Genomic DNA, 55,902 nt, shown 5'->3' on the forward strand with positions numbered 1-55,902 from the left:
TTTATATTCCCTAAGGCTTTCATGTAATTTACCAAAGCAATATTTCTATATCCGTGTTTTTTCTCAGAACTCGCTACTTTTTCATCGTAATGAATATCATCGTCTTGAGCAATTAATCTCACAAAATCTAATAAGTCTTTTTTGGGATTATCTAAGCAACTGACTAATATGTCGGCAATGACTAAAGCACCTGCATTAATAAAAGGGTTTCTAGGAATTCCTTTTTCTTTTTCTAATTGCGTTAAAGAGTTAAAAGGATCTCCAGAAGGTTCTACATCTACACGCTTCCAGATTTTGCTTCCATGTTTTTTAGCTAATGCAAGGCTAAAAACTTTAGAAATACTTTGTATAGAAAATTTTTCATCACTGTTACCAAATGAATAATCCCCACCATCGATACAATGTAGGTGCATTCCAAACTTATCGGAAGGTACAAATGCAAGTTCAGGAATATAATCTGCTACTTTTCCTTCATCTTCAAAAGATTCAAGTTCTTTTTCTATAATATTAAGAATTGCTTGATAATCCATTATGATAAATCTTTAAAAGAATAATTAGGCTCAACTTCTATAGGATCTCTTTGCGGAATAAACACGCGAGCTTTTAAACCTCCTTTTAAAAGAATATCATTGTTTTTTATTCGTAACCAACTTCCTTCCCTTAAACCAACTACTGGAGTTTTTTGAAGGTTTTGAAACTCTTTTATTCTAGTTTCTCGAGTTTCTCCCTTATGTGTTGAAGAAGGATCAGGATCTAAGTAATGCGGATTAATATTAAACGGAAATAGCCCTAGCGTTTTAAAAGAAGGAGGGTGCACAATTGGCATGTCGTTAGTGGTATTCATTGTTTTTCCACAAATATTACTGCCCGCACTTGTGCCCAAATAAGCACATCCGCTTTTCACTTTTTCGCTCAAAATTTGCATCACATCTTTTTGATAAAGTTGCGATACTAATAAGAATGTATTACCGCCACCTGTAAAAATAGCTTCAGCGTTTTTAATGGCTGTTTTAGGATCTTCTTTTTGGTGAATTCCTACAACATTTATATTTAAAAAACGAAGTCCATCTTGAGCTTTCTGAGTATACTCATCATGAGTTAAACCTCCTGGTCTTGCATAAGGAATAAAAATAATTTCATTTACTCCTTTAAATAATTCCGTTAAGGCATCGGGGAAATAACCAAGGTAATCACTTCCGTGAACGGTAGAAGTACTGGCGATAATACAATTCATATATGGTATTTTTTATGTAAATTTATAGTATTGAAAACCTACAAAAAAGAATTATACACTTTTTAAGTTTTCTATAAGATTTACCCTAATCAAAAAAGTTATGAAAAAAAGACTTCTTCTATTAATTGTTTTACTGAATTTAACTGCTTTACAGGCACAAATAGAAAATCGAGTATTTATTAAAGGCCAAGTGAGTGTAGATAGCTATATGGATGCTGGCGATATAAATATTTATAACATGAATACAACCGAAGGTGCAGCTACTAACAAATACGGGGAGTTTATATTAAAAGTGGGTTTAGATGACCGTCTTTTAGTTTCTTCTATTCAATACCAAGAATTTATCGTCGTGGTAGACGAAGGTGTGCTTAAAAATAAAACTATAAATATAAAAATTAGTGAGGCGGTTAATGAGCTTGAGGAAGTTACGGTAAGACCTTATGACCTTTCAGGTAATGTACAGGCCGATGTTGCTAAAATAGAAACTGTAGACGCAGGAAGACCAGAATTATCTTCTTTAGAAATGGTCAACACGTATGATTATAAATTTACAGATGATAAAAATTCTAAAGTCGAAAATATTTCTATAGATAAAGGATATTTAACCAATGGTCTAAATTTCGCAAATATGTTTAGAGCTATTTTTACTGATAAGAATGGTAGTGATGATGCCAATACAGAAGAAATAGATGTAGCGATAAGAAAAGTTTACAACGACGATTTTTTTAAACGTAATCTAGATATAAAAAAAGAAAATATAAACGAGTTTATCTACTATACTCAAGAGAATGGTTTAAATCAAAAGATGTTAGAAAAAGGTAATGAATTAGATCTTATTGAGTTTTTAATTGAAAAAAGTAAAACCTATAAATTGCAACAACAACAGAAGTAGGCTGTCTTTAAAATAGAGCCAATTTCTTTTTATGCAAAAAAACTACTTCATTATTATATTTTTTCTTGTCGGGTTATTTTATAGCAATGCACAAGAATTTTCAGGGACTATTGTAGCCGATTCTATTGCAGAGATTCAAGTGAATATTGTGAATTACAATAATGGTCTGGGGACGGTAAACTCAAAATCTGGGAAATTTTCTATTCCCGCCAAAGTGGGAGATAAGGTAATTTTTTCTTCTGTAAAATATGAACCTTATACGGTAGAGATTACTCAAAAAATATTAGAAAAAGAGAACCACCAAATTATTCTTTTTTTGATGGTTAACGAGTTAGAAGAAGTCAATATATCATCTTTAACTTTAACAGGAGATTTACTCGCAGATGCTAATAATATGGATTTAGAACCTTCTTTAAGCGCTAGAGATTTAGGTTTGCCCGTACGAACAGCTCCAAGATTAACTGTTGAAGAAAGAAGACTTTATACGGCGGCTTCTGGAGGACCCGTTGGAGTTTTAATAGATGTGCTTAGCGGAAGAATGGAAATGCTAAAACGTCAAAAAGAATATGCCGATTTAGAGCAGCTCATCGCTAAAAGCGAAAGTTTAGTCCCTAATAATTTTTTTGAAGAAACCCTCAATATTAATCCTACTTGGATTGATGATTTTTTGTATTTCTGCTCCCAGCAAGAAAATTTTAAATCAACTGTAAATAAAAACGACGCATTTGTAATGATCGAATTTTTTCAGCAACAAGTGACTGCTTACCATAAATTTAAAAATGAAAGTCCTTAAACTAATCACTTATTGCATCTTATTTTCTAATGCAATGTGGTCTCAAGAAAAAAACCTGAAAGGACAAATAATAGCCGATTCCATTGCATTTAGAGAGGTAAATGTGGTCAATTTAAATTCAAAGCAAGGAACTGTCAATCTTAAAAACGGTTATTTTGAAATTTCCGCGAAAACGGGAGATACTATATTTTTTTCTTCCTTACAATATGAGCCTCACCAAATAACCGTCGTAGCGGAAGACTTTACGGAAGTGAAAAATGTTTATTTACATCCCTTGATAAATGAGTTGGAGGGAGTTAATCTTTCTAACGTAGATTTGACTGGTTTTTTAAATAAAGATGTAGAAGTTATAGAGACTCAAAGGTATTATAATGCTTCTAGTTTAGGCTTTCCTGTAATTAAAAATAGATCTACTTTAGCTGAAAGGAGATTGTATACTGCGGGTAATCAATTAATTTGGTCAAAACCTACTACTGTACCCAACCTTACAATATCTGTAGATAGGGTAATGAATGAAATTTCGGGTAAAATGGCTATGCTCCGTCGTCAACGAAGTAATGAAATTGAAAAAATGTCTTTAGAAAAAGCCTATTCAATTTTCAATAGTAAATTTTATACTGATGAACTCGACATCTCAGAAAATTTAATCGAGGATTTTTTATATTTCTGTGTTACTTTTAAAAGCTTTTCAAGACTTATTGAACAGGAAAAGAAAACTTTAGATTTAATTGAATTTTTAATTGAAAAATCGACAGCATATAAAGTATTCAAAGAATTGGATAATGAGCAGAATTGAGCTTTTTACAATCACGTTGATTTTTCTACTTATCTCAAGTTTTACTTGGGCACAAGAAGAGAACTTTTCTGGTAAAATTATAGCCGATTCAATTGCATATAGAGAAATAAATGTGGTTAACCTTAACTCTAAACAAGGAACTGTTAATCAGAAAAACGGTTATTTTGAAATTTCCGCGAAAGCGGGAGATACTATATTTTTTTCTTCCTTGCAATATGAGCCTCATCAAATAACCGTCGTAGCGGAAGACTCTACGAAAGTGAAAAAGATTTACTTACTTCCATTAATTAACGAATTAGAAGAGGTAAAAGTTTCTAATATTAATTTAACGGGTTTATTAAGTAAAGATGTAGAAGCTATAGAAACTCAGCCTTATTTAGACGCTTCAAATTTTGGTTTGCCTGTGGTAAAAAATAGATCGACATTGGCACAGCGTAGGGTATACACCGCTACAACTTCGGGAGGAGGAATTATTCCTTTAGATCCTATCATCAATTATTTTTCTGGTAGGTTAGCGATGGTTTATCGTCAACGGGATTATGAAATAGAAAAAAGTTTAATGGAAAAAGCTTATTATATATTTCCATTAGATTTTTATACCCAAGAACTTCAGGTTCCAGAGAATTTAGTGGAAGATTTTCTATATTATTGTGCTACTTTTAAACCTTTTCCAGATCTAATAGTCAAAGAAATGCAAACCTTAGATTTAGTTCAGTTTTTAAAGCAAAAGTCTGTAGACTATATAAAGTTCAAAGAAATTAATAATGAATCACCTTAAAAAAATCATTTTTTTATTTTTAGTTTGTTCGTGTTTATCCTTTAAAGGAACACATAAATTTTATCTAAGCGTTACCGATGCAGCTTATGTAGAGAAATCGTCTTCGGTTCAAATTATTACTCGACTTTTTGTAGATGATTTTCAAAAATTGCTTCAAACTCGATATGACAAGAATGTTCAATTATTGAGAGGGCAAGATTTAGCTAAAAATAATGCGTATATTCAGCAATATTTTAATAAAAAATTAAAAATAAACATTCAAAATAAAGATCTTAAGCTCAATTTTATAGGAAAACGCTATGAAGATGATCTTATAATTTGTTATTTTGAAATTGAGGGTGTAAAAAACTTCTCTTCCGTAGAAATCACCAATCTTTTGTTAACCGATTTATTTGAGGAACAAAAAAATTTAGTGCATTTTGAAAAAGGAGGAGAAACAGAATCTCTTATGTTGGTGAAAGAAAAACCAACAGGTACTATTGAATTTAATTAACCATCACTACTAATATAAACTTTATTTCATGAACATGAAAAATTTACACAGAGTAATGACCTTCATTTTTGCGATGGCAAGCGTTGTTGTCTTTGCTCAAGAAGAGCCTACAGAAAAAGAGCCGCAACAAGGGCACCAAAACACCAATAAGTTTAGACAGTTATACCAAGAGTTTTCTACTCCTAACCAGTATAGAACCGCGTCTGGAGCTCCTGGTCCTGCATATTATCAAAATACGGCAGACTATGAGATGGATATCACTTTAGATGATAAAAATCAAAAATTATACGGAGAAGAAACTATTACATATACTAATAATTCTCCAGATCACTTAGAATACTTATGGGTTCAACTAGATCAAAATGTAAGAGCAAAGGATAGCAAGTCTCAATTGCGTAATGGTAATGGTATTGCTGCAGTTAACCAAACAGGACGTTTTGTTTCTCAATTTGTAGATGAACCTTTTGATGGTGGTTTTAATATTGAAAAAGTAACTCAAAATGGTTCTCCTTTAAAATATACGATCAATCAAACCATGATGCGTGTAGATCTTCCTGAGGCTTTGGAGCCAGGAGACGATATAGAGTTTTCTATAAAATGGTGGTATAATATTAACGATCACGTAGTAAATAGAGGACGTTCTGGATATGAGTTTTTTGAAAAAGATGGAAACTACGCTTACGTAATAGCACAGTTTTTTCCACGAATGGCAGTATATAATGATGTAGAAGGTTGGCAAAATTATCAATTTTGGGGAAGCGGAGAGTTTGCTTTACCTTTTGGAGATTATAATGTAAAAATTACCGTTCCTGCAGATCATGTTTTAGATGCAACGGGGAAATTAGAAAATAGAAAAGAAGTGTTTTCTAAGAAAATGATGGATCGTTACGAACAAGCAAAAAAATCTTTTGATAAGCCTGTTCTTATTGTAACTCAAGAGGAAGCAGAAAAAGCAGAAAAAGGAGCTTCTAATAAAACTAAAACTTGGGAGTTTGAAGCTAAAATGGTAAGAGATTTTGCATTTACAACTTCTAGAAAGTATATCTGGGATATGCAAAATGTAAAAGTAGGAAGTCGTGAAGTAATGGCGGTTTCTTTATATCCTAAAGAAGGTAACCCGCTATGGGAAGAGTATTCTACCAAGGCTGTTGCACATACTTTAACAAGTTATAGCGATATGACTTTTGATTATCCATACCATAAAGCAATTTCTGTACACGCTAAAAATCAAGGGATGGAATACCCTATGATTTGCTGGAATTATGGTCGTCCAAATGAAGATGGTACTTATAGTGACCGTACTAAATTCGGAATGATAAGCGTAATTATTCACGAGGTGGGTCACAACTTTTTCCCTATGATCGTAAATAGTGATGAACGTCAATGGGGTTGGATGGACGAAGGAATAAATACCTTTGTTCAGTTTGTTTCAGAGCAGGAATTTGGAAAAAAACATCCAGAAGCTGTTGCGCCATTAGACAACTACCCTTCAAGAAGAGGAGACCCAGCAAAAATCACTAGTTATATGAAAGGTAACCAGGATTTTATTTCACCAATTATGAGTAATCCAGAGCAAGTTTACCAATTAGGGAATAACGCTTATGGTAAGCCAGCGACCGCTCTTAATATCTTAAGAGAAACGGTAATGGGTAAAGAATTGTTTGATCACGCTTTTAAAACTTATTCAAGAAGATGGATGTTTAAACACCCAACTCCAGAAGATTTCTTTAGAACTATGGAAGATGCTTCAGGGGTAGATTTAGATTGGTATTGGAGAGGTTGGTTTTATACTACAGACTTCGTAGACATAGGAATTGAAGAGGTTAACTCTTATTATGTTACAGATCAACCTACAAAAGCAGGAAAAGAAATGTTAAAGCGTTATGGAGTTGAAGATGCTTCTCAAATAGATGCTTTATATGTGGTAGAAGAGGGAAGTGAGGAATTTAAGCCAGAAATGAAAAACAAATCTGCTTTAGAAAATGCTCCTAAGCTTAAAACGTTTATGATGGATAACTTTACGGAACAAGAGCGTCAAAATATGAATGTTCCTAAGCATTTCTATCAAATTAAATTTAATAAACCAGGAGGTTTAGTAATGCCACTTATTGTAGAATATAAGTATAAAGATGGTACTTCAGAAAGAATTAATTATCCAGCACAAATCTGGAGAAAGAATGATAAAGAAGTAACTCGAGTGTTGGCAACAAATAAAGAGTTAGCATCTATTGTAGTAGATCCAGATATGGAAACTGCAGATGTGAATACTTCAAATAACTCTTGGCCACAGGAAGAGAAGCCAAATGAGTTTGAAAAATTTAAAAAAGAAAAGACAAAAGGATAATATTCAACCTATTTAATTTTTAAGCTGACTTTAACGAGTCAGCTTTTTTTTTCATGTTATATTTGTGGTATGCAAATGATTCCATTATTTATTAGTGGTGCTGAGATAGCTTTTATCGTATTTATACTGGTAATGGTGTTTGGTGCCGATAAAATACCCGAAATCGCACGTGGATTAGGGAAAGGTATGCGTACAGTTAGAGATGCTACCAATGATATTAAATCAGAAATTACTTCTAATGCCGATAAACACTTTGGTGATATGGGAGGCAAGAATGTAAAGGAAGAAGTTGATAAGGTAAAAGATGAAATAGAAGAAATTACAGGTTCTGTGAGTAGAAAGCGATAAGCATTTATGATAGGACAAATTAAACAATGGGATCGAGATCTTTTTATATATCTTAACGGATTAGGAGTAGAGCGATTTGATGCTTTTTGGATATTTGTTACACAAGAAGAAACCTGGATTCCTTTATATATTTTGCTTGCTATCTTAATTATCCTTTCTCATAAAGGAAAAAACATTCTTATAGGCTTAATTTCTTTTTTAGCCAGTTTCGCTATAACATTTGGGCTAACACGAATTATCAAGGCCACTATAGCTAGAGCAAGACCTAATAATGTAGATCAATTTCAAGAAGTTATTCGAATATTACAAGAGCCTACTTATTATAGCTTTGTTTCAGGACACACTTCAACTTCTGTAGCAATTACAACTTTCGTAGTATTAGCCTTAAGAAAAAAATGGAAATGGGTTTATATATTCTACTTATGGCCATTTTTATTTGCCACAAGTAGGGTCTACGTGGGAGTACATTACCCAAGCGACTTAATTGGAGGTGCAATTGTAGGCTTAGTTTGTGCTTTTTTTGTTTATTACTTCTACAGAAAACTTATCGATACTAATTTAAAGAACCCTAGTAACGGTTAACCCATCTCTAATGGGAAGTAAAACAGTTTCTACGCGTGGGTCTTCATTGATTTTTTTGTTATAATGAAGTAAAGCCTTAGTATCATTATCTCCTTTTTTTACAGACTCTACTATTTTTCCACTCCACAATACATTATCAGATAAAATAACTCCTCCAGATTTCATTTTCGGTAAAATAATATCAAAATAATTAGGGTAGTTTTGTTTATCTGCATCAATAAAAACTAAGTCAAACTCTACATCTATTTGCGGTATAATCTCAAGAGCATTTCCTACATACTGGTGAATTTGCTTGCCCCAAGGTGATAAATCAAAATACTTACGTTGAAAATCCTCTAATTCCTCATTTTTATCGATGGTGTACAAATTACCTTCGGTTTGCATTCCTTCCGCTAAGCATAAAGCTGAATATCCTGTATATGTACCTATTTCGAGAATGCTTTTAGGACGAATTAGTTTAGCCAACATGCTTAAAACTCTCCCCTGAAAGTGACCGCTTAGCATTCGCGGTTGTAATATTTTTTGAAAAGTTTCTCTTTGTAGTTTTTGCAATAACTCTGGCTCTTGTTGAGAGTGTTGCTCTACATATTGATTAATATCTTCTGGTAAAAAATGCATTAGCTTAAAATACGTTTTACTAATTTATCTTTTGCTGCTTGATCATCCCCACACAGCCACTGTATTACATTATCTTCCCAAATATCATCGCATTGATCTTTGGTTAAAATTTTTCTCTCTACGGCTAAATCTAAAATCTTACCTGGATAAGATGATTGTGGAGCACTATCCATTTCTCCTAACGGATAAGGATCATCTAAGCCTGCAATAATTTGTTTTGGTTTTTGATTTTCTACCAATAATTTTAAAGAACCTGTATCATGAACCAAGGTGTCAAAAAAGATATTTTTATGACCTACTGATTTACGAGGGTGAGTTTTTCCTTCAAACAAGTCAGATCTTCCATCAAAACCCTGTATTCTTCTACCTAAGTTAATTTGTGCTAATTGTCCGCCGTGAGCAAAACAAACACGCATATTTGGGTATTTATCTGGATAACCATTCAAAGTTAAAAAATGATAAGCATCTGCACATTGAGCTAGCATCCAAATTAAATGAAAACGCCACGAAGTGTTTTCTAATAAAATAAATTTCTCTCCGTCATACGGATGTATTTCTACAGCCAAATTATACTTAGATGCCATTTCGAAAATGGGTTCATTCTCCTCATCAAAAATACAACGCCAAGTTCCAATACTATCCATATAATGCGTAGGGAGACACAGCAATTGCAAGCCTAGCTCTTCTACACAACGTTCAATTTCCCATAATGCGCCACGAACAAAGCCAGGATGTACTACAAATCCACATGTAAATTTAGAAGGATGATCCTGCTGCACTTTAGCGTTAAAATCGTTTTGAAAACGCAATGCTTTTTTCATTTCTTCTACGCGCAAACCATTTCCGTAAAGTTGTGATAGGTTTAGCACCACAGCGTGATCTATATCGTAACGATCCATCCATTCTAACTTTTCATCTAAAAAGAAACTAGAATCGGTTACCGGTCTTTTCCAGTTTTTTTGAAGCATAAATTTACGCTCCTCATCTACCCAAAAAATTTCTTTTTCTTTCATGAAAGCAGGAATTTCATGTGGGTAAGGTAGTAAGTGGGAATGGCCGTTAATTCTAAGTCTTTTTTTCATAGGGATGGTTGGTTTTTGGTAATTAGTGGTTATTCAGCTGCGTATTGAATGCATATATTTTTTGGTTCAGTAAAAAACTCTAGGGCTTCAAAGCCGCCTTCGCGACCAACGCCACTGTCTTTTACTCCGCCAAATGGAGTTCTTAAATCTCGGTTAAGCCAGGTGTTTACCCAGACGATTCCAGCTTCAAGTTGATTGCTAAGTCTCATCGTACGATTAAGATCATTAGTCCAAACCGTGGCCGATAATCCGTAACGAACATCATTGGCTAAAGCTAAGGCTTCTTTTTCAGAAGAGAAAGGCATCAAAGTAACAACTGGGCCAAAAATTTCTTGCTGATTAAGTGCGCAACGATTACTTTTTACCTCGATAACTGTAGGCTCTAAGTAATAGCCTTGCTCGTGATCTTCTACTTCAACTTTATTTCCTCCACATAAAATAGTGGCATCTTGTTGAGGTGCGTCTTGAATGTATTTATATACTTTTTCTAAATGTTCTTTAGAAACTAAAGCTCCCAAATTGCTCGATGCCTCGGAAGGAGGACCGACTTTTAATTTTTTTACTTCAGCAACAAAATCAGTTTTAAATTGTTCGTACATGCTTTCTTCTACAAAAATTCTGCTTCCGCAAAGACAAATTTGACCTTGATTAGCAAAAGAAGATTTAATTGTGGTCTGAAGCATTTTATCATAGTCACAATCGGCAAAAATGAGATTGGGATTTTTTCCGCCCAATTCTAGAGATAATTTTTTGAACATAGGAGCTGCAGTTCTAGCAATCATCTCTCCAGTTTTTGTTCCGCCAGTAAAAGAAATGGCTTTAATTTGTGGATGCTCTACAATAGCTTGTCCTGTATCTGGTCCCGTACCGTGAACAATATTTAAAACTCCTTCTGGTAAACTAGTTTCTTTACAAATTTCACTTAATAGATAAGCAGTCATGGGTGTAACCTCACTTGGTTTAGCTACTACACAGTTTCCTGCAGCTAAAGCTGGAGCTATTTTCCACGAAAATAAATATAACGGAAGATTCCAAGGTGAAATACAGCCTACGATGCCAAGAGGTTTTTTTAAGGTAAAGTTGATGCTGTTGGTGCCCACAGTTTCGTGAGATTTACTAGCAAATTGTGTGATCGCTTGCGCATAAAATCTAAAATTGCTTATAGCTCTAGGAATGTCAATAGCTAATGCTAAGCTTAGAGGTTTCCCGTTATCTAGAGATTCTGCTTCTGCGAAAGCGATAAGGTTTTCTTCAATTTTATCGGCAATTTCGTGTAATGTTTTACTGCGTTGTTCTATGGTGAATTGTGACCAAACAGGGAAAGCGTTTTTTGCTTCTTCTACAGCTTGCTCTACATCTTTAGAGTTACTAGCGGGAATTCTAGAATAAACCTCACCTTTAGCAGGATTATAATTGTCTAGCCAGCTTCCATCTATAGGATTTTGTAATTTGCCACCAATAAAATTTTTAATGTCCTGCATAAGCTTGTTTTTTATATGCCATGACTTTAATTTCTATCAATAAATGTGGATGTGGTAATTGATGAACGGCTACAGTAGTTCTAGTAGGACCCGTTGCAGGTTCAAAAAATTCACCATAAGTTTCGTTGTAACCTTTAAAATCGTTCATGTTGACTAAGAAAGTGGTCACGTCTACTACATCTTTTAAACTAGCGCCTTCTTGTTGCAAAATACTATCAATATTCTCTAAAACGGCAGCGGTTTGTTTTTTTATATCTAAGTTGGTGGTTCCCATTTCATCTACCTCTACACCCTCAAAAGTATTATCTGCACGACGAGAGCTGGTGCCAGAAACAAAAATAAAATCGCCTACTCTTTTAACGTGTGGATACTTTCCTCTTGGTGTAGCTTTTCCTTCAATTACTTTTCCTTCCATGATATTATTTTGTTTTAAATGAAACTTTGCCAAGTTTTTCTACTTGAGTTTCTATATGCTGATTTTTTTCTAGGTATGATGCTGCAGTTGCGGCACCAGCTAAAACTACTTGACCTTTCTGTACTTTTATTCCCGCTTTAGAAGCTAATCTACTCAACTCTACTAAAGATTGAAGCGGATTATTAAGAATAGCAGAAGTTTTTCCTTCTTGTATAACTTCATTATTAATACGTAAATCAATATTTAGATCAGAGATTTCTGTATTAAGGTCAACCCAATCACCGATAACATATCCAGTAGATGAACAATTATCTGCTACCACATCTTCTAAAGAGAACTTGAAATTTTCGTATCTAGAATCTATAATTTCTAAAGCTGGCGCCATAGCATCCACATACTTATGAATGTCTTTTAAACCAATAGATTCTTCTATATCTTTAGAAATCCTAAAAGCGATTTCTGGTTCTGCTCTTGGATGAATCCAGCGGTCTAAACTCACTTCTTCTTGAGGTTGCAGTTCCATTTCATTGGTTAGGATTCCCCAAATTAGATCGTGAACTCCCATTTGTTCCATCTTAGCACGAGAGGTGAATCCTAATTTAAAACCCGTAATTTCCTCTCCGCGTGCTAAACGCTTATCAATAGATAGGCGCTGAATGTCATAAGCGTCTTCTAAGGTAAATTCGTGCTTTTCGGCTAATTGTTGTGTCGCCGTTGCATTTTTAGCAGCTTGATCGAGTATTTCTGCAATTTCTTCGTTATTCATATTATATATGGATTTTGCTGATTTAAAAGTTATTTTACTTTTAAAACGGCATCTTCATTTAGTATTTCTTGTGTTTCTTGATTGACAAGCACCAACTTTTCTTGTAAGGAAAGTTGAGCGTCGATTTTATTTTGAGCAAGTAGGTTGAGTATCGCTTTGTCTTGAGCTCTTCCTTTTTCTAAGGCTTCAGCATAACCGATTTCTTCTTGAAAAGTAACGAGTCTATACTTAGAAGCATATTCTTTTGGGAACTCTTGTTCAAATGCAGTTTCTAATTTTCTTTTTTGCTGAAATATGGGAGCAGCCGTGTGCTCTTTCATTTCATGAAAATTATCAATAGCTAGATCTGCAATAGCATCGGTGTCAATTTTTCTTTTCTTTTGATATTCTAAAAATGTAGTATTCCAATCTTCTTCATACTTTTCTATCATTTCATCTAAAACTACTACATCTTCAAAAGAAGCGTTCATTCCTTGTCCGTAAAAAGGTACAATGGCGTGTGCCGCATCTCCCATAAGCATTACTTTTCCAAAACTATTCCACGGTGAACACTTTACAGTTCCTAAAGCTCCTGTTGGATTATTGAAAAAATCTTCTGTTAAAGTAGGCATATGTGCAGCAGCTGAAGGGTAGGCTTTGTCAAAATATTCCTGTACCTTCTCTGGTGTGGTTAAATTCTTAAAATTATATTCTCCTTCCTTGTAAGATAAAAATAGAGTTACGGTAAAACTTCCGTCAAGGTTAGGTAAAGCTATCACCATATTTTCTCCTCTAGGCCAAATATGTAAAGCATTTTTTTCTATTCTAAAACTTCCATTTTCCCCGGGTGGAATGGTAAGTTCTTTATAGCCGTGAGTTAAATACTCTTGTGAGAAGCTGAAGAGAAACAAATGATCCTCTAGCATGCTTTTTCTTACTATAGAACCGGCTCCATCTGCACCAAATATAATATCGGCTTTAATGGTTTGTGTTTCTTTGGTGTTGTAATCTTCAAAAGTTGCGTGAGCTTTTTGTAAGTCCACATCGGTACAAGATTGATTAAACTGAATGCTTACATTAGACATTTTTTCTGCTTCATCGAGTAAAAGAGCATTCAAATCTGTTCGAGAAATAGAGTTGATGTATTCAGATTCTAATCCGCTGTAGCGAGATAAAAATTCATCTTGGCCTAAATTGTGAATCATTCTTCCTTGCATAGGAATACACAAGTCTTTAGCTTTTCCTTTTAGACCGACAAGATTCATCGCTTTTATACCGCGATCTGAAAATGCTAAATTAATAGATCTTCCAGCAGCAATATCTGTGCTTCTTAAATCGGGTCTTTTTTCTATTAAACTTACTTGATAACCTCGTTGTGCTAAGCGTAAGGCGAGAAGGCTTCCGCAAAGTCCGGCCCCAATGATTAGTATGTGTTCTTCTTTCTTCATCTTACTTCAGTAATTTTTTTAGGATTTGAACCATTTTATACACATCTTGGTAAGAGTTGTATAATGATATAGGGGCAAGCCTAATAACGTTGGGTTCTCTCCAGTCACTAATTACACCAGCTTTCATTAAATCATCGAACAATTGTTTAGTAGCACCTTTCAATTTGATTGAAATTTGACTACCGCGCTCTTGCGGATTTGTAGGCGTAATCATTTCTATACGTTCATCCTTAATTTCAAGTAAAAGATATTCTAAAAATCCAGTGAGTTTGATGGCTTTTTCTCTAATGTTATCAAACCCTGCTTTATCAAAAATATCTAAAGAAGCTCTAATCGCCGCCATAGATAAAATAGGAGGATTACTTAATTGCCAACCTTCTGCTCCTGGAATTGGATCGAACTCGTGGCGCATGTTGAATCTTGTTGATTTATTATGTCCCCACCAGCCAGCAAATCTTTTTAAATTGGCGTCATTGGCATGCTTTTCATGTACAAAACAACCTCCTACGCTTCCTGGTCCGCTATTTAAATATTTGTAGCTACACCACACAGCAAAATCAGCTCCGCTTTCATGAAGTTGAGGTTGAATGTTTCCTGCTCCGTGCGCTAAATCAAATCCTACTTTACAGTTGTATTGATGACCTAATTGAGTTATTTTTTTAATAGGGAAAGATTGTCCTGTATAATAATTGGTAGTTCCTATCATTAAAAGAGCCACTTCATCTCCTTGCTCTTGCATTATTTTTTCTAAATCTTCGTAACGACAAAGTTCTTCACCTTCTCTAGGTTTCCATAAAACAAGGCCATCTTTAGGGTCTATATCGTGTAACTTTAATTGTGATTCTACCGCATATTTATCTGAAGGAAAAGCATCACTCTCAATTACTATTTTATATTTTTTTGTAGTAGGACGATAAAAGCTCACCATCATTAGGTGAAGATTTACACTAAGGGTATTCATCATTACCACTTCAGTAGGTTTTGCTCCTACGATTTTAGCCATTTTTTCGGTTAAAAATTCGTGGTAGGGCATCCAAGGATGTTTTGCTTCGGTGTGTCCTTCAACCCCTAAATTAGCCCAATCGTTTAATTCTTCTTGAAGATATTCTTTTGTTTTTTTAGGTTGTAGGCCTAGTGAATTTCCGCAAAGGTAAATTTGTTCTGTACCGTCTTGATTTTTTGGAATATGAAATTGGTTTCTAAAATCTGCTAAAGGATCTAGTTGATCTAATTCTTTCGCAAACTCTAGTGTATTTTTGTAGTTGGTCATTATTTATTTTTCTAAATGGGTGTGTTTTTCACAAATTTAGCAATAATTAATGAGTGTTCTACATAATAAAAACTCAATTATTGAATTGAAACGTTGGTAAAGTAGAGTTTAAAACTGCCAGTGCTATCTTGATGCATTTTAGCGAACTTTATACCTTTTTGAGATTCATAATCTTCCCAAGTATTTACTAAGGCTGCTTTTTCTGCTCCTTGAGGGTGAAATGACCACTCTTTAATCATATAGTTCTTGTTTATGTAAATTTTATACATATCACCTGGAGTATAACCATCTTCATTATTATAGGAGATGCTTATTTCGGTTAAAATTTCTTTGTGAAGCGGAGAGTTAACCTCTTCTTTTACTGTATAATCAAATCCTTTATCCCAAACCAATTGGAAAGGAAATAGCAACCAATATTTATCATTAATAAAGGCTTGATCTGTTTTGGTAAGGGTACTATCTTTTTGACTGGTGTGATAGTTAATGGTGTCTTTAGAACTAATTAAAGTTACTTTTTCTTCTTTAGGACTCCAGTGCCAAGTTCTTTGAAAGTGAGAAGAATCTCGGTCTACATTGAAGGTGTAAGTAATTTTATTTACATCTTTCCAATTTTTATATCCATTCGCATTGGCTATTTTTTCAAGTATAGAAAGTTCTTTAGTTTCTTCATTAGGAGAAGATTCGGTTTTCTTTTTTGTTGATTCTTGACAGCCTACAATAAAAAGGGTTGCGGCAACGAGAAGAGATACAAGTATTGATTTTTTCATAAGTAAAATTATGGTGTAATATACAACAAAAAAAGGCCTCTAAAATTTAGAGGCCTTTAAATTTAATCTACTGCATCTTCAATATCGTCTGCGACATCTTCTACAGCGTCTTCTGCTTTATCTCCTTCATCTCGACAGCTTACAAATGCCGTAGATAAAATTCCCATTGCAAATAATGCTAAAAATAATTTCTTAATATTCATAATTTTGGTTTTAAATGATTAAAGTCTTCTTCCTGTAATAAGTTTATAAATAATCATAATTACAGCTAATACTAATAAGATATGTATGATGCTTCCTAAATCAGGAAAAGCAAAATAACCTACAAGCCATCCTATCACTAAAATTACTACGATTAGCCAAACTAAATCTCTCATAATATTTCTTTTTTGTTGGTTAGTATGTGATAAATGTAAATGTTTTACTCCTTGATCTTTATGCTTTTAACTTGCAATTAACTGCTTTTTAATATTCATTTATGTTTTCTAATATTTTTGTAGCTCTTTCTTTATGTTTAGTTAAAGTCTCTTTATCCATTTTATGGTAGACGCTCCAAATCATATTCATTCTATGGTTATCTTTTAATATTTCATGTTTTTCTGATAGAAAATTCCAATACAGAGAATTAAAGGGGCAGGAGTTTTCCTTGGTTTTAGTGTGTACAGAATAAAAACAATCCTTACAGTAGTTACTCATTTTATTGATGTAACTACCACTAGATACATAAGGTTTTGTTGCTACAATCCCTCCATCGGCAAATTGGCTCATACCTCTTGTATTGGGCATCTCAACCCATTGTATTGCATCTATATAAATTCCCAAATACCAATCATCTACCAATTTAGGATCTGTTTGAGTAAGTAGAGCAAAATTGCCAGTGATCATTAGGCGCTGTATATGGTGGGCGTAAGCATCATCTAAACTTTGCTGTATAGATTTTTTAAGGCAGTTCATTTTTGTATTTGCTGTCCAATAAAAGTTAGGTAATTCGTTTTTATTGTTTAATTTATTTTTTGTGACATAGTTAGGCATCTCTTTCCAATAAATGCCTCGCATATATTCTCTCCATCCTAAAATTTGTCTTACGAACCCTTCAATTTGTGAAATGTCTATTTCGTCTTTTTTTTCATAATAAGAATTTACAGCAGCATCGATTACCTCTTTTGGAGCGAGCATTTTAGTGTTTAGTGCAAAAGAAAGTCTAGAATGATATAGAAATTTTTCATCGGTATGCATTGCGTCTTGAAAATCTCCAAAATGCACTAGTAAATTATCGCAAAAGTAGCGAAGTACTTTTAATGAGTCTTCCCTAGAAGTTGGCCAGCTAAATTTTTTTTCATCTATATTACCAATGGTTTTAATAGACATATTTTGAATTTGTGTCACTATAGATGATACATCTTTACGGAAGCTTTTTTCCTTGGGTATTTCTGTTTCTGCGGTCCACTTTTTTCTATTGCTTTTGTCAAAGTTCCATTTTCCGCCTTCTGGCTTCTTTTTTGTTTCCATTAGAATATCGTATTTCTTTCGCATATGCCTATAGAAATACTCCATTACCATCTCTTTTTTGCCCTTGTAAAAATCCTTAAGATCTGTACGAGAAGTTAGGAAATGTTCTGTAGAAGTTACATTTGTTTTAATTGTTAACGAAGCACAAATTTCTTTTAGCTCTTTATCTAACCTATATTCATCGGGTAATTGATATTCAAACTTTTGTATACTATGGGTTTTGATAAGTTGTTGAATAATCTTCTTTAATTTTTGAGGATTATTCTCATCATCGATCTCATAGTACGTAAACTGATGACCTAAATTTTTAAAGTGTTCATAGAAATTTCTCATCGAAGAGAAAAAGCCTACTACTTTTTGAATATGGTGATTTACGTAGTTTGTCTCTTGAAGCATTTCTGCCATTACATACATTACTTCCTCATCTTTATGATGCAACCAAGAATGTTTATAGTTTAGTTGATCTCCTAATATTAATCGTAAAGTTTTCATTTTAGCTCTTATTTAGACAGCCACAATTTTTGATAATTACTCTCTGGGTCATATCGATCAGCTTGACTTGTAATATTAAACTTTCTATCTCTTGGGTCGTTACCTACACCGCTATTATACATCCAATTACCCCAATTGCTGTGAACATCATAATCTATAAGTAGACTCTCAAAATAGGCCGCACCAACTCTCCAATCTTGTTTTAATTCTTTCGCCCAATAACTATTTACATTTTGCCTACCTCGATTACTCATAAAACCCGTATTTGCAATTTCATTCATGTTGGCATTCACAAAAGGTTCTTCGGTATTTCCAGATATCCATTGTTTAAAAACAATTGAATCTCTATTCCAGATCAGTTTTTTGTTTGAAATTCCGTTAAGTTGGAAAATAGAAGATTGGTGTTTTAATGAAATGTATTTAAAATAATCTCGCCAGAGCAGTTCGAAAATAAGCCAATACGTACTATTATTTTTTGTCTGCTCCTTTTCGTAACGTTTTATCTCCCAATAAATAGTTTTAGCTGAAATAGACCCGTTGGCTAGCCAAGCTGAAAGTTTAGAACTATAATCTTTCCCTATAAGGCCATTTCTTGTTTCTTTATAAGAAGCGATTAAATTTGTCTCCCAAAGGTAATATTGTAATCTCTTGTTCGCTTCTTCTTCGCCTCCTTTAAACGGAAAAGCAGTGCGGCTATCTACTGTAAAACAGCTAAGACCTAAATCTTGTAGAGCAGGAACGGCAGTATTTGTGGAAATAAAATTTTCTTTGGGAAACATTTTAATTTTTGGACTTGCCTCTGATACACACCAGTCTTTTTCTACTTTATGTCTGAATTTTGTAAATATTTCTGGTATTTCGTTGAAATCCTTATATGGAATTAGAGAAGGCTCAATTAAGAATTGTTGGTAACTTGATGTATATCTTATAGAAGAGGGTAAATTAGCTTTTAAAAATTTTGTTTCTTGAAACTCTTCAGAAGTCCATTCTTCTTGATAAAAAAGTTCTTTAACCTCGTATTTATTGACTAAAGAAGGAATAACCTTATAGGGTTCATCTAGATATACGAATAAACCAATGTTTAATTCTTTAAGATTTTTTTGTAAGTTTTGAATGGTTTCTATAAGAAATTGAGCCCTAAATTTTTCAGTTTTTTTAAAACCGTGTTTATTATTTTTAAAATTTTTAGGATTAAAGCAATAGACAGCAAATAGCCTATCGCAATTCTTTCTCGCTCCGCAAAGACCATAGTGGTCATTTACTCTTAAATCATTTCTATACCAGATTAAACCAGTTTTCATCATCATTTATTTCTTCGGCATCTTTCGCTACAATAGACCACTTCATTCCAATTTTTCTCCCATTTTTTCCTCCAAGTAAAACTCAATTTGCAAATTGGACAAATTTTGGTATGTAGGTGTTTCTTTTTCATAAATAGAGAGTGCAAAAAACTTTTAAGAGGTTATAAAATTTAAAAAAATGCAGTTAATCCTCATTTTCTAATTTATTAATTCTCATTTCATAGTCCTCAAGAGCTTCTCTAACTGCATCGACATTATCTGAAGATTTTTGATGCGCATCTTCCATTGCTTTCTCTAATTTTTTGTCAGGATGCTGAAATAGATCTGTAATTACATGATTAATTTTATCAATAACACTTTCTTGATTGTTTTTAATGTCTTCTAGTTTATTAAAAACCGAACGCATATGATCTAATTTTTCTTGATCCATTTTTTCTAGATTTTATTGGTTACCATTAAAAATAAGGGATTTGAATTTGGTTAAAACCTAATTAACCAATATTTAGGACTTCCTATGTTTATATGTTAAAAGGAAATCCTTAGCGGAAATAAAAAAAGACCCAAGAGTTGCTTGAGTCTTTTTACTAGTAATAAATATTTTTCTTTACGGAATAAAAATTATTTTGAAGCTTTGACCAAGCGAATAAACTCTGCTTTATAACCTTCATCATCTTTAGCTTTTCCTTCTTCAGCGAGTTGTATGATGTTTTGAAAGGAGCTTTCTTCTATATATTCTGATTTTCTTAGCTTCATTCCAAACATAGCTACAGCCGAGGCGAACTTAAAATCCGCGGAAGCGTTATTATTCTTCATCTCCTTAGCGGAAATGATATGTTCTATAAGTTTGCTTTTATCACCATCTGGTTCTTTGTAACGAAATTTTACGGTAAGTAAGTCTTTTTGATTGTTGGCTGATGGTTTATCACTATATTTTAAATCATCAATATCTTTTAACCATTTGCTTTTTACTCCGGTGGGGATAATTTCATAAAGCGCGGTAACTTTATGACCGCTCCCTAATTCTCCAGCATCTTTTTTATCGTCGTTAAAGTCTTCGTCATTTAATAACCGATTCTCATAACCTATTAATCGATAGGCTTGTACAAATTCAGGGTTGAATTCTACTTGAATTTTTACATCTTTAGCGATGGTAAAAAGCGTTCCGCCAAACTCGGTTCCTAAAATGCGTTGTGCTTCTTGCATGCTATCAATATAAGCGTGATTTCCGTTTCCTTTATCGGCGAGGGTTTCCATTTTACTATCTTGATAATTGCCAGTTCCAAAACCTAGACAAGTTAAGAATACACCACTTTTTCTTTTTTCTTCAATAAGTTCTTCCATCGCTTGGTCGCTACTAGCTCCTACATTAAAATCTCCATCGGTGGCAAGAATAACACGGTTATTTCCGTTTTTAATAAAGTTTTCTTCGGCAGTTTTATAGGCTAATTCAATTCCTTGACCGCCTGCGGTAGAACCACCAGCATTTAAATTATTTAACGCTTCTAAAATTTTATTTTTATTATCTCCAGAAGTAGGAGGTAAGACCAAACCAGCAGCCCCAGCATAAGTAACAATACTTATTTTGTCTTCATCTCTAAGCTGATTCACTAAAAGTTTAAAAGCAGATTTTAATAACGGAAGTTTATTTTGAGAATTCATAGAACCCGAAACGTCGATTAAAAAAACCAAGTTAGAAGGCGGAATATCGTCAAGCGGAACTGTTTTTCCTTGTAAGCCTATTTTTATAAGTTTACTTTTTTTATTCCACGGAGTCGTGTTAACTTCGGTATGTATGGCAAAAGGATTTTTTCCTTTAGGTTGAGGATAATTGTAATCGAAATAATTAATCATTTCTTCAATCTTTACGGCATCTTTAGGAATTTCTTGTCCGTTGTTGATCATTCGTCTTACATTGCTGTATCCTGCTTTATCTACATCGATAGAGAACGTAGAAAGTGGAGAAGATTTTACCATTTTAAAAGTGTTTTCTTCTATTTCTTTGTAAGATTCTTTGTTAATGGGTTGAGAAGTTATCACTTGTTTACTTCTAATAAGTTCATTTTGAACTCTATGTGTACCTAACGCACTAACGACAACTTCATCTAATTGTGAGTTAGCAGTCATTTTAATATTTATAATATTATGCTTTTTTACTTTCACTGTTTGTGTAGTAAAGCCTACATAGCTAAAAATAAGTATGTCTCCAGTTTTTGCTTCTATGGTATATTTACCGTCAAAGTCGGTTTGTGAAGCAATGTTTGTACTTTTGATGAGAATATTTACACCAGGAAGAGGCATTCCTTCTTTATCGGTTACTTTTCCAGTAATGGCTTTAGCAAGGAGAGTGGAAATTGAAAGAATGGAGATGCTAAAAAATAAGATTAAGTTTTTCATAAGATTAAAGTTTTAGTATTTATTGGTAATCAATAAATTTGCCAAATAAAAAAAGCCACTCAATTTTGAGCGGCTTTAAGATTAAAAAAGTAAAGAAATTACTTCTTATTTTGTTGGTCTTTAATTGTTTTTTTGTCGATATCTACTTCATTTGTTTTCTCATTTCTATTACCCAATTCTCCCAAAGGGTTATCAACATCTTTATTTTTTCTTTCTCTATGATTATCTTCTATACGTCCCATAATTTCTATTTTTAAAGTGTCCTATAAAATTAAAAATTAGAATAAATAAACTCTATTAATGCTTTTATAAACTCTTGTTAAGGGTTTGTGAATTGATTTTTTTCCTGTTCTAAACACTTGGCTATAGCTGTTTGTAACGAATTTGTTTGATATATTCTTTTTTTGAAAAATAATTTTTCAAAAATTAAATTTGTAAAAGAAGATTTAGAAGAACATACGATGTAGTAATTTTTAATCCTATTTACATTTTTTAAAAATTTTAACCAATCTGCTGGACTAACTGAATATTCATTTATTCTATTAGAAATATAATTGACTTTAATTTCATTTGGATAAAAATCTATAGCTAGTTTTATGAGTTCTTGACAATTACCCCAATTCACATTTTCTCCTTCATTAATTTCAGCTACTATAAATTTCTCAAAAAAGAAAAACGTACCAATTTTTAGTTCGTGGGTTTTTTTTATTTCTTTAGAATATTTGGTATCGTTTAATTTTATTTTCATTTGTTATATTTAGTAATGAGTTCTTAAAACTACAGGCTAAAATTTAATAAATTGTTAAATCTTAATGAAATTTAAAATAAATTCTCCAACACTATCTTTTTTATTTTCTAAAAATTTAATAAAAGCTGAACCGATGATAGCTCCGTGTGCATAAGACGTAGCTTGATTAAAGGTTTTTTTATTGCTAATTCCAAACCCTACAATTTGCGGAGTTTTTAAATTCATATCTTTTACCTTTTTAAAGTAAGCTAGTTGCTCCTCACTAAAGTCATTTTTCCCTCCCGTAACACTTGCCGAACTTACCATATAAATAAAGCCTTTAGAAGCTTCATCAATTTGCTTTATTCGCGCTGTAGATGTTTGGGGAGTTATTAGAAAAATATTTATAAGACCATAAGACTCAAAAATGGTTTGATATTCATCTTGATAAACCTCTAAAGGAAGATCTGGTATTATTAATCCATCAATGCCCGTTTCTTGACATTTTTTGCAAAACTCCTCTACACCATATTGAAATATCGGATTAAAATATCCCATAATCACTAAAGGAATATTAACGCTTTCGCGGATACTTTTAAGTTGTGTAAAAAGTAAATCTGTAGTCATTCCATTTTTAAGCGCCTGAGTAGAACTAGCCTGAATGGTAGGACCGTCTGCTAAAGGGTCGCTAAATGGCAATCCTATTTCGATCATATCCACACCACTATTTTCTAAAGATTTAATAATAGAGGTGGTATCGTCTAATTGAGGAAAGCCTGCGGTAAAATATATGGAGAGAATTTTTTTATTCTCTTGTAAGCGTTTTTTAATTCTATTCATGATTTATTTTTTTTGCGTTAGGGGTAGAAGCGGCATCCTTTTGAGTTGATAAACGAAAAAGATACAGCGTATAACCCGCCCGAACGCCCTTAATATTTAAAATAATCTATATAGGTTTGTAAATCTTTATCGCCTCGACCAGATAAATTAATTACTACAATATCATCTTCTTTAAATGTTTTTTGTTCTAAAAGTGCCAAGGCGTGTGAGGTTTCGATAGCTGGTATTATCCCTTCTAATTTAGATAATTGTAATCCCGCTTTCATCGCATCCTCATCGGTAATAGCAACAAAATCGGCTCTTTTAGATTTAAACAAATGTGCGTGTAAAGGTCCCACACCTGGGTAATCTAAACCTGCAGAAATAGAATAAGGTTCGGTTATTTGTCCGTCTTTACTTTGCATAAGCAAGGTTTTACTCCCGTGAATAATTCCCGTTTTTCCTAAAATTGAGGTGGCTGCACTTTCACCAGAATCTACACCTTTGCCTGCGGCTTCTACAGCGAGAAGTTTTACGTTTTCTTCTTCTAGGAAATGATAAAAAGCTCCTGCAGCATTACTGCCTCCGCCAACACAAGCGATGACATAATCTGGATTTTCCTTTCCCTCAACTTCCAAAAGTTGCTTTTTTATTTCTTTAGAAATGATACTTTGCAGACGAGCAACTAAATCTGGATAAGGATGAGGACCAACTACAGAGCCTATAATGTAATGCGTATCTGTAGGATTACTTATCCAATCTCTAATTGCTTCATTGGTAGCATCTTTTAATGTTTTACTTCCCGATTTTGCAGGTATAACTGTAGCGCCTAACATTTTCATGCGAGCAACATTTGGTGCTTGCCGTTCTATATCTATGGCTCCCATATAGATAACACAGGGTAAACCCATTAAGGCACAAACAGTAGCTGTGGCTACTCCATGCTGACCTGCTCCAGTTTCAGCAATAATTCTTTTTTTTCCTAAGCGTTTGGCTAATAATATTTGCCCCACCGTATTATTCACTTTATGGGCTCCAGTATGACAAAGGTCCTCTCTTTTTAAATATACTTTAGTTCCATAAGTTTCGCTTAGACGTTTGGCATAATAAAGAGGAGTAGGGCGACCTACATATTGTTTCAACAAATCTTGAAACTCTTCTTGAAATTGATCGTCTTCAAGAATATTTAAGTATTGTTCTTTTAATTCGGTTAGATTGGGTTGTAGCATTTCGGGGACGAAAGCTCCTCCAAATTCGCCATAACACCCTTTTTCGTCTATATGATAAGAATTTTTCATTGCAATAAATCTTTAAACTGTTTTAATAAAACAATATTTTTAAATCCAGGAGCTATTTCAAATTTGCTATTTAAATCTACTCCCGCTAGAGGTAAAGAAGACTGTTCTATTTTTTTAATTTCTTGTATGTGTTCTATAGTAATTCCTCCACTTAAGAAAAATGGATGCTGGTAGGTATAATTCTGCAAAATACCCCAATTAAAAGTTACTCCGTTGCCACCATAGTTTTTTCCTTTAGTATCAAATAAAAAATATGTAGTAGCTTTTATGTAAGGAGCTAAAGTTTCAAAATCGAATTCTTCATCTATAGAAAACGCCTTAATGACTTCTAAATTTTCATTTTTTAGTTTATCGCACAACTCAGCTGTTTCTTCTCCATGCAATTGAACCGCTTGTAAACCAAAAAGCTCAGCTTTTTCCATAATATGATCATAATCTTCGTTTACAAAAACTCCTGTTTTTTTAATTTCTTGCGATAAATTTTCAGGAATCTGTGTAATGTAACGTGGAGAATTTTTATAAAAAATGAATCCCATATAATCAGGAGAAAGTGCTGCAACTTCTTTGATGTTTTCTGATTCTCTCATTCCGCAAATTTTAATTTTCATAGCTATTTTTTTAGTGAATGAGTTGAGTAACTTCTTCTATAAATTTTTGTGCAGCATCTCCAGGGGTATTAGTTTTCATAAAATGTTCACCAATTAAAAAACCATTAAAGCCGGCTGCGTGTAATTTTTGTATCGCTTTCGCGGAATTAATACCGCTTTCTGAAATTTTTACTATGTCATTTGGGATGTGCTTAGCCAATAAAAGACTATTGTCAATATCTACTTCAAAAATTTTTAAGTTTCTATTATTTACTCCTATGAGTTGAACTGGAGCATCTAAATTCTGCTCTAATTCTTTTAAATTGTGTACCTCTAATAAAACTTCGAGGCCTAAATTCTTAGCTAAAGAACTAAGCGTAAACACCTGCTGTTGAGTTAATGCTGCAGCAATTAGTAAAATTGCATCGGCGCCATATGCTTTAGCTTCTAAAATTTGATATTCATCAATAATAAAATCCTTTCGTAAGAGAGGAAGCTGAGTGGTAGCTCTAGCAAGTAATAAATCCTCTAGAGAACCGCCAAAAAAACTATTATCTGTTAATATCGAACTTCCGCTAGCTCCTGCATTTTCATAACCTGCTAAGACATCTTGAATATGTAAAGACTGGTTAATACTTGCCTTAGAAGGAGACCTTCTTTTATGTTCTGCGATGATGCCAAAACCTAACGAATTATTTTTTATACGTTCACTAAGAGAAAAAGGTGCTCTTTTAAAAAGCTCACTTTTTTCTAATTGATGATTAGAGACTATGCTACTTTTTAAAGCGACTTCTCTTTCTTTTTGTGCAATTATTTTTTCTAAAATAGTTTTCATTTAAAGACTAATTTTTTGAAGTTGCTTTAAGGTTTCAAGAGCTTTTCCTGAAAGTAAGGATTCTTCAGCTAGAGCTAAGGCTTCTTCTATACCTATTTGTTTAGAAGTAGATATCGCTAAAGCGGAATTTGCAATAACCACTGCATTTTGAGCTGATGAACCTTTTCCGCTAAGGATATTATAGAAAAGTTTTGTAGCTTCTTCTACCGAATTTCCTCCATATATTTCTTTAGCTTCAATTTTTTTAAACCCTAACTCTTGCGGACTTAAAACGGATTCCCTTTGATTAGTGTAAATTTTGGTATCTCCTGTTAACGAAACTTCATCATAACCATTTAGTGCATGTACAATGGTATATTTTTTTGAAGTATTTTGATAAAGATAGTGATACATTCTTGCTAATTCTAGACTAAATACACCCACTACTTGCTTTGTAGGAAACGCAGGATTAACCATTGGACCTAACATATTAAAGAAGGTTTTTACAGCTAAATCTTTTCTAACAGGAGCCACAGCTTTCATCGCTGGGTGAAATAATGGAGCATGTAGTACACATAAATTCGTTTCTTCTATACAGCGTTGTAAAAAAGCCTCTTCATTAGAAAATTTGATCCCTAAAGATTCTAAAACATTACTGCTTCCACTTACAGAGGATACACTGTAATTACCGTGCTTAGCTACCGGAATACCTGCTCCAGCGGTTATAAAAGAAGCAAGAGTAGAAATATTAAAAGTGTTTTTATGATCCCCGCCAGTACCACATAAATCTATGGGTTGGTACGCAGATAAATCTATAGAAATACAGAGCTCTAACAACGCATCTCTAAAACCTTCTAATTCCTGAACTCTAATACTACGCATCATATAAGTAGTAAGAAATGCTGCAATTTGAGTAGTATTAAAATCCCCTTTAGAAATTTGAATAAGGCTTTCTTTGGCTTCTTCTTTACTTAAAATTTGGTGATGTGTTAATTTATTTAAAGTGTTTTTCATGACATTTCTTTAAGCGTGGTTCACCCAGTTTTCTAATATTTTCTTTCCTAATGGAGTAAGTACAGATTCTGGATGAAATTGAACTGCAAAAACAGGAAAGTCACTATGTTTTATAGACATAATTTGTCCGTTTTCATCATAAGAGGTTGGGATGAGAGCATCAGGAAGTTGCTCCACCACCCAAGAATGATAACGACCTACATCTAATTTCTTTGGTAGATCTTTAAATAAAACAGAATTTTCTTCTATTACTTCTATAGAAGTTGCCACGCCGTGATAAACCTTGTTGAGGTTAATAAGTTTACCTCCAAAAACTTCGGCTATGGCTTGCTGTCCAAGACATACACCTAACATAGGTTTGGAGTGACCGTAAGTTTTAATAATTTCTTTTAATAAACCTGCTTCATCGGGAATGCCTGGTCCTGGAGATAATAAAATTTTGTCGTATTCTTCTGCCTCTTCAAGGTAGAGCTCGTCATTCCGTTTAACGGTAACTTGACAGTTGAGATCTTCTAAATAATGGACTAAATTATATACAAAACTGTCGTAATTATCTATGACTAAAATCTTTTTCATATTAAAGTTGTGTTGCGATATTTAAAGCTTTGGTAAGCGCACCTAATTTATGATATACTTCTTGCAATTCATTTTCTGGAGTAGAATCGGTTACAATTCCTGCTCCTGCTTGCCAATGTAGTTGATGGTCTTTACTTAAAAAGGTTCTTATCATAATGGCGTGATTAAAGTTTCCTTTAAAATCCATCACTCCAATTGCCCCAGCATAAAAGGTTCGGTTAACGGTTTCATATTTTTCTATAAGTTGGAGCGCTTTGTGTTTTGGTGCTCCGCTTAATGTCCCTGCAGGAAAAGTATCGGCTACTAATTGCAAACTAGGAATATCTTTTTTCTTTTTCCCTATCACTTTACTCACCAAATGAATAACGTGAGAAAAAAACTGAATTTTTCTGTAGGTTTCTACTTCAACTCCAGAAGTGTTTCTACTTAAATCGTTTCTGGCTAAATCGACCAACATTACATGTTCGCTATTTTCTTTAGGGTCTTTTGCTAGTTGTTGTGCTGCGGAGGCATCCTTTTCATCATCTCCTGTACGTTTTATGGTTCCTGCGATAGGATGAATTTCTGCCATATCATCTTGTATGACTATTTGTGCTTCTGGAGAGCTACCAAATATTTTAAAATTCCCATAATCAAAGTAGAATAAATAGGGAGAAGGATTAACGCTTCTTAAAGCTCGATATACATTAAAGTCGTCTCCCTTATATTTTTGAGAAAAACGTTTAGAAAGTACAAGTTGAAAAACATCCCCGCGTGCACAATGTTCTTTAGCTTTTAAGACATTATTGCGGTAGGTTTCATCATCTATATTAGAGGTGATTTCTCCATCAAGTTCAAAGTTAAATTCGGCAAAATCTTGAACAGTGATTAGGTTATAAAGTTCTTTTAAATTGTCTTCTTTTTGGTAAGTATGAGAAAATAAATAAGCTTCATTGTTAAAATGATTAATAGCGATAATGTTTTGATAAACTGCATAATACATGTCTGGAATATCGAGCTTATTTTCTTTTTGCTGAATAGATACTTTTTCAAAATACCTCACTGCATCATAGCCTGTATAACCGAATAAGCCATTGTGAATAAAGGAGTAAGATTCATCTTGAGTTTGAAACATTTCCGCGAAAGCTTGAATTTCTTCCATTACGTTGACCTCTTTTGTAATAGGTTTTTCGGTTAACTTTCCATCTGGAAATTGCATATTAATCATTTCATTTTTAACTTCTATAGAAGCAATAGGATTACAACAAATGTATGAGAAACTATTGTTATTGGCGTGGTAATCACTACTCTCTAATAGTAGACTGTGAGGGTATTTGTCTCTTAATTTTAAATAAATACTCACCGGAGTGATGGTATCGGCAATAATTTTTTTGGAGGAAGTGGTTAACGTATACATAGTAAAATTTAAATTTAAAGCATGAAAAAAGGCTTGTCGTGAATGACAAGCCTTTTTTATATAATAGATTATACAAACTAGTAGCTAGCTCACGACGTTTGACGTAAGTTATTCCACCACCAAGTATGTACAGTTTTTGTAAACATGACTGCAAAGATAGAAACGTTTTGTTTCTCTACAAGAATTTAATTAAAATTTAAGATTTACATCTAAGATAAAATCATCATAAATCATATTGTCCCCCAAGTTATCAAAGAAACTTCCAGAACCATATTTTATTCCGAATTTAGTTCTATCGATTGTTAGTTTAGCTGTAGCTGAATTTTCCATCACATTCATATCAAAACTAGTAAGTTCTGTTTTGCCTTTTATGGTCATCTTGCCTGACACAGCATAAGTACTCCCTTTCTTAATCACATTTGTAATGTTAAACATGGCTTTGGTATGATCTTTTACACCAAAAAAATCATCAGATTTTAAGTGACCTTCTAATTTTTGTTTTCCTTCTCCTTTAAGATCGGTTACATTGATAGTTGTCATATCAATTATAAAACTTCCTCCAGTAAGTTTATTCTGTTCAAAATTTAGATAACCCTCTTGCAGTTGAATAGTGCCTGTATGAGAACCAGTTAATTTTTCTCCTGTCCAAGTGATTTTACTAGCTTGGGTATCCACTTTTTTAGTTTCTTTTTTTGTCGTTGTAAAAGCAACAGTAGCTAATACAATTATTGCAGCCGCTAGGCCTTTTAAGTTTTTTTTCATGATTTCTGTTATATATTAATAAATAAATTTTCTTTAGATTTTCTTACTTTTTTGTTGTGTTGAGTTTCGTCTTTATCGCTTCTATATCCTATAGTAGCTATTACAGAAGCAGTTAAGCCTTTTTCCGTCAGGCCTAAAATTTCATTGTAAGCTTTAGCATCAAAACCCTCCATAGGACAAGCGTCTATTTTCATTGTAGCACAAGCACTTAAAAGATTTCCTAAGCCAATATAAGTTTGTTTAGCAGCCCAAATAGCTTGTTGCTCTTCTGGTAATTGAAGAGTTGTTCCTTTAATGGTATCGCTATATCCTTTTAAACTTTCTAAATCAATTTCTCTAACAGCACTTATATTTTGCATAAATTCATCTACATCTTTTTCGGTTACGTTAGTGTAGCTAGCAAAAACAATTACTTGTGAAGCATCTGTAATTTGGGTCTGATTCCAAGAAGCAGCTTTTAATTTTTCTCTAATATCGGCATCTTCAATCACTAAAACTTTGTAAGGTTGAAGTCCGTAAGAAGAAGCACTTAAGCGTATTGCTTCTTTAATTTTTTCTAAGTCGTTTCCTTGTATTTTTTTGGTGCTATCAAATTTCTTTGTGGCATATCGCCAATTTAAATTCTCCAAGTATTTCTCCATAACTATTGTTTTGTTTTATTCTCTAAGTTTATTTAGTAATTGATTTAAAGTTTCTACTTCTTTAACTGAAAGATTTTTAGTGGATTTTTCTTCAGCTTCGGTAATGATAGGATCTAACTCATCTAATAAAGACAAGCCTTTTTGTGTAATGGTGATTTCCACTTTTCTGCGATTATTTTCACATATAAAGCGTTCGGTTAATTTTTTTTCAATCAGTTTATCCACTAATCGGGTAGTATTGCTCATTTTGTGAACCATTCTTTCTTGAATGGTTTGTAAATTGGCAGGTTTACCTTTTTGACCTCTTAAAATTCGCAACACATTAAACTGTTGCATAGAGATACCAAAAGATTTAACGCTTTCGGCTACTTCTACATTAAGATTAGAACTTGTAACCCATAAATTAATAATCAATTCCTTTCTAGGACAAATAGGCTGACTTGATTTTATAAGTTCTTCAATATTCATAATTGTATTTACAATTGTTGTATATACAAATGTATAGTTTTAAATAACTGTAAATCTAAAATTAGTGTTAAACTTTTTTTTAAGTTCGTATACTTGTACTGCGAGAATTAACTATAAAATAGTAAATTTGTCATCTAATAAATTAACATACCCATGAAAGACTTAACACAAGAAGAATGGCAAAAAGCTATTGATAATGAAGCTAATGTAGAGATTTTAGATGTAAGAACTCAAGAAGAGTGGGATGAAGGTTACATTCCTAGTGCAACTTTAATAGACATTCATCAACCCCAAGAATTTATGGATGCCGTAAATCAATTAGATAAGTCTAAAGAATATTATATTTATTGTCGCTCTGGCGGAAGAAGTGCGCAAGCGTGTCAAATTTTAGATCAAATGGGGTTTGAAAATACTTATAACTTGCAGGGAGGATTTTCTAATTGGGAAGGAGCCAAGAAAAAAGATTAAGTAGAATGCTAACAAGACTATTTCTTCTATTATTTACGTTTTCTATTCTTGTGGGATGTGAACCTAATAGAGTCAAATCTATAACCCCAACCGAGTTAGAAGATATGGTCAATGATAGTGAAGAATTTCACTTAATAGACCTTAGAAATAAAACAAGTTTTGATAAAGAACACTTAAAAGGAGCGGTTAATGTTGTCTTTGATGATCAATTCCTAATAAATATGAAGGAGTTTGATAAAGATAAAACTGTAGTGCTTTACGCGGAAAATAATGATGAAAGTATGAATGCTTCTATGTTATTATTTGATGAAGACTTTAAGCTTGTATATTTTTTCCTAAATGAATACTCTAGTTGGAAAAATGACATTAATATAAATTAACTATGAAAAAAAGATTATTAGTTATTGCAACTATGGTTTTAGCTCTTTTGGTTTTTAACTCTTGTACCGAGGAGAAAACTTCTCAAATACAAATGGTATCTAAAGAAGAGATGAAAGACATCATAAAGTCAGATCATACTCAATTAATAGATGTAAGAACTATTAAAGAGTTTGAAGCAGGACATATTAAAGGCGCTCAAAATATAGTCTATGATGAAGATTTTGCTAATAAGATCTCTCAATTAGATAAGCAACAACCTGTGGCCGTATATTGCCATACAGGAGGAAGAAGTGCAAAATGTGCTACTATTTTAAAAGAAGCAGGATTTGAAAAGATTTATGATCTGGAAGGTGGTTTTGAAGCTTGGACTTATAAAGATAATTTAGAGTAAATTACTCTAGCTAATCAAAATTTAAAAGCGGAATTTATTTAATTCCGCTTTTTTTTATTTCTATAAGTAACGTTCATTTAATATTTGTAAATGATGTAACTCGTGACCAGAAATCACTAAACCTATAGCACCTACCGATACCATTAAGTTATTTGCATTTCCAATTTTTTCGAGTGTGGGTTGTGAAAATGATTTAAATAATAGGCGAGAACTTTTTCTTTGTGCAATATATTCTTCTAGTAGATTTTCCAACATACGATCATTAGCATCCGATTCTTTTACAAAATCTTCGTGATCATAACCAGGTAAAACGGTTTTATCATTCCGAGCAAATCGTAACGCACGACCACAAAAAATTCTTTCAGTATCAATTAAGTGCAATAAAATTTCTTTAGGAGTCCATTTTCCTTCAGTATAACGATATACTTCTTTATCACTAGGGAGTTCTTTATAAAATTGTATCACTTTATTTTTAGAATAATCTAAGCTTTCAAGTAAAGAGAGATCAGGTACTTTTTCTAAATAATTTTTGAGGTAATGATCAAAATCTGATGATGGTAAATTGGAAACTTTCATGTTTTTTTACTAAAATACACATTGTAGCTTAATTATTAATCGTAATATTGCAATATATAAATGATTAAATGGGAATTACCAAGTCAGAAATATTTACACCGCAACAAAATAGACTCGCTAGTCTTGCCAAAGTATTGGGACACCCTGCGCGTATTGCTATTTTAGAACAGTTATTTAAAATAAAAACCTGTGTTTGTGGAGATTTAGTAGAAGAGATTGGTTTGGCACAGCCAACTATATCTCAGCACCTAAAAGAACTCAAAAATATAGGTTTAATTAAGGGTGAAATTACTGGTACAAGAGTTTGTTATTGTATAGATGTAGAGAATTGGGAAGAGATGAAAAATACCTTAAGTAGTTTTTTCGACTTATCATTACCAGAGAATCATTGCTGTTAAAAAAATTTAATTATAATCATCGTAATATTACGATTAAAAAATCAAATTATGAATTTAGAAGAGTTTAAAAGTCAATTGTCAACATTAGAAAAAATATATTTTCAGTTGCCTTCTGGCGCATTGGTTTCTTCACATTTTCATGTTACGGAAGTAGCTAAAGTAGAAAAAGAGTTTGTGGATTGCGGAGGAGAATTCCGTAAAGAAGAAAAAATTAGCCTGCAATTATGGGAAGCAGATGATTATGACCATAGATTACATCCTGAAAAACTAGTCGCTATTTTAAATACTGCCGAAAGTGCTTTAAGTTTAAAGAATGTAGATATAGAAGTAGAATATCAAGGAAATACTATTGAAACTTATGATTTAAATTTCAGCAAAGGAGAATTTTTATTGGTATCTAAAAAAACAGATTGTTTAGCAAAAGACCAATGTGGTATTCCAGAAAAGAAACTAAAAGTAGAATTAAGTGGAATGACAAATAATGCATGTACGCCAAATTCTGGATGCTGTTAATTTTTAAGCTATGAAAAATTTACTGTATTCAAATTTAGTGGATTATATCGATCAATTATCGATTGAAAACTTATCTCAAGAAAGAAAAGAGATCTTAGATACTTTAGCTGAATTTATTCAGGGAAAAATAGATAATAATGAAGTTTGTAATTTTAATTTTATCTGTACTCATAATTCCCGTAGAAGCCATTTAGGTCAAGTTTGGGCGCAAAGTATGGCTAGTTATTTTAATGTTTTTCCTTTTTATGCATATTCGGGAGGAACAGTAGCTACCGCGATGCATAATAATATTGGTTTAGCACTAAAGGAAGTAGGTTTTTCTATCGAAAACTTAGCTGAAATGGAAAATAGTGTATATGCTATTTCGTTAGGAGATAATTTACCCAAGGTAATTGGTTTTTCTAAAATGTATGATCATTCATTTAACCCGAAGACTCAATTTGGTGCCATTATGACTTGCTCCCAGGCAGATGAAGGTTGTCCTTTTATCGCTGGAGCGGAAAAACGAGTAGCATTAACTTATGACGATCCCAAAGAGTTTGACGGTATGCCCAATTCACTTGAAAAATACAAGGAAAAAAGTGAGCAAATAGCCACCGAAATGAAATATGTTTTTTCTCAAATTAAAATTAAAAAATGAGTAGTAAGAAACGTTTAGGTTTTTTAGACCGTTATTTAACTTTATGGATTTTTGTAGCCATGTTGATAGGTGTAGGCTTGGGGTATTTTTTTCCAAGCTTTCCAGAAATAGTAAATTCTTTTCAAAAAGGAGCCACAAATATTCCTATTGCCATTGGTCTAATATTAATGATGTATCCGCCATTAGCGAAAGTCAATTATGCTTTATTGCCAAAGGTTTTTAAAGATGTAAAAGTACTCTCGGTATCTTTAGTGCTCAATTGGATTATCGGACCTGTGTTAATGTTTGTATTGGCTATTATCTTTTTACAAGATCATCCAGAATATATGGTCGGGTTAATTTTAATAGGATTAGCACGATGTATTGCCATGGTTTTGGTGTGGAATGATTTAGCTGAAGGAAGCAGTGAGTATGGAGCAGGTTTAGTTGCTCTTAATAGTATATTTCAAGTTTTTGGATATAGTTTTTATGCGTGGTTATTTATTACAGTATTGCCTCCCTATTTTGGTTTTGAAGGTGCTATTGTAGATATTTCTATTGCTACTATTGCGGAAAGTGTTGCTATTTATTTAGGAATTCCTTTCTTACTAGGGATGTTGAGTAGGTTTTTTCTAATAAAATTAAAGGGAGAAGCTTGGTATAATAATAGTTTTTTACCTGCTATTTCACCACTAACCTTAATAGCTCTTTTATTCACTATTATAGTGATGTTTTCACTTAAGGGTGAATATATAGTAAAACTACCAGGAGACGTATTGCTCATCGCTATTCCATTACTTATTTACTTTGCGCTTATGTTTTTAATAGGTTTCTTTATAAGTAAAGCGATGGGAGCAACTTATGATAAAAATGCAGCCATTGCATTTACAGCTGCGGGAAATAATTTTGAATTAGCCATCGCCGTAGCTATAGCAGTTTTCGGACTAAATTCTGGGCAAGCTTTTACAGGAGTAATAGGTCCGCTTGTTGAGGTTCCTGCCCTTATTTTATTAGTAAGGGTTTCCTTTTGGTTGAAGAAGAAGTATTATAAGTAATCAATATTTAATCAAAAAAATCCCATAAAACTTAAATTTTATGGGATTTTTTTGATTAAATATTTACATAATTATCTTTCTAAGAAAGTAGTTTAGTAAATAGAAAAACGATTTTTCTAATTAAGAATCTCTTTGTTTAGGTTATGCTCAAAGAAATTAAATAATATCTTTTTTAAAGTTCTTACTTGATTAATATGAGTGATTAGTTTTTGTTTAAAATTAAAGTGTTCATTTAGAAAAAAAGTTTCACATTGAACGTCTTCGCATTCTACAATATCTTCAGACTTATTTTTAAACTCTATTAGCTTTAGTTTAAAATGAGCATTCTTATCAGTAATATGTTTTATTGATTTTAAAATATAGGAACCATCTTCTTCATTTGCATTGGCTTTTCTAATTAGATTAGAATCTAAAAGTTTAGAAAAGAATACAAGTTCTTGTTCTACAAACTTTATTTCTTTCGTCCATTCATTAATATCTTTTTCAAGATTCAGTTTTTGAATATCATCATCATCATGATGTTCTTGTATAGGATTGTCCATGGTATTTATGAGGTCTGGGTTACATCAATAATTTTAATGGTACTTTCACCAGAAGGGAAGTGCCAAGTAATTTCATCATCTTTAGCATATCCAAATAAAGCAAGCCCCATAGGTGCTAAAAAAGAAATTTTATTGTTTTTAAGATCGCTATGTTCTGGAGTTACTAGTTGGTATGTTTTTTCTAAAAAAGGAGTTTTTATAGTTACATAAGAATTGAATCTTATAACATCATTTGGTAATTTGTCCTTTTTTACAATTTGAGCTTTTGTAAGCTCTTCCTTTAATTTTGATATAGAGGTTTTATAGGTATCATCTTTTTGGTATTTTCCCATAGAGATAATTCTTTTGATTAAATCATACTCTTTCTTTTCTATGATTAAAGTGTTGTATTTCATATCTATAACATTAATTAAAAAAGTACTTGCAGTGGCCTACTACATTTATTACTAAATGCAGTTGTTTAGTTTAAAATTAAATTTTCCAAAATTTATTATATAATTGACGGGACACCACAAGCACTTTTAATCATACTTCTTATGGGAAAATTCCGCGTTGAGTATAGGCTAATTCTATACGATGAATGGCAATAATATATGCTGCCGTTCTCCAATCTACTTCATTTTCTTCTACTGCTTTTTCTACGCGTTTAAAGTTTTCAGTAAGTTTTTTCTCAATTTTTTGCATCACTTCATCCAATTGCCAAATCTCGCCGTGTCTGTTTTGTAACCACTCAAAGTAGCTGCCAATCACACCGCCAGAATTACACAAGATATCTGGAATAATTGTAATGCCTCGTTTTAATAAAACCTCTTCACCTTCTGTTGTAATTGGACCATTTGCTCCTTCTGCAATTAAATTTGCTTTCACGCTAAGAGCATTATCTTGATTGATTTGATTTCCTAATGCAGCAGGAATAAGCACATCACACTCTAATCCAAAAAAGTCATCTGGCGCAATTTCTTCTGCTTCCGTAAAGCCTGCTATAGAACCTTTTCTTGGTTGTGTATGTTCTGTTAAAGTAATTGGATCTATTCCTTCTTCTTTATATAAAGTTGCGTGGGCGTCTTGTACAGCTATCAACTTAGCGCCTTCTTCTACCATAAATTGTGAAGCCCATTGACCTACATTCCCAAAACCTTGGACAATAAATGTTTTACCTTCTAAAGTTTTTCCCTGAGAAGCTAAATAAAGCTTAATGGTAAGAAAAACTCCAAAGCCTGTAGCACGATCTCTTCCTTCCAAACCGCCAGAACCTACAGGTTTACCTGTTACGATATGATTATTATGAGAACGTGATGAAGGAGATTTTGTAGACATGTAAGTGTCTAAAATCCAGGCCATAGTCTGTGGATTCGTGTTAACATCTGGTGCAGGAATATCTTGGTCTGGACCAATATTATCTCCTAAAGCATAAGTAAACCTTCTAGTGATTCTTTCTAACTCTGCTAAAGAATGTTCTCTAGGATCTAATTGAATTCCTCCCTTTGCTCCTCCAAATGGAAGACCTGCCAAAGAAGTTTTCCATGTCATCCACATTGCTAAAGCTTTAGCATCATCTACATCTATAGTAGGGTGATAACGCAAACCTCCTTTGTAAGGACCTAATGCATTGTTATGTTGAACGCGGTACCCTGTAAATATTTTAACTTCACCATTATCCATTTTTACAGGAAAGTGAACAATAATTTCGTTGTTGGTTATACCTAATATTTTTTTAATATTTTCATTAAGCCCCACAAGGTTAGCAACTTGATTATATTGTTGCATAACATTTTCATACATGGTAGCTGGTTTTTTTTCTTGAAGTGTACTCATATTTAGTTATGATTTTCGCAATACATTTTTAAATTGTGTTTCCAAATACATGTGATTCTTTCTAAGCAATCTATGCATAAACCCGAATCAATATTAACCTTATTAACTACAGGTTTTTCTTTTGTTAAAGTATTCATTAACCAGATTTTAGTGTTCTTTGAAACCCAATAGTCAATAGGTGTACCATTGTTTTTTTATTTGAGTAGTTAAATAATAAGTATTTGTATGTCAGGTGTTTGTTGATGTTTTTATTTTTGAAGAGATTTTGCCTATTGAGAGATTTTTACTCACAAGATTAATAATGTACCAGTTTTTAAATGGAGACTTGTTGTTTTTGTAAACGGATTTAACGTAAAAAATTCGTAAACTAAAGTTAAATGCTAATGCTATTCTTTTAACTAATTGTAAATTAAATCACTAATTAAAATTTATAATGATGAAAAAAATTACTCTAGCTTTAGTATTATTCAACTTAGGATTACAGGCTCAAACTTTTCCCGATCCATATTGCGATATAGACGATAGTGGTACCACAGTAGAAGAGATAACCTTAGTGAATTTTGGACAAACAAGTATCGCAAATACTAATGCATCTTCCATTTTAATAGATGAAACAGCTACAATCACAAATGTAAATCACACTGAGACTATTTCTGTTGCAGTTGAAGGAAACACATATGGAGATTTTGGCAATGAGATAGTTCTCTTTATTGATTGGAATCAAAATGAAATTTTAGATGACATAGATGAGGTTTATGAATTAGGTACGCTGACTAATTCTACCGGAAGCGATGGAATTTCAGTAAATATGAACATTACAGTACCTCCAAATGCTTTAACAGGAGAAACACGAGCGAGACTTACAAAAACCTATGCCGATGAAGACTCACCTGCTATTGTAAATCCTTGTGCGATAGAAATGGATGCGTTTGGTCAAGGAGCTTTCCCTGGTTATGGTCAAGCTTTAGATTTTACGATAGATGTAGGAGCGTTGCAAACCAGTACTTTTGATAAAAATGCCTTGTCGGTTTATCCTATACCAGCAAAAGAGGTGTTAAATATAGAATACAAAACTGCATTAAATTCCGTTAAGGTTTTCAACATTTTGGGACAGGAAGTATTATCTCAAAAAGTAGATGCAAATGAATTACAAGTAAATATATCATCCTTAAATAAAGGAGTGTATATGGTTAAGTTATTTACGGAAGAAACTCAGCATAGCTTTAAAATGGTTAAGGAATAGAATAGTAAAACCACGTATTAAATAGCGAGTGCTTTCTTCATGAAAGTACTCGTTTTTTATTTCTTTACTCTAACTTACTTCGTAATGTTTTTCGATTGATTTTTAAAATTTCGGCAGCCTTAGTCTTATTATTATCTACCGAAGAAAGTACCTTTTGAATATATTGTTTTTCCATTTGCTCTAACGGAACAAATGTTTCTTTTCCAGTGGTTTCTATTTTATATTTAAAGTGTTTTGGAAGCTGAGGTAAATCTACTTGGTCTTCATTCATAATTGTTAATTTTTGAATGCAGTTTTCCAATTCTCGTATATTACCGGGCCAAGGGTAACGCTCAAATATTTCATAAATACGATCGCTTAGCTGTATTTTATCTTTGGCATACTCTTTAGCATATTTAGATAAAAAATATTGAACCAGTAGTGGAATATCCTCTTTGCGTTCGTGTAAGTTAGGCACATGTATATCTACCACATTTAAGCGATAGTATAAATCTTCTCTAAAAGTACCTTTTTGTACTTGTTGATATAGATCTTCGTTGGTGGCAGCAATAATCCTGATTTGAATTTTTTGAGGTTTTGTAGCTCCAATTTTAGTAACTTCCTTTTCTTGTAAAACTCTTAATAATCTAACTTGTACCGAAGCAGGAGCGGTACCAATTTCATCTAAGAAAATAGTACCAGTATTCGCTGCTTGAAAGAAACCTTCTTTATTTTGGTTAGCTCCTGTAAAAGCACCTTTTTCATACCCAAACAGTTCAGATTCTAATAAATTCTCGGGAATAGCGCCGCAGTTTACAGCAATAAAAGGATTTCCAGCAAACGAACCTTTATAGTGAATAGCGCGAGCAATAAGTTCTTTACCTGTTCCGCTTTCTCCTTGAATTAAAATAGTGGCCCGGTTATTTTTTACCCGCTCTATGCTTTCAATCACATTTTGTATGGAAGAAGATTTTCCTATTATCCCAGCATACACCATAGGAATATCTTGATCTTTCACAGATTTATCTCCAAATTGAATTGGACTCGCTAATTTGTTTTTTAAAGATTTTTTTACTGAATTTTTTAATTCATTGCTCGTAAAGGGCTTTACTAAATAATCTGTAGCACCAGATTGGATCGCAGTCACTGCAGAGGTAACCGAAGGAAACCCCGTAATGACTAACTTTGGAAGAAAAGGGTAATGCTCGCCAGCGTATTTTAGCAACTCTATACCATTAACTTCTGGCATTTGTATATCAGTAATCAACAAATCTATAGCAGATAATTTGAGAATATCTAATGCTTCCTTTACAGAAGAAGCTTTGTAAACATGATAATCTAAAGCTTTAAGATTCCGTTGAAGAACCTCTAACATATCATAATTATCATCTACAATTAAAATATTTTCTCGTTTTAGTGCCATTAATAGTGGTGTTTAGGAATACTTATTTTAAAAACTGTACCCTTGGGCTTATTTTTGCTAAAGGTAATACTTCCTTTATGACTTTTTATAATTCCGTGTACAACGCTTAAACCTAATCCAGATCCTTCTCCTACAGGTTTTGTAGTAAAAAACGGATCGAAAACCTTTTTAGCATATTTATCTGGAATACCTTTACCTTGGTCTGCAATCGTTATGTAGATGTTCTTTTCATCCTGCGTTAAGCTACAGGTTATTTTACTGTTGGTTGGAGAAGCATAGATGGCATTAATGAGTAGATTAAATAATACTTGTGTAAGTTGAATGCTATCTATTTGTGCTTCAATGTCTTCTTTTGCAATTAGTTTTACGCTTACTTCTGCTTTTTTGAAGTTTTGTCCCAGAAGACTTAAAGCTTGTTCTACTACAGGCTTTATATTAATATGTTCTCTGTTTTGTGGCATTTCACAAGCAAAAAACATAAGTTTCTTCACTACTTCTCGAGAAAAAATAGCAGCATCAATTATTTTTTTGCTGTCTCTTTTAATGGAGGGATCGGTTGTTTTTTCTTCAATAAATTCAGCAAAGCCTAACATGTTTCCCAAAGGAGTGTTTAACTCGTGCGCAATACCTGCGGTAATCTCTCCCAAAATCGCAAGTCGATCATTACGTTGGGCACTGCGTTGTAACCACTCTTCTTTCTTTTGTTGTTCAATCTTCTCTAAAAAAATACTTACTTCGTGAGCTACCTTATTTAATAGTTTTTGTTCTTCTTCTAGAAAATCACTTGTTTGAAACTGCGGAATAGGATAGTGCACTTTAATCTCACCAGCCCGTTTCTTAAATAGCGAAATATCACAAGATTGATGAACTGTATTTACAGGAATCTCATCGGTTTTTAAGTGATGTTTTAAAGCGTTAATTTCTACATATGCTGCATTGGGGTGACGCCAGGCTTTTTTTAAAACATGGGTTATCTTCTCCAAAATTATTTGAGGGTCTTGGTGATCTTGCGATTGAAAAAGGGAAGAGATTTCATATAGACAACTTAGTTCTTTTACTCTTTCAATTAAATTTTCATTTGCTCCCATATTCATTATTTTATTGCACCGGCGATTCAATATAATATAATTTTACTAACGCTTTTTTAAAATTTCAGATTTAGTTTAAAACTTTCATTTGTTCAACGATCTCTTGTAAATTGGTTTGAGCGTCTCCAAAAAGAAGCTGGCAATTTTCTTTTTCAAACAATTCGTTAGCAATACCTGCATAACCGGGATTCATACTTCGTTTAAATACGATGACGTTTTTACTTAAATGTGCTTTAATAATTGGCATACCATAAATAGAACTTTCTGGGTTGGTTTCCGCAACAGGGTTTACAACATCATTTGCCCCGATAACTAATAATAAGTCGTATTCTTGTATATAGTCATTGGCCTCGTGCATTTCTTTGAGGTAATCATAATCTATTTTTGCTTCGGCGAGTAACACATTCATATGTCCTGGCATTCTACCTGCAACAGGGTGAATAATGTAATCTAAGGTCTTGTCTTGTCCTTGCAATAATTTTTGAAGTTGAAAACAAGTGTGTTGAGCCTGTGCTACAGCCATTCCGTAACCAGGAACAATTCCGATTTTTTTTGACAGAAGTAATTTAGTAACTGTTTCAGAAACATTGGTCTCTTGAATTACTTGTTGCTGAGATGTTTGTGCTCCCTGTTGTTTGCTTTTATTAGAACCAGCAATAACTTTCCATAGAGATCTATTCATGGCTTTACACATTAGAATAGTTAAGAAAATTCCAGCGGCACCCACAAAAATTCCTCCTGCAATCATGGTTTTATTATCGTATAAAAGACCAGCTAATGCAGTGGCAATTCCAGTAATAGAGTTGAGTAAAGAAATCACTACAGGCATATCTGCACCACCAATGGGCATCACGAATATAATTCCGTAAAGTAATCCTAGTACTAATAAAATGAGGGTCAGGTGAAAAAATGAAATAGGTAAAACCGAAGCTGCAAAAGCTATTGGTAATGCGACACAAATAATTACTAGAATTTTAGAAATCACATTGATAAATACAGAATTGCGATCTTTTAATTTTCCTGAAAGTTTTAAGTAGGCTATTATACTTCCTGAAAATGCAATTGCTCCAGTAATCGTTCCTAAGTTTAAGAGAATTTGGGGTCCAATGGCTATAGTAGTGTTAATTTGTATGGCTTCAATCCATCCTAATAACATGGCGCATCCACCGCCAGTAGCGTTAAGTAGAGATACCATTTGTGGCATTCCAGTCATTTTAACTTTAAAAGCCATTTGCTTACCTACTACAATCCCTAGAACAATAGCGGTTAAAATAATACCCAAATTAGTGTAATTGATTTTTTCTGATATAATTCCCGTAAAAACACTAAGAATAGCAATTAGCATCCCAACAGCAGCTATGGTGTTTCCTTTACTGGCGTGCTTAGGGGAGCTCATTAATTTAAGACCTGTGATAAAAGAGAACGAGGCTAATAAATAGCCAATATTCATAATGATATTCATAACTTTAATTAGATTTTGTGGTAAACATTCTCAACATTCTACGGGTCACTAAAAATCCTCCAGCGATATTAAGTGTTCCTAAAAAAACAGCTATTCCGCCTAGAATTAATATTCCTATATGAGCATCTTCAGGTAAATTAAGTACCATGGCAATGGCTCCTATGGTAATAACACCGCTAATGGCATTTGCTCCCGACATAAGTGGTGTGTGTAAAACCGATGGCACGTTAGATAGTACTTCTATTCCAATGAAGATACAAAGGAGTACGATGTAAATCGCTTCTAAGTTATTTTGTAAAAATTCCATATTTTAATTATTATTCTTGATTAATTACTTGAGTAGCTTTAATAAGTTCGTTTTCTTCCCCTTTTTCAATGAAATGTTTTATAAAGTTGAAATAATTAGCAGACAATAATTGAGAAGCAGCTTTTGAAAGTTCTCTCGATAAATGAGAGTTTCCTAGAATTGTAGTGGAATTGTATGTTATCGTTTCGTTGTTTTTGGTTAAGCTACAATTACCACCTTGTTCTGCTGCTAGATCGATAATAACCGAACCAGAAGGCATATTTTGTACGGCGTTTTCATCAATAAGGACAGGAGCTTTTTTTCCTGGAATATTCGCTGTACATATCACTATGTTTGTAGATTGGAGTTGCTCGTTTATACGATCTTGTTGTCGTTGCTTGTAATCTTCTGCTTGCTCTACAGCGTAACCGCCTGAATTTTTAGCTTCGGTATTTCCTTCAACTTCAATAAAATTAGCACCTAAACTTCTTACTTCTTCTCCTGCAGCTTTTCTTACGTCAAAAGCGTGTACAATGGCTCCTAATCGTTTTGCGGTAGCAATAGCCTGTAAACCTGCAACTCCAGCGCCTAAAACTAAAACCTTAGCAGGTTGCAAAGTGCTTGTGGCTGTCGTAATCATAGGAAAAACTTTAGCGTATAACTCCGTTGCTTTTAAAACAGCTTTGTAACCAGATAGAGCATCTAAAGAAGATCGAACATCCATCGCTTGTGCTAAAGTAGTTCTAGGAAGTTGGTCTAAACTGTAAACCTTTGCTTGCAGTTTTTTAAACTTTTCAAGTCGCTCAGAAAAATATAAAGTGTTGTAAATACCAATAAATGTGGTGTGAGGGGTTACGTTATCCTTTTCTTCTATCACATCGTTTATAGAAAGAATAAAGTTTGCCTTTTGTAAGATATGAGCTTTAGTTTCTATAGTAGCTCCTGCAGAAATATATTCGGCATCTGTTATGTTTGCTCTTAAACCGTAGTCTTTTTCTACTTGAATAACAACTTCATATTTTTCAATTAATTTTTTTACCTCTTGAGGAAGAAAGGCGAGTCTTGTTTCTTGAGAGGACTCTTTTAGAAGCCCAAAATGATGTTTCATAAATGATATAAATATGTGATCAGCTTATTTTAAAGCTAGGACTTGCCAAGTTTTATACCATCTTGAGAAAAGATCTACTTTTGGATTTTAATTTACTGAATATTAGAGTTTTGTGTTTTTTTAGTAAAATCTTTTACTGGGTAGAAATTACTCGCTTGAATAGTAGTGTGCCAAATAGAGAAGAAGATGAAAAGATATTTTACTTGGTGCGGAAAAGCTCAAAATTTGGAAATAAAAAAGCCCTAAAACGATAATAAACGTTTTAGGGTTTTGTAGTGACCTTGCCAGGATTCAAACCTGGAACCTCCTGAGCCGTAATCAGGTGCGCTATTCAGTTGCGCCACAAGGCCGTTTTGCGGGTGCAAATATATTCTTTTTATATAAAACTACAAAGTTTTATGTTTTAAAATTCAAATTTTAATTGTAAAAACTTCTGGCTATCTTCGAATACTCCAAAATTGACTCCTATGAATATTGAATCATTAGTAAGAACTATACCCGATTTTCCTAAGAAAGGAATTAGTTATAAAGATATTACTCCGCTTTTACAAGATTATAAAGTTATGGAGTATTGTGTGAAGAAATTTGCAGAGCAAATAGATTCACCAATAGATAAAGTAGTGGGAATAGAGTCTCGAGGTTTTTTCTTTGCTACTTTGTTGGCAAAAGAGTTAAAAGCAGGTTTTGTTCCGATAAGGAAATCGGGGAAACTACCTTATAATACCTTAAAAGAACCTTATGATCTAGAGTACGGTCAAGATGAGTTAGAAATTCACGAAGACGCCATTCTAAAAGGAGAAAAAGTTTTAATTCATGATGATGTTCTAGCGACTGGCGGCACCGCTAAAGCTGCATGCAATTTGGTAGAACGCTTAGAAGGTGAGATTATTCAATGTAATTTTTTAATTGAACTCACTTTTTTAGAAGGGAAAAATCAATTAGAAGGAAAAGAAATCTTATCGCTTATAAAGTATTAATTTTCTAATAATTTTTGATTGGGGTTTGCTCCAGCGTGTTTGGTAACCCAAGCTTTCCAACCAATAATTGCCAGTTGAAATTTGCTAGCATTTCTTAAGTCGAGCCCTTTCTTTGTATAATTGGGTAAAATAGCTTTATTGAGTTTAGATAAACCTCTAAAAAATGATGTTTTAAGTCCCATAATTTTTATTTTAAATGTACAAAATCCCTGAAAGACAAGCTTTCAGGGATTCATATTTTAAGAAAATTATAGGCTTTTACTTGGTTGTGATGACAATTGCTCCATCTTTAGCTTTTTTTCCATATTTTTCAATAGCTTTTTTACCTTTTATAGGGGATATGCTTTTTATCTGTTTAGGGTCTATTTCTTCGAGATCTTTTCGTGTGATTTCTTTTCCGTTAAGGATGATAAGTGAATTTTTATTTTGAAGAGAAATTTGATGCTTTATCAATTCTTTAGAAAAGGTAGTATTGATTTCTTCTCCATCTTCAATTAATTGAAAATTCATTAATTTTTTTCCTCCTGTGATTATATTAAATTTATTTTTAGCATCTTCTTCATTGTAAATATTTATGCTTTTTAAAGATTTAGGAGAAATAAGTTCAGCGTTATTTTTGTCAACTTTAACTCCATTGATGGAATATATGTATTCATTTTGTTTTTCTTTTATGGGTAATGCTTTTATCGCAACATCACTCTGTTCTTCAAAATCATCTTTTAAGGTTATGTCAATAATGCCATATTTAGCTTTATCTCCGTATTCACTTATAGCGTTCTGCTTCTTAATTATATTTACATTTTCAATATTTTCAGGTTGGAGTAAACTCAATTCCTTAGTATTAGATTCTTTTCCATTGATGATGATAAGTGGACTTTGTTCACTTGTTCTCAAAGCGTTTTTAATGTTTTCATTCATATTAGGAGTTTGAATCGCTATTATCTCTACAGGAGATTCTAATGGAATTTCTTTTATAATAACAGTGTCTTCTAATTCATTTTTATTTATTCTGTGAGCACTAATTCTGCGGGTAGAAATAACGGAAATTTTGTTATCTTTATGTCGTATTTCAACTTGATTACTTTTAGAAATTAATTCTATAGGAAAACTATTGATACCTTTAATAATCATATTTTTTATATAGCTTTCATTATCTTTAAATTTGCTACTAATCGTTAAAGAAATGATTTCACTTTTATTGTTTCTCTCTATATTAGAAAACTTTAGTTTAGTATTTTCTAGTTCTTTTTCTAATCCGTTTTTAATTTTTCTGATTTCTTTATCAGAAGTGTGTTTAGTAATTACATACGTTTTTTTAATAGTTGAAGCTGTCTTTTGCTGTTGCTGAGTTTTATCAACTTCTTGAAGATGATTAACTGAAGCAGTTTTAACCGACTTTAATCCTTCTGTAATTAATTCTTTATGAGGAAGGTTTTCGTTCTCATGAATTTCCGTGGATTGATTTTCCGCTAAGGGAATAAATTTTATTTCTTCTTTTATATTGAAACTCCATAAAAACAGACTTAATAAAGGTAAAATGAGAATAGATTTGGCCCAAGCATATTTGGACGATGCATTTTTGTGTAACATAACAATTCGTTTTTTGATTAATGATTGATAGAATGAATTGCCTAAACTAGGCGAGTGATGATGATTAGAAGTTTTTAATAAGGTAAGTGCATATTCTTTCTGGTCAACGTTGTTTTTTGTGGTAACATTTCTGTCTGCAATAAACTCTAAATTCTCTAGCATTTGTTTATTATACCACCAAGCAAACGGGTTAAACCATAAAAATACAAGCATGAGTTGATGTAGCATTACATCTATAGAGTGGTATTGCTTACCGTGAACTTTTTCATGTTCGATGATTAATTTTAGCTCATTTTTTTGATAGGAGGGTAAGTGATAACCAATAAAATGAAAGAAGGAAAACGGAGAGGTTTTTTTAGTTAATTCAATATGATAAAAACCTTCAGCATCTCTCTTTTTAGGTAGTCTTAAAATATTGAATAGGCTAAGTAACTGAAATAAAAACCTAATGCCCATAAAAATCACCCCAACAATATAAAGGTTAAGTAATAGTTTTAACCAGTTAAATGATTCAGTTTCTGCTAAAGGAAAGTTTTGTACAGGAGAAGAACTAACTTCGTTTCCAGGTGAAAAAACCGAATTTGAAATAGGCTCAGTTTCAATATATGTAATTTGAGTAAATTCTAAAAACGGAAAACTAAAAGCGCACACCAATCCTAATAAAAGAAAGTAGCGATTACTCTCAAAATAGGTGTCTTTTCGTAAAGCGAAGTAATAGACAATAAAAAATAATCCTAATATAGATGTGCTTTTTAATAAGTAGAGAAGAATTTCCATTACTTTTTATTTTCGATAATCTCTAAAATTTCCCGTAGCTCTTTGGCGCTTATTTTTTCCTCTTGAGCGAAAAAAGAAACCATATTCTTATAAGAACTATCAAAAAACTTTTGAGTAGCATTTTTCATAAAATAAGCAGAATAACTTTCTTTGCTAACCTTAGGAAAGTAGCGGTGGGTTTTTCCAAACGCTTCATAATTTACAAACCCTTTCTCTTCTAGCTTTCTAACCAGTGTAGAAACCGTATTGTAGTGCAGTTTGCTATTAGGCATTTCGGCTAAAATTTCTTTTACAAATGCTTTTTTTAGCTTCCATAAAGCTTGCATTACCTCTTCCTCTTTCGGAGTTAATTTTTCCATAGTTGTGTTATTTGGGCGTTCCCTTTCAGGTCAGGCTGTCCACTATATCTTTTTCTTGTTTAAAAAAAACAAGAAAAAGGATGCCGTTTTCATCCTTAACGCAAATCAAATCTATAACTAAAAAATAAGTTAAACAACTATTTTTATAGTTATGTAACTATTTTATTAGTTTTTATTTTAATTTCTCTGAAAAAGAAAACCCTTATCTTCGCAAAAAAATAATCGATATGTCTGTTTTACTTATTCTATTAGGTTTGGTTTTATTAGTAGTGGGAGGAGAGTTCTTGGTAAGATCTTCAGTAGCACTTTCTTTTAAATTAAATATTTCTAAAATGGTCATAGGGCTTACCGTAGTCTCTTTTGCTACGTCTATGCCAGAGCTTCTAGTAAGTTTGCAAGCGGCATTAGATGGTTTCTCAGACATCAGCTTAGGGAATGTTATAGGTTCTAATATTGCCAACATAGGGTTGGTGTTGGGAATTACAGCAATTATAAGTAGTCTAGAAATAGATAAAGATTTTTATAAATTCAACTGGCCGGTGATGATGTTATTCTCGGTAATGCTTTATTTCTTTTTATATACAGGAGGTGAAATTTCAAGAACTGAAGGAATAGGTTTCGTAGTTGCAATTGTTATTTATCTTTTGGTTTTAATACAGCGTGCAAGAAAACACGATGAGGTTCCTACAGAAGATATTGACGATAAGCTGCAAGGCGTTTCATATTTTAAAATCGTGGTTTGGTTAATTATAGGAGGAGTGGCACTATACTTCGGGTCAGAGTCTTTAGTGACGGGAGCGGTAGATCTGGCAACTAAAATAGGGGTAAGCGAGCGTGTAATTTCTGTCACTATGATAGCGGTGGGAACAAGTGTTCCAGAGCTTGCAGCTTCGGTAATTGCAGCATTAAAACAAGAAAAAGCACTTTCGTTAGGAAATTTAATAGGTTCTAATATTTTTAATATTGCTTCCGTTTTAGGAATTACTGCCATCATTAAACCTATCGTAATGCAGTCTGATGAAATTCTAACCAATGATATTTTTTGGATGCTAGGTTTTGCTTTTATTATACTTCCATTGGTATTCTTGCCAAAGAAATTTATATTCAGTAGATATAAAGGAGTGATTATTTTTTCAGCTTATGCGCTGTTTATAGCTTTAACTTTTGTTTAATATTATTTATTAAGGGGGTGTTAATAAAAATAACATCTTTTTTAAATAAGTTAACATTAAAATATAGGGGGTGTTTTAAAAATGATTAATTTTGTCGTGCAACACAAACCAAAAAAAATGGCAATTTTAAGATTTCAAGCATTAAAAGAAAGTTTAAACCGTAAACCAGTCCCAGTTGAAGAACCAGCACGTCGATCAGAGATATTTGCACAAAATGTTTTTGGGGAAAAGGCGATGCGTCAGTTTCTAACAAGAGATTCTTATAAGAGCGTAATGGACGCAATTAAGAATGGTTCAAAAATCGATAGAAATTTAGCCGATCACATTTCTACGGGAATGAAAGAATGGTCTATTTCTAAAGGAGCAACACATTATACACACTGGTTTCAACCACTAACAGGATCATCTGCAGAAAAGCACGATGCTTTTTTTGAAACGGTTGAAGATGGTTCTGCCATAGAGAAATTTGGAGGAGGAGCTTTAGTACAACAAGAGCCAGATGCTTCTAGCTTTCCTAATGGAGGAATAAGAAACACTTTTGAAGCAAGAGGATATACCGCTTGGGATCCAACATCACCAGCATTTATTTTAGGAACTACGCTTTGTATTCCTACCGTATTTGTAGCCTATACAGGAGAAGCGTTAGATTATAAAACTCCGCTTTTAAGATCTCTTCAAGCTTTAGATCAGTCAGCTACAGAAGTAGCTAAATATTTTGATAAAAAAGTTACTAAAATTAATGCCACTTTAGGATGGGAGCAAGAATACTTTCTAATTGATTCCGCTTTAGCGAGCTCTAGACCAGATATATTATTATCGGGCAGAACTTTGTTAGGGCATTCTCCTGCAAAAGGACAACAATTAGATGATCACTACTTTGGAGCGATTCCTTCTCGTGTACTCAATTTTATGAGAGACATGGAAAACGAATGTATGCTTTTAGGAGTTCCTGTAAAAACTCGTCACAATGAGGTTGCTCCTAATCAATTTGAATTAGCACCTATATTTGAAGAAGCAAATTTAGCCGTAGATCACAACCTTTTATTAATGGATGTGATGGAAAAAGTAGCTGAAAGACATTATTTTAAAGTGCTTTTCCATGAAAAGCCATTCGCGGGAGTTAATGGTAGTGGTAAACATAACAACTGGTCATTAAGCACAGATACAGGAGTTAATTTGTTGAGTCCGGGTAGTACTCCAATGAAAAACCTTCAGTTCTTAACTTTCTTCGTAAATACTATTAAGGCGGTTAATGATAATGAAGAATTATTAAGAGCTACAATTGCGACAGCTTCTAACGATCACCGTTTAGGAGCAAATGAAGCACCACCAGCGATAATATCTGTATTTATTGGATCTCAGTTAACTGAAGTATTAGATGAATTAGAAAAAGTAACCGATGGGAAACTTTCTCCGCAAGAAAAAACAGAATTAAAGCTAAACGTAGTAGGTAAAATACCAGAAATTCTATTAGATAACACTGATAGAAACAGAACTTCTCCTTTTGCCTTTACAGGAAATAAATTTGAGTTAAGAGCTGTAGGATCGACAGCCAACTGTGCAAACCCTATGACTGTCTTAAACTCTATTGTTGCTAAGCAATTAAAAGAGTTTAAGGTAGAAGTAGATGAGTTGATCAAGAATAAAAAAATGAAAAAGGATGACGCTATCTTTAACGTGTTGAGAGAGTACATTAAAGATTCTAAGCGTATTCGTTTTGAAGGTGATGGTTATGGTGAAGCTTGGGAAAAGGAAGCTGTAAAAAGAGGATTAAGTAATAATAAAAATACTCCAGAAGCTTTAAAAATTAAAAAGGCTCAATCTACCATAGATCTTTACGCAGGTTTAGGCGTAATGAATAAAGTAGAGGTAGAAGCCCGTCACGAAATAGAAGTAGAGGAGTATGCAATGCATATTCAAATTGAAGGACGTGTTTTAGGAGATATTGCCAGAAATCACGTGATCCCTACCGCAATAAAATACCAAAATGTACTGATAGAAAATGTAAAAGGCCTAAAAGAAATATATGGGGAAAATTTTAAAAAGTATGGAAAAGAGCAGTTAGGTATTATCGAAACCATTTCTAATCATATAGAAAAAATTAATTCAGGAATTACAGATATGATTGATGCTCGTAAAAAAGCAAATAAAATAGAAGATTCTGAAGAGAAAGCTTTTGCTTACTGTAATGAAGTAAAACCATTCTTTGAAGTGATTCGTTACCACTGTGATAAACTAGAGCTTTTAGTAGATGATGAATATTGGCCATTAACAAAATATAGAGAATTGTTATTTACCAATTAAAAAATAGTGAAGTAAAATCCCGTTATTTTTATAACGGGATTTTTTTATTTCCTTATTTTTGCAGCACAATACACAAATTATGAGTCAAGAAGTTAGTAAAAGGTACGCACAACGAGGAGTTTCAGCTGAAAAAGAAGATGTGCATAAAGCGATAAAAAATGTAGATAAAGGGCTTTTCCCTAAAGCATTCTGCAAAATAATTCCAGATCACCTTACTAATGATGAAGAGTACTGCTTAATCATGCACGCAGATGGAGCTGGAACTAAATCTTCGTTAGCTTATATGTATTGGAAAGAGACTGGAAATCTTTCGGTTTGGAAAGGGATTGCGCAAGATGCACTCATTATGAATATTGATGATTTGCTTTGTGTGGGAGCTACCGATAATATTTTACTTTCTTCTACCATTGGAAGAAATAAAAATTTAATTCCAGGAGAAGTAATTTCTGCAATTATTAACGGAACCGAAGAGCTAATTAAGGAGTTAAAAGGTTTTGGTGTAGAAATTCATTCAACGGGTGGAGAAACTGCAGACGTAGGAGATTTGGTAAGAACTATTATTGTAGATTCTACCGTTACTGCTAGAATAAAGAAATCGAATGTAGTTGATAACGCAAATATACAGCCAGGTGATGTTATAGTAGGTTTGTCTTCATCAGGACAAGCAACATACGAAAAAGAATACAACGGAGGAATGGGAAGTAACGGATTAACTTCTGCACGTCATGATGTATTCAATAAAACCTTAGCGGAAAAATATCCAGAAAGTTTTGATAATTCTATTCCAACAGAACTTATCTATTCTGGAAGCAAACAACTTGTAGATAAAGTGGAAGATTCACCTTTAGATGCAGGAAAATTGGTGCTTTCACCAACTAGAACTTATGCGCCAATTATAAAAGAAATTTTATCTCAGCTTACGCCGAAAGAAATTCACGGTATGGTACATTGTAGTGGAGGAGCACAAACAAAAATTTTACATTTTGTAGAGAATTTGCACATTATAAAAGATAATATGTTTGATGTGCCACCGCTTTTTAAACTTATTCAAGAAGAAAGTAAAACCGATTGGAAAGAGATGTACCAAGTATTTAATATGGGACATCGCATGGAAATTTATCTTCCAGAAGAATTTGCACAACAAATTATCAATATCTCTAAATCTTTTGGAGTAGATGCAAAAATAGTAGGAAGAGTAGAAGCTCAAGAAAATGGTAAGAAACTTACAATAAATAGTAGCTTAGGGAGTTTTGAGTACTAATATACTGTAACCCCGTTTTACCCTTTAACTATGAGTAAGTACATTGTATTAATTAGCTTTTTGTTTTTTAGTTTAAATACTTTTGCGCAACAAGATAGCATTGTAAGAGATTCTATATACGCTATAAAATTAAAACCTAAAGGAGTTATTAGTTATAGCGGTTTACCTAGAAATCCAAAAAAAATCTGGAAAAAACATCCAAAGAAAACTTTTTGGAAAAAATTAAATAGAATAGGCTTAGATTTAAGTGAAGTAGCCTTTGTAAATTGGAACGCAGGAGGGAGTAACTCTATCTCTGGGTTAATGAATGTAGAAATAAAAAGAATCTACGAACGCGGAAATTTAAGATGGAATAATGAACTTTTAGGAAGGTACGGAATCAATAAACAAAAAGAACAAATAGTTCAGAAAACAGATGATAATTTAGAGATTAACTCCACAATAGGTTATCGTAAGGATACTATTTCAAATTGGTTTTATTCAGCAAAATTAAATTTTCAAACGCAATTTTCTAACGGATATAATTATCCTGATGTTTCTAATAAAATTTCTACTTTAATGTCACCTGCCTATTTTCTATTAGGTATAGGTTCAGAGTATGGAGCAAATTTAGAATCTTTAAATATTTATGCTTCTCCTTTAACTGTAAAATCTACGATAGTAACCGATCAAGATTTGGCAAATTCAGGAGCGTTTGGAGTTACCCCAGCAGTTTTAGACGAAGAAGGAAATGTAATAAAAGAGGGAGAACATACACGAACAGAAGTGGGTATTTTATTGACGAATGAATACCATACCAAGTTATTTGAAAATATAGGATTCACGAATAAATTGACTTTATATACAGACTATCTAAACCATTTTGGGAATATAGATGTAAACTGGGAACTCAACTTTAATTTTAAGGTCAATAATTATGTACTTGCAAAAATAGGCTCACATTTAAAATATGATGACGATATTAAAGTGCAAGAAGAAAATGTTGATGGTGAATTAGTAGATGTAGGCCCAAGAATACAGTGGAAACAACAACTAGGTATTGGAGTTATTGTAGAGTTATAATTATCTTGACTATTTTATAGAAAGTATTATGATTTCTTTTTAGCCACTAAAGCATATACCATCGGGATCTTATTATCTAAATGATCTATTCTATACTTGTTAGGTTCAAATTCTATGGTTTTGTTGAAGCAGTTATAAGGTGAATAATCATATTCTTTAAAGGTGCTTATTTCTAGACCATTTTTAATTAAGCTATTGAATACTTCTCCTAAACCGTGATTCCACATAACATATTCTTGCGATATCTTAGCGTCTTTATCTGCATAAGTCCCATTTTCAGATTCTATAATTGCACCAGAATTAAAGTAGCTATAAGCAATTTTTTCAAAGTTATCGTCAAACATCCACACAACGGGATGAAACTCTACAAATACAAACTGACCGTTAGGCTTTAGGTATTTAGAAACAATCTCTGCCCATTTATCTAAATCGGGTAACCAACCAATAGTTCCATAACTAGTAAAAACAATATCAAATTTTTGATCTAAATAATTAGGTAAATCATAAATATCGCAGCAAATAAAAGTAGTGTTTGAACTTTCTTTTTTAGCGATTTGTTTGGCGTTTTCTATAGCTTTATCAGATAGGTCTACACCAGTAACCTCGGCTCCAAGTCTGCTTAAAGAAATCGTATCTTGCCCAAAATGACATTGTAAGTGTAAAACTGTTTTTTCTTTTATATCTCCAAGTAATTCTAATTCAATAGGATTTAATGAAGTTTTTCCCTTTAAAAAATTATCTAAGTCATAAAATTCAGACTTTAAATGTGTATCTGTTCTGTTATTCCAAGACTGTCGATTAATTTCTATATAATTTTTTTCCTTATTCATTTTATGATGTTTTATTTGACATTCAAGGGTAAATAACCATGTTCAACTAATTTTTCTTTATTATCTATCAATTTTAAATTCCTGTCTTTACATAAGTATATCGTATCTGCAATGTCTAAAACGTCATTGTAAAAATGATCTGTTAAAATAAGTATTTTTTCTTTTTTAATTTTAAGAATTATTGTTTTTAGTTTTTCAATATAAAGTGGAGATAAACCAGAGAAAGGTTCGTCTAGCAATATGATTTTCACTTTAATGTATAGGATTAAATAAGTTTCAATTAGCCTTAATTCTCCTCCAGAAATTTCATCTTTCTTATTTTTCAATAAAGGCTTAAATGAAGGAAACTCTTTGATAAAACCCTCCCAAGAAACATCATAAAGATAAAATGCTTGTTTTAAGTTAAGATGTTTAGGCAAGTATGAAAATTGGGGTAAATACGCCACTAAACCCGTTTTATACAATTTTTTTGTAACAGGTTTTTCGTCCAGACGTATCAATTTATATTTGGGAGAAACCGTACCGTAAATAATAGAAAGCAAACTCGTTTTACCACTTCCGTTTCTGCCAAGTATTCCCGTAAGCTTACCTGTTTCAGCTTGCAAATAAATTCCGTCAAGGATAATTCTCCCATCATAACTAAGCTCTATATTATCTACTTTTAATATCATAATAACGCTTTCGCGGAATAAAATCCGTAAAGAATGCAACTATCCAAAACTAAGGAAAAGACTATTAACACCCGTTTACTTAAACCAATTTGATGGTAAAAATGAAAATAGGAAGTGTTTCTACTTAAATGCTTTCTAAAGATAAATAAAATGAGTAGAAATACTTTTGATGGCAAAGCAAGCTTAAACTCTACCCCAGACAAGGTAAGAGCTAAATTGATGAGAAGTGAAAACCATAAAAATTGCCTATAAAAAGAAAGAAGTAATAGTATTTTTCTTGTCATAAGGTCTAAAGTACAAAAAACTGAGTGAATTAAAGTTTCCTATAAAAATCACTAAAATTATCGTAAATTTGTAGCATTACGATGAACAATATGATAGAGAAATTAAATATAGTAAAACAAAGGTTTGATGAGGTAAATGATTTAATCATTCAACCAGATATCATCAAAGACCAAAAAAGATATGTTGAGCTTACAAAAGAATACAAAGATCTTAAAGCTTTAATGGCCGAAAGAGAAATCTACGTAGAGCTTACCGAAAATATAGCTGAAGCAGAAGAGATTATTGCCGATGGTAGCGATGCCGAAATGGTAGACATGGCCAAAATGCAATTAGAAGAAGCTAAAGATGGATTGCCGGCGTTAGAAGAAAAAATTAGGATGATG

The 55,902-nt window shown here is 32.8% G+C and carries 65 protein-coding genes and 1 tRNA gene (2 of these 66 running past the window's edge); 22 read left to right on the forward strand and 44 right to left on the reverse strand.

Annotation, left to right across the window (positions count from 1 at the left end; translation table 11 throughout):
* Together LX95_RS09505 and pepE are read right to left on the reverse strand one after the other, a co-directional pair.
* Positions 1 to 530: the 5' portion of a glutaminase gene (locus LX95_RS09505; protein WP_111541220.1), read on the reverse strand. The gene continues 382 nt to the left of window position 1, outside the view; 530 of the gene's 912 nt are visible here — the first part of the coding sequence; the start codon lies at positions 528 to 530; its stop codon lies off the left edge, out of view.
* Positions 530 to 1,234: a dipeptidase PepE gene (gene pepE / locus LX95_RS09510; RefSeq protein WP_111541221.1), complete on the reverse strand. Its 705-nt coding sequence runs from the start codon at positions 1,232 to 1,234 to the stop codon at positions 530 to 532. Before pepE ends, LX95_RS09505 begins: the two co-directional genes overlap by 1 nt.
* A 100-nt stretch (positions 1,235 to 1,334) precedes the next feature.
* On the opposite strand from pepE, the gene LX95_RS09515 reads away from it, so the two are divergent.
* The 8 genes from LX95_RS09515 (at position 1,335) to LX95_RS09550 (ending at position 8,260) form a co-directional block, all read left to right on the forward strand.
* A complete protein-coding gene (locus LX95_RS09515) occupies positions 1,335 to 2,126 on the forward strand; it encodes a peptidase associated/transthyretin-like domain-containing protein (protein WP_111541222.1) in 792 nt (263 codons plus the stop codon).
* Between the two features lie 31 nt (positions 2,127 to 2,157).
* The gene (locus LX95_RS09520; protein ID WP_111541223.1) at positions 2,158 to 2,919 is read left to right on the forward strand and encodes a peptidase associated/transthyretin-like domain-containing protein; all 762 of its coding nucleotides are present in this window, start codon (positions 2,158 to 2,160) and stop codon (positions 2,917 to 2,919) included.
* The gene (locus LX95_RS09525; protein ID WP_111541224.1) at positions 2,906 to 3,715 is read left to right on the forward strand and encodes a peptidase associated/transthyretin-like domain-containing protein; all 810 of its coding nucleotides are present in this window, start codon (positions 2,906 to 2,908) and stop codon (positions 3,713 to 3,715) included. The genes LX95_RS09520 and LX95_RS09525 overlap by 14 nt, the downstream gene beginning before the upstream one ends.
* Entirely contained in the window at positions 3,702 to 4,493 is a 792-nt protein-coding gene (locus LX95_RS09530; RefSeq protein ID WP_111541225.1) for a peptidase associated/transthyretin-like domain-containing protein, read from the forward strand. Before LX95_RS09525 ends, LX95_RS09530 begins: the two co-directional genes overlap by 14 nt.
* Complete coding sequence (locus LX95_RS09535; RefSeq protein WP_111541226.1) at positions 4,480 to 4,986, forward strand: DUF6702 family protein; 507 nt, start codon at positions 4,480 to 4,482, stop codon at positions 4,984 to 4,986. The genes LX95_RS09530 and LX95_RS09535 overlap by 14 nt, the downstream gene beginning before the upstream one ends.
* Before the next feature lie 34 nt (positions 4,987 to 5,020).
* Complete coding sequence (locus LX95_RS09540) at positions 5,021 to 7,330, forward strand: M1 family metallopeptidase (RefSeq protein ID WP_111541440.1); 2,310 nt, start codon at positions 5,021 to 5,023, stop codon at positions 7,328 to 7,330.
* Between the two features lie 69 nt (positions 7,331 to 7,399).
* Positions 7,400 to 7,678 (forward strand): Sec-independent protein translocase subunit TatA/TatB, encoded by a 279-nt coding sequence (locus tag LX95_RS09545; protein ID WP_111541227.1) that lies wholly within the window; start codon positions 7,400 to 7,402, stop codon positions 7,676 to 7,678.
* 6 nt (positions 7,679 to 7,684) lie between these two features.
* Positions 7,685 to 8,260 (forward strand): phosphatase PAP2 family protein, encoded by a 576-nt coding sequence (locus LX95_RS09550; RefSeq protein WP_111541228.1) that lies wholly within the window; start codon positions 7,685 to 7,687, stop codon positions 8,258 to 8,260.
* On the opposite strand, the gene LX95_RS09555 is transcribed toward LX95_RS09550, so the two are convergent.
* The 27 genes from LX95_RS09555 to LX95_RS09675 form a co-directional block, all read right to left on the reverse strand.
* A complete protein-coding gene (locus LX95_RS09555; RefSeq protein WP_111541229.1) occupies positions 8,237 to 8,878 on the reverse strand; it encodes an O-methyltransferase in 642 nt (213 codons plus the stop codon). The genes LX95_RS09550 and LX95_RS09555 overlap by 24 nt on opposite strands.
* Complete coding sequence (locus LX95_RS09560) at positions 8,878 to 9,960, reverse strand: amidohydrolase family protein (protein WP_111541230.1); 1,083 nt, start codon at positions 9,958 to 9,960, stop codon at positions 8,878 to 8,880. The genes LX95_RS09555 and LX95_RS09560 overlap by 1 nt, the downstream gene beginning before the upstream one ends.
* Positions 9,961 to 9,989: 29 nt before the next feature.
* Positions 9,990 to 11,441 carry an aldehyde dehydrogenase gene (locus LX95_RS09565; protein ID WP_111541231.1) on the reverse strand — a complete coding sequence of 484 codons (1,452 nt, stop codon included), beginning with the start codon at positions 11,439 to 11,441 and terminating at the stop codon, positions 9,990 to 9,992.
* Complete coding sequence (locus tag LX95_RS09570; RefSeq protein ID WP_111541441.1) at positions 11,428 to 11,856, reverse strand: RidA family protein; 429 nt, start codon at positions 11,854 to 11,856, stop codon at positions 11,428 to 11,430. The genes LX95_RS09565 and LX95_RS09570 overlap by 14 nt, the downstream gene beginning before the upstream one ends.
* A gap of 4 nt (positions 11,857 to 11,860) precedes the next feature.
* Positions 11,861 to 12,622 carry a 2-keto-4-pentenoate hydratase gene (locus LX95_RS09575; RefSeq protein ID WP_111541232.1) on the reverse strand — a complete coding sequence of 254 codons (762 nt, stop codon included), beginning with the start codon at positions 12,620 to 12,622 and terminating at the stop codon, positions 11,861 to 11,863.
* A 29-nt stretch (positions 12,623 to 12,651) separates the two neighbouring features.
* Positions 12,652 to 14,049, reverse strand: a complete 1,398-nt coding sequence (locus LX95_RS09580) for an FAD-dependent oxidoreductase (RefSeq protein WP_111541233.1) — start codon at positions 14,047 to 14,049, stop codon at positions 12,652 to 12,654.
* 1 nt (position 14,050) lies between these two features.
* Entirely contained in the window at positions 14,051 to 15,319 is a 1,269-nt protein-coding gene (gene kynU, locus LX95_RS09585) for a kynureninase (protein ID WP_111541234.1), read from the reverse strand.
* Between the two features lie 77 nt (positions 15,320 to 15,396).
* The gene (locus tag LX95_RS09590; RefSeq protein ID WP_111541235.1) at positions 15,397 to 16,086 is read right to left on the reverse strand and encodes a hypothetical protein; all 690 of its coding nucleotides are present in this window, start codon (positions 16,084 to 16,086) and stop codon (positions 15,397 to 15,399) included.
* A gap of 62 nt (positions 16,087 to 16,148) precedes the next feature.
* Entirely contained in the window at positions 16,149 to 16,289 is a 141-nt protein-coding gene (locus LX95_RS14625) for a hypothetical protein (RefSeq protein ID WP_170116602.1), read from the reverse strand.
* 18 nt (positions 16,290 to 16,307) lie between these two features.
* The gene (locus LX95_RS09595; RefSeq protein WP_111541236.1) at positions 16,308 to 16,463 is read right to left on the reverse strand and encodes a lmo0937 family membrane protein; all 156 of its coding nucleotides are present in this window, start codon (positions 16,461 to 16,463) and stop codon (positions 16,308 to 16,310) included.
* 88 nt (positions 16,464 to 16,551) lie between these two features.
* On the reverse strand, positions 16,552 to 18,087 hold the full coding sequence (locus tag LX95_RS09600) for a cryptochrome/photolyase family protein (RefSeq protein ID WP_111541237.1): 1,536 nt from the start codon (positions 18,085 to 18,087) through the stop codon (positions 16,552 to 16,554).
* Positions 18,088 to 18,095: 8 nt separating this feature from the next.
* The gene (locus tag LX95_RS09605) at positions 18,096 to 19,388 is read right to left on the reverse strand and encodes a DASH family cryptochrome (RefSeq protein ID WP_111541442.1); all 1,293 of its coding nucleotides are present in this window, start codon (positions 19,386 to 19,388) and stop codon (positions 18,096 to 18,098) included.
* A gap of 2 nt (positions 19,389 to 19,390) precedes the next feature.
* On the reverse strand, positions 19,391 to 19,519 hold the full coding sequence (locus tag LX95_RS09610; protein WP_111541238.1) for a DUF2256 domain-containing protein: 129 nt from the start codon (positions 19,517 to 19,519) through the stop codon (positions 19,391 to 19,393).
* A gap of 53 nt (positions 19,520 to 19,572) precedes the next feature.
* Positions 19,573 to 19,818: a hypothetical protein gene (locus LX95_RS09615; protein ID WP_111541239.1), complete on the reverse strand. Its 246-nt coding sequence runs from the start codon at positions 19,816 to 19,818 to the stop codon at positions 19,573 to 19,575.
* Between the two features lie 188 nt (positions 19,819 to 20,006).
* The gene (locus tag LX95_RS09620) at positions 20,007 to 21,782 is read right to left on the reverse strand and encodes a vWA domain-containing protein (RefSeq protein ID WP_111541240.1); all 1,776 of its coding nucleotides are present in this window, start codon (positions 21,780 to 21,782) and stop codon (positions 20,007 to 20,009) included.
* A 98-nt stretch (positions 21,783 to 21,880) separates the two neighbouring features.
* Positions 21,881 to 22,024: a hypothetical protein gene (locus tag LX95_RS14630; protein WP_170116601.1), complete on the reverse strand. Its 144-nt coding sequence runs from the start codon at positions 22,022 to 22,024 to the stop codon at positions 21,881 to 21,883.
* A 77-nt stretch (positions 22,025 to 22,101) separates the two neighbouring features.
* Positions 22,102 to 22,530 carry a hypothetical protein gene (locus LX95_RS09625; protein ID WP_111541241.1) on the reverse strand — a complete coding sequence of 143 codons (429 nt, stop codon included), beginning with the start codon at positions 22,528 to 22,530 and terminating at the stop codon, positions 22,102 to 22,104.
* A gap of 54 nt (positions 22,531 to 22,584) precedes the next feature.
* Positions 22,585 to 23,349, reverse strand: coding sequence for a tryptophan synthase subunit alpha (trpA, locus tag LX95_RS09630; RefSeq protein ID WP_111541242.1), 765 nt, complete (start codon positions 23,347 to 23,349; stop codon positions 22,585 to 22,587).
* 89 nt (positions 23,350 to 23,438) lie between these two features.
* Entirely contained in the window at positions 23,439 to 24,626 is a 1,188-nt protein-coding gene (gene trpB, locus LX95_RS09635) for a tryptophan synthase subunit beta (RefSeq protein WP_111541243.1), read from the reverse strand.
* Positions 24,623 to 25,234, reverse strand: coding sequence for a phosphoribosylanthranilate isomerase (locus tag LX95_RS09640; RefSeq protein ID WP_111541244.1), 612 nt, complete (start codon positions 25,232 to 25,234; stop codon positions 24,623 to 24,625). Before LX95_RS09640 ends, trpB begins: the two co-directional genes overlap by 4 nt.
* A 10-nt stretch (positions 25,235 to 25,244) precedes the next feature.
* Positions 25,245 to 26,048, reverse strand: coding sequence for an indole-3-glycerol phosphate synthase TrpC (gene trpC / locus LX95_RS09645; protein ID WP_111541245.1), 804 nt, complete (start codon positions 26,046 to 26,048; stop codon positions 25,245 to 25,247).
* Entirely contained in the window at positions 26,049 to 27,041 is a 993-nt protein-coding gene (gene trpD / locus LX95_RS09650) for an anthranilate phosphoribosyltransferase (RefSeq protein ID WP_111541246.1), read from the reverse strand.
* 9 nt (positions 27,042 to 27,050) lie between these two features.
* On the reverse strand, positions 27,051 to 27,617 hold the full coding sequence (locus LX95_RS09655; protein WP_111541247.1) for an anthranilate synthase component II: 567 nt from the start codon (positions 27,615 to 27,617) through the stop codon (positions 27,051 to 27,053).
* Position 27,618: 1 nt separating this feature from the next.
* On the reverse strand, positions 27,619 to 29,013 hold the full coding sequence (locus tag LX95_RS09660) for an anthranilate synthase component I family protein (protein WP_111541248.1): 1,395 nt from the start codon (positions 29,011 to 29,013) through the stop codon (positions 27,619 to 27,621).
* Positions 29,014 to 29,202: 189 nt separating this feature from the next.
* On the reverse strand, positions 29,203 to 29,775 hold the full coding sequence (locus tag LX95_RS09665; protein WP_111541249.1) for a YceI family protein: 573 nt from the start codon (positions 29,773 to 29,775) through the stop codon (positions 29,203 to 29,205).
* 8 nt (positions 29,776 to 29,783) lie between these two features.
* Positions 29,784 to 30,416 (reverse strand): NAD(P)H-dependent oxidoreductase, encoded by a 633-nt coding sequence (locus tag LX95_RS09670; RefSeq protein ID WP_111541250.1) that lies wholly within the window; start codon positions 30,414 to 30,416, stop codon positions 29,784 to 29,786.
* A gap of 15 nt (positions 30,417 to 30,431) precedes the next feature.
* Positions 30,432 to 30,884, reverse strand: a complete 453-nt coding sequence (locus LX95_RS09675) for a MarR family winged helix-turn-helix transcriptional regulator (protein ID WP_111541251.1) — start codon at positions 30,882 to 30,884, stop codon at positions 30,432 to 30,434.
* Between the two features lie 153 nt (positions 30,885 to 31,037).
* On the opposite strand from LX95_RS09675, the gene LX95_RS09680 reads away from it, so the two are divergent.
* Genes LX95_RS09680 through LX95_RS09690 form a run of 3 tightly spaced genes read left to right on the forward strand, consistent with a single transcriptional unit; the run spans position 31,038 to position 32,124 of the window.
* Positions 31,038 to 31,352: a rhodanese-like domain-containing protein gene (locus LX95_RS09680; RefSeq protein WP_111541252.1), complete on the forward strand. Its 315-nt coding sequence runs from the start codon at positions 31,038 to 31,040 to the stop codon at positions 31,350 to 31,352.
* Positions 31,353 to 31,357: 5 nt separating this feature from the next.
* Positions 31,358 to 31,732: a rhodanese-like domain-containing protein gene (locus LX95_RS09685; RefSeq protein WP_111541253.1), complete on the forward strand. Its 375-nt coding sequence runs from the start codon at positions 31,358 to 31,360 to the stop codon at positions 31,730 to 31,732.
* 2 nt (positions 31,733 to 31,734) lie between these two features.
* Positions 31,735 to 32,124 (forward strand): rhodanese-like domain-containing protein, encoded by a 390-nt coding sequence (locus LX95_RS09690; RefSeq protein ID WP_146240774.1) that lies wholly within the window; start codon positions 31,735 to 31,737, stop codon positions 32,122 to 32,124.
* A 60-nt stretch (positions 32,125 to 32,184) separates the two neighbouring features.
* On the opposite strand, the gene LX95_RS09695 is transcribed toward LX95_RS09690, so the two are convergent.
* Positions 32,185 to 32,700, reverse strand: a complete 516-nt coding sequence (locus LX95_RS09695; RefSeq protein WP_111541254.1) for a DinB family protein — start codon at positions 32,698 to 32,700, stop codon at positions 32,185 to 32,187.
* Positions 32,701 to 32,768: 68 nt separating this feature from the next.
* On the opposite strand from LX95_RS09695, the gene LX95_RS09700 reads away from it, so the two are divergent.
* The 4 genes from LX95_RS09700 to arsB are packed head-to-tail and all read left to right on the forward strand — an operon-like array spanning position 32,769 to position 35,285.
* A complete protein-coding gene (locus tag LX95_RS09700; protein WP_111541255.1) occupies positions 32,769 to 33,098 on the forward strand; it encodes an ArsR/SmtB family transcription factor in 330 nt (109 codons plus the stop codon).
* A 48-nt stretch (positions 33,099 to 33,146) separates the two neighbouring features.
* Positions 33,147 to 33,611 (forward strand): DUF6428 family protein, encoded by a 465-nt coding sequence (locus LX95_RS09705; RefSeq protein WP_111541256.1) that lies wholly within the window; start codon positions 33,147 to 33,149, stop codon positions 33,609 to 33,611.
* A gap of 10 nt (positions 33,612 to 33,621) precedes the next feature.
* Complete coding sequence (locus tag LX95_RS09710; RefSeq protein WP_111541257.1) at positions 33,622 to 34,251, forward strand: arsenate-mycothiol transferase ArsC; 630 nt, start codon at positions 33,622 to 33,624, stop codon at positions 34,249 to 34,251.
* The gene (gene arsB / locus LX95_RS09715) at positions 34,248 to 35,285 is read left to right on the forward strand and encodes an ACR3 family arsenite efflux transporter (protein ID WP_111541258.1); all 1,038 of its coding nucleotides are present in this window, start codon (positions 34,248 to 34,250) and stop codon (positions 35,283 to 35,285) included. The genes LX95_RS09710 and arsB overlap by 4 nt, the downstream gene beginning before the upstream one ends.
* 116 nt (positions 35,286 to 35,401) lie before the next feature.
* Here arsB and LX95_RS09720 read toward each other — a convergent pair whose 3' ends face one another.
* The 3 genes from LX95_RS09720 to LX95_RS09730 all read right to left on the reverse strand — a co-directional run bounded on the left by LX95_RS09720 (position 35,402) and on the right by LX95_RS09730 (position 37,642).
* A complete protein-coding gene (locus LX95_RS09720; RefSeq protein ID WP_111541259.1) occupies positions 35,402 to 35,827 on the reverse strand; it encodes a hypothetical protein in 426 nt (141 codons plus the stop codon).
* 5 nt (positions 35,828 to 35,832) lie between these two features.
* Complete coding sequence (locus LX95_RS09725) at positions 35,833 to 36,222, reverse strand: GreA/GreB family elongation factor (protein ID WP_111541260.1); 390 nt, start codon at positions 36,220 to 36,222, stop codon at positions 35,833 to 35,835.
* A gap of 139 nt (positions 36,223 to 36,361) precedes the next feature.
* Entirely contained in the window at positions 36,362 to 37,642 is a 1,281-nt protein-coding gene (locus LX95_RS09730) for a Glu/Leu/Phe/Val family dehydrogenase (RefSeq protein ID WP_111541261.1), read from the reverse strand.
* A 436-nt stretch (positions 37,643 to 38,078) separates the two neighbouring features.
* Between LX95_RS09730 and LX95_RS09735 the strand changes: the two genes are divergently transcribed.
* Entirely contained in the window at positions 38,079 to 38,885 is an 807-nt protein-coding gene (locus tag LX95_RS09735) for a T9SS type A sorting domain-containing protein (protein ID WP_111541262.1), read from the forward strand.
* 64 nt (positions 38,886 to 38,949) lie between these two features.
* Here the strand turns inward: LX95_RS09735 and LX95_RS09740 are convergent, their stop codons facing one another.
* From LX95_RS09740 to LX95_RS09765, 6 genes are all read right to left on the reverse strand, one after another.
* On the reverse strand, positions 38,950 to 40,287 hold the full coding sequence (locus LX95_RS09740; RefSeq protein WP_111541263.1) for a sigma-54-dependent transcriptional regulator: 1,338 nt from the start codon (positions 40,285 to 40,287) through the stop codon (positions 38,950 to 38,952).
* Entirely contained in the window at positions 40,287 to 41,375 is a 1,089-nt protein-coding gene (locus LX95_RS09745) for a sensor histidine kinase (protein ID WP_245924759.1), read from the reverse strand. Before LX95_RS09745 ends, LX95_RS09740 begins: the two co-directional genes overlap by 1 nt.
* Before the next feature lie 70 nt (positions 41,376 to 41,445).
* Entirely contained in the window at positions 41,446 to 42,837 is a 1,392-nt protein-coding gene (locus LX95_RS09750; protein ID WP_111541265.1) for an NAD(P)(+) transhydrogenase (Re/Si-specific) subunit beta, read from the reverse strand.
* A 4-nt stretch (positions 42,838 to 42,841) separates the two neighbouring features.
* Positions 42,842 to 43,144, reverse strand: a complete 303-nt coding sequence (locus LX95_RS09755; protein ID WP_111541266.1) for an NAD(P) transhydrogenase subunit alpha — start codon at positions 43,142 to 43,144, stop codon at positions 42,842 to 42,844.
* A 10-nt stretch (positions 43,145 to 43,154) separates the two neighbouring features.
* A complete protein-coding gene (locus tag LX95_RS09760; RefSeq protein ID WP_111541267.1) occupies positions 43,155 to 44,231 on the reverse strand; it encodes an NAD(P) transhydrogenase subunit alpha in 1,077 nt (358 codons plus the stop codon).
* Between the two features lie 276 nt (positions 44,232 to 44,507).
* Positions 44,508 to 44,581: transfer RNA gene (locus LX95_RS09765), tRNA-Arg, on the reverse strand.
* Between the two features lie 117 nt (positions 44,582 to 44,698).
* Between LX95_RS09765 and LX95_RS09770 the strand changes: the two genes are divergently transcribed.
* Positions 44,699 to 45,208: an adenine phosphoribosyltransferase gene (locus LX95_RS09770; RefSeq protein ID WP_111541268.1), complete on the forward strand. Its 510-nt coding sequence runs from the start codon at positions 44,699 to 44,701 to the stop codon at positions 45,206 to 45,208.
* Here LX95_RS09770 and LX95_RS09775 read toward each other — a convergent pair.
* The 3 genes from LX95_RS09775 to LX95_RS09785 form a co-directional block, all read right to left on the reverse strand.
* The gene (locus LX95_RS09775; RefSeq protein ID WP_111541269.1) at positions 45,205 to 45,390 is read right to left on the reverse strand and encodes an SsrA-binding protein; all 186 of its coding nucleotides are present in this window, start codon (positions 45,388 to 45,390) and stop codon (positions 45,205 to 45,207) included. The two genes, LX95_RS09770 and LX95_RS09775, sit on opposite strands and share 4 nt — an antisense overlap.
* Before the next feature lie 76 nt (positions 45,391 to 45,466).
* A complete protein-coding gene (locus LX95_RS09780; RefSeq protein ID WP_111541270.1) occupies positions 45,467 to 47,575 on the reverse strand; it encodes a M56 family metallopeptidase in 2,109 nt (702 codons plus the stop codon).
* The gene (locus LX95_RS09785) at positions 47,575 to 47,934 is read right to left on the reverse strand and encodes a BlaI/MecI/CopY family transcriptional regulator (RefSeq protein ID WP_111541271.1); all 360 of its coding nucleotides are present in this window, start codon (positions 47,932 to 47,934) and stop codon (positions 47,575 to 47,577) included. The genes LX95_RS09780 and LX95_RS09785 overlap by 1 nt, the downstream gene beginning before the upstream one ends.
* Positions 47,935 to 48,161: 227 nt before the next feature.
* Here LX95_RS09785 and LX95_RS09790 point away from each other — a divergent pair, with 227 nt between their 5' ends.
* From LX95_RS09790 to LX95_RS09805, 4 genes are all read left to right on the forward strand, one after another.
* A complete protein-coding gene (locus LX95_RS09790; RefSeq protein WP_111541272.1) occupies positions 48,162 to 49,106 on the forward strand; it encodes a calcium/sodium antiporter in 945 nt (314 codons plus the stop codon).
* Between the two features lie 117 nt (positions 49,107 to 49,223).
* Positions 49,224 to 51,410: a glutamine synthetase III family protein gene (locus LX95_RS09795; RefSeq protein ID WP_111541444.1), complete on the forward strand. Its 2,187-nt coding sequence runs from the start codon at positions 49,224 to 49,226 to the stop codon at positions 51,408 to 51,410.
* Positions 51,411 to 51,489: 79 nt separating this feature from the next.
* The gene (locus LX95_RS09800; RefSeq protein WP_111541273.1) at positions 51,490 to 52,671 is read left to right on the forward strand and encodes an AIR synthase related protein; all 1,182 of its coding nucleotides are present in this window, start codon (positions 51,490 to 51,492) and stop codon (positions 52,669 to 52,671) included.
* A 30-nt stretch (positions 52,672 to 52,701) separates the two neighbouring features.
* Positions 52,702 to 53,733: a DUF3078 domain-containing protein gene (locus tag LX95_RS09805; RefSeq protein WP_111541274.1), complete on the forward strand. Its 1,032-nt coding sequence runs from the start codon at positions 52,702 to 52,704 to the stop codon at positions 53,731 to 53,733.
* A gap of 26 nt (positions 53,734 to 53,759) precedes the next feature.
* Here the strand turns inward: LX95_RS09805 and LX95_RS09810 are convergent, their stop codons facing one another.
* Positions 53,760 to 54,563: a class I SAM-dependent methyltransferase gene (locus LX95_RS09810; protein ID WP_111541275.1), complete on the reverse strand. Its 804-nt coding sequence runs from the start codon at positions 54,561 to 54,563 to the stop codon at positions 53,760 to 53,762.
* 11 nt (positions 54,564 to 54,574) lie between these two features.
* Positions 54,575 to 55,234, reverse strand: a complete 660-nt coding sequence (locus tag LX95_RS09815) for an ATP-binding cassette domain-containing protein (protein WP_111541276.1) — start codon at positions 55,232 to 55,234, stop codon at positions 54,575 to 54,577.
* Positions 55,235 to 55,608: 374 nt separating this feature from the next.
* Between LX95_RS09815 and prfA the strand changes: the two genes are divergently transcribed.
* Positions 55,609 to 55,902 carry the 5' end (the start) of a peptide chain release factor 1 gene (gene prfA / locus LX95_RS09820; RefSeq protein ID WP_111541445.1) on the forward strand. It continues 783 nt past the right edge of the window, so the window shows 294 of its 1,077 coding nt (coding positions 1-294); its start codon is at positions 55,609 to 55,611; the stop codon falls past the right edge of the window.

The sequence above is a fragment of the Mesonia algae genome (genome assembly GCF_003253545.1).
Lineage (GTDB): Bacteria > Bacteroidota > Bacteroidia > Flavobacteriales > Flavobacteriaceae > Mesonia > Mesonia algae.

Coding starts and splice junctions, on each gene's coding strand:
- LX95_RS09725 (WP_111541260.1), bottom strand. CDS start 36,222: ATGAAATACAACACTTTAATCATAGAAAAGAAAGAGTATGATTTAATC.
- trpC (WP_111541245.1), bottom strand. CDS start 26,048: ATGAAAACTATTTTAGAAAAAATAATTGCACAAAAAGAAAGAGAAGTC.
- LX95_RS09570 (WP_111541441.1), bottom strand. CDS start 11,856: ATGGAAGGAAAAGTAATTGAAGGAAAAGCTACACCAAGAGGAAAGTAT.
- LX95_RS09600 (WP_111541237.1), bottom strand. CDS start 18,087: ATGAAAACTTTACGATTAATATTAGGAGATCAACTAAACTATAAACAT.
- LX95_RS09710 (WP_111541257.1), top strand. CDS start 33,622: ATGAAAAATTTACTGTATTCAAATTTAGTGGATTATATCGATCAATTA.
- LX95_RS09520 (WP_111541223.1), top strand. CDS start 2,158: ATGCAAAAAAACTACTTCATTATTATATTTTTTCTTGTCGGGTTATTT.
- LX95_RS09760 (WP_111541267.1), bottom strand. CDS start 44,231: ATGAAACATCATTTTGGGCTTCTAAAAGAGTCCTCTCAAGAAACAAGA.
- LX95_RS09675 (WP_111541251.1), bottom strand. CDS start 30,884: ATGAATATTGAAGAACTTATAAAATCAAGTCAGCCTATTTGTCCTAGA.
- LX95_RS09625 (WP_111541241.1), bottom strand. CDS start 22,530: ATGAAAATAAAATTAAACGATACCAAATATTCTAAAGAAATAAAAAAA.
- LX95_RS09735 (WP_111541262.1), top strand. CDS start 38,079: ATGAAAAAAATTACTCTAGCTTTAGTATTATTCAACTTAGGATTACAG.
- LX95_RS09535 (WP_111541226.1), top strand. CDS start 4,480: ATGAATCACCTTAAAAAAATCATTTTTTTATTTTTAGTTTGTTCGTGT.
- LX95_RS09720 (WP_111541259.1), bottom strand. CDS start 35,827: ATGGACAATCCTATACAAGAACATCATGATGATGATGATATTCAAAAA.
- LX95_RS09670 (WP_111541250.1), bottom strand. CDS start 30,416: ATGGAGAAATACTTGGAGAATTTAAATTGGCGATATGCCACAAAGAAA.
- LX95_RS09770 (WP_111541268.1), top strand. CDS start 44,699: ATGAATATTGAATCATTAGTAAGAACTATACCCGATTTTCCTAAGAAA.
- LX95_RS09545 (WP_111541227.1), top strand. CDS start 7,400: ATGCAAATGATTCCATTATTTATTAGTGGTGCTGAGATAGCTTTTATC.
- LX95_RS09590 (WP_111541235.1), bottom strand. CDS start 16,086: ATGAAAAAATCAATACTTGTATCTCTTCTCGTTGCCGCAACCCTTTTT.
- LX95_RS09810 (WP_111541275.1), bottom strand. CDS start 54,563: ATGAATAAGGAAAAAAATTATATAGAAATTAATCGACAGTCTTGGAAT.
- LX95_RS09690 (WP_146240774.1), top strand. CDS start 31,735: ATGAAAAAAAGATTATTAGTTATTGCAACTATGGTTTTAGCTCTTTTG.
- LX95_RS09730 (WP_111541261.1), bottom strand. CDS start 37,642: ATGAGTACACTTCAAGAAAAAAAACCAGCTACCATGTATGAAAATGTT.
- LX95_RS09695 (WP_111541254.1), bottom strand. CDS start 32,700: ATGAAAGTTTCCAATTTACCATCATCAGATTTTGATCATTACCTCAAA.
- LX95_RS09790 (WP_111541272.1), top strand. CDS start 48,162: ATGTCTGTTTTACTTATTCTATTAGGTTTGGTTTTATTAGTAGTGGGA.
- LX95_RS14630 (WP_170116601.1), bottom strand. CDS start 22,024: ATGGGACGTATAGAAGATAATCATAGAGAAAGAAAAAATAAAGATGTT.
- LX95_RS09815 (WP_111541276.1), bottom strand. CDS start 55,234: ATGATATTAAAAGTAGATAATATAGAGCTTAGTTATGATGGGAGAATT.
- LX95_RS09780 (WP_111541270.1), bottom strand. CDS start 47,575: ATGGAAATTCTTCTCTACTTATTAAAAAGCACATCTATATTAGGATTA.
- LX95_RS09775 (WP_111541269.1), bottom strand. CDS start 45,390: ATGGGACTTAAAACATCATTTTTTAGAGGTTTATCTAAACTCAATAAA.
- LX95_RS09745 (WP_245924759.1), bottom strand. CDS start 41,375: ATGGGAGCAAATGAAAATTTAATTGAAAGAGTAAAAGAACTAAGTTGT.
- LX95_RS09655 (WP_111541247.1), bottom strand. CDS start 27,617: ATGAAAAAGATTTTAGTCATAGATAATTACGACAGTTTTGTATATAAT.
- LX95_RS09515 (WP_111541222.1), top strand. CDS start 1,335: ATGAAAAAAAGACTTCTTCTATTAATTGTTTTACTGAATTTAACTGCT.
- LX95_RS09685 (WP_111541253.1), top strand. CDS start 31,358: ATGCTAACAAGACTATTTCTTCTATTATTTACGTTTTCTATTCTTGTG.
- LX95_RS09560 (WP_111541230.1), bottom strand. CDS start 9,960: ATGAAAAAAAGACTTAGAATTAACGGCCATTCCCACTTACTACCTTAC.
- LX95_RS09740 (WP_111541263.1), bottom strand. CDS start 40,287: ATGGCACTAAAACGAGAAAATATTTTAATTGTAGATGATAATTATGAT.
- LX95_RS09795 (WP_111541444.1), top strand. CDS start 49,224: ATGGCAATTTTAAGATTTCAAGCATTAAAAGAAAGTTTAAACCGTAAA.
- LX95_RS09525 (WP_111541224.1), top strand. CDS start 2,906: ATGAAAGTCCTTAAACTAATCACTTATTGCATCTTATTTTCTAATGCA.
- LX95_RS09665 (WP_111541249.1), bottom strand. CDS start 29,775: ATGAAAAAAAACTTAAAAGGCCTAGCGGCTGCAATAATTGTATTAGCT.
- LX95_RS09555 (WP_111541229.1), bottom strand. CDS start 8,878: ATGCATTTTTTACCAGAAGATATTAATCAATATGTAGAGCAACACTCT.
- LX95_RS09540 (WP_111541440.1), top strand. CDS start 5,021: ATGAAAAATTTACACAGAGTAATGACCTTCATTTTTGCGATGGCAAGC.
- LX95_RS09800 (WP_111541273.1), top strand. CDS start 51,490: ATGAGTCAAGAAGTTAGTAAAAGGTACGCACAACGAGGAGTTTCAGCT.
- LX95_RS09750 (WP_111541265.1), bottom strand. CDS start 42,837: ATGAATATCATTATGAATATTGGCTATTTATTAGCCTCGTTCTCTTTT.
- LX95_RS09700 (WP_111541255.1), top strand. CDS start 32,769: ATGGGAATTACCAAGTCAGAAATATTTACACCGCAACAAAATAGACTC.
- LX95_RS09580 (WP_111541233.1), bottom strand. CDS start 14,049: ATGAAGAAAGAAGAACACATACTAATCATTGGGGCCGGACTTTGCGGA.
- LX95_RS09620 (WP_111541240.1), bottom strand. CDS start 21,782: ATGAAAAACTTAATCTTATTTTTTAGCATCTCCATTCTTTCAATTTCC.
- LX95_RS09595 (WP_111541236.1), bottom strand. CDS start 16,463: ATGAGAGATTTAGTTTGGCTAATCGTAGTAATTTTAGTGATAGGATGG.
- LX95_RS09705 (WP_111541256.1), top strand. CDS start 33,147: ATGAATTTAGAAGAGTTTAAAAGTCAATTGTCAACATTAGAAAAAATA.
- LX95_RS09680 (WP_111541252.1), top strand. CDS start 31,038: ATGAAAGACTTAACACAAGAAGAATGGCAAAAAGCTATTGATAATGAA.
- LX95_RS09605 (WP_111541442.1), bottom strand. CDS start 19,388: ATGAAAACTGGTTTAATCTGGTATAGAAATGATTTAAGAGTAAATGAC.
- trpA (WP_111541242.1), bottom strand. CDS start 23,349: ATGAATAGAATTAAAAAACGCTTACAAGAGAATAAAAAAATTCTCTCC.
- LX95_RS09805 (WP_111541274.1), top strand. CDS start 52,702: ATGAGTAAGTACATTGTATTAATTAGCTTTTTGTTTTTTAGTTTAAAT.
- LX95_RS09615 (WP_111541239.1), bottom strand. CDS start 19,818: ATGGATCAAGAAAAATTAGATCATATGCGTTCGGTTTTTAATAAACTA.
- arsB (WP_111541258.1), top strand. CDS start 34,248: ATGAGTAGTAAGAAACGTTTAGGTTTTTTAGACCGTTATTTAACTTTA.
- LX95_RS09755 (WP_111541266.1), bottom strand. CDS start 43,144: ATGGAATTTTTACAAAATAACTTAGAAGCGATTTACATCGTACTCCTT.
- LX95_RS09785 (WP_111541271.1), bottom strand. CDS start 47,934: ATGGAAAAATTAACTCCGAAAGAGGAAGAGGTAATGCAAGCTTTATGG.
- pepE (WP_111541221.1), bottom strand. CDS start 1,234: ATGAATTGTATTATCGCCAGTACTTCTACCGTTCACGGAAGTGATTAC.
- LX95_RS09550 (WP_111541228.1), top strand. CDS start 7,685: ATGATAGGACAAATTAAACAATGGGATCGAGATCTTTTTATATATCTT.
- LX95_RS09575 (WP_111541232.1), bottom strand. CDS start 12,622: ATGAATAACGAAGAAATTGCAGAAATACTCGATCAAGCTGCTAAAAAT.
- LX95_RS14625 (WP_170116602.1), bottom strand. CDS start 16,289: ATGAATATTAAGAAATTATTTTTAGCATTATTTGCAATGGGAATTTTA.
- LX95_RS09530 (WP_111541225.1), top strand. CDS start 3,702: ATGAGCAGAATTGAGCTTTTTACAATCACGTTGATTTTTCTACTTATC.
- LX95_RS09660 (WP_111541248.1), bottom strand. CDS start 29,013: ATGTATACGTTAACCACTTCCTCCAAAAAAATTATTGCCGATACCATC.
- LX95_RS09565 (WP_111541231.1), bottom strand. CDS start 11,441: ATGCAGGACATTAAAAATTTTATTGGTGGCAAATTACAAAATCCTATA.
- LX95_RS09640 (WP_111541244.1), bottom strand. CDS start 25,234: ATGAAAATTAAAATTTGCGGAATGAGAGAATCAGAAAACATCAAAGAA.
- LX95_RS09610 (WP_111541238.1), bottom strand. CDS start 19,519: ATGAAAAAGAAACACCTACATACCAAAATTTGTCCAATTTGCAAATTG.
- trpB (WP_111541243.1), bottom strand. CDS start 24,626: ATGAAAAATTCTTATCATATAGACGAAAAAGGGTGTTATGGCGAATTT.
- kynU (WP_111541234.1), bottom strand. CDS start 15,319: ATGACCAACTACAAAAATACACTAGAGTTTGCGAAAGAATTAGATCAA.
- trpD (WP_111541246.1), bottom strand. CDS start 27,041: ATGAAAAACACTTTAAATAAATTAACACATCACCAAATTTTAAGTAAA.